Annotated in this window: 41 protein-coding genes, 3 rRNA genes and 1 pseudogene (1 of these 45 cut by a window edge); 35 read left to right on the top strand and 10 right to left on the bottom strand. The window is 73.1% G+C overall.

All coding sequences use genetic code 11. The features are described from left to right. The 3 genes from OG689_RS12790 to OG689_RS12780 all read left to right on the top strand — a co-directional run. A protein-coding gene (locus tag OG689_RS12790; RefSeq protein WP_266320229.1) for an FHA domain-containing protein crosses the window boundary here: on the top strand, positions 1 to 1,688 show its 3' portion. 880 nt of this gene lie to the left of the window's left edge; the window shows 1,688 of its 2,568 coding nt (coding positions 881-2,568); its start codon lies off the left edge, out of view; the stop codon is at positions 1,686 to 1,688. Between the two features lie 363 nt (positions 1,689 to 2,051). After that, a complete protein-coding gene (locus OG689_RS12785) occupies positions 2,052 to 3,188 on the top strand; it encodes a GAF domain-containing sensor histidine kinase (protein WP_266327064.1) in 1,137 nt (378 codons plus the stop codon). Then, the gene (locus OG689_RS12780) at positions 3,181 to 3,834 is read left to right on the top strand and encodes a response regulator transcription factor (RefSeq protein ID WP_323189280.1); all 654 of its coding nucleotides are present in this window, start codon (positions 3,181 to 3,183) and stop codon (positions 3,832 to 3,834) included. The genes OG689_RS12785 and OG689_RS12780 overlap by 8 nt, the downstream gene beginning before the upstream one ends. Before the next feature lie 68 nt (positions 3,835 to 3,902). Here OG689_RS12780 and OG689_RS12775 read toward each other — a convergent pair whose 3' ends face one another. Further along, positions 3,903 to 4,703 carry a hypothetical protein gene (locus tag OG689_RS12775; protein ID WP_266320228.1) on the bottom strand — a complete coding sequence of 267 codons (801 nt, stop codon included), beginning with the start codon at positions 4,701 to 4,703 and terminating at the stop codon, positions 3,903 to 3,905. A gap of 212 nt (positions 4,704 to 4,915) precedes the next feature. Between OG689_RS12775 and OG689_RS12770 the strand changes: the two genes are divergently transcribed. The 6 genes from OG689_RS12770 to OG689_RS12745 all read left to right on the top strand — a co-directional run bounded on the left by OG689_RS12770 (position 4,916) and on the right by OG689_RS12745 (position 11,090). After that, positions 4,916 to 5,707 (top strand): ABC transporter ATP-binding protein, encoded by a 792-nt coding sequence (locus tag OG689_RS12770; protein ID WP_266320226.1) that lies wholly within the window; start codon positions 4,916 to 4,918, stop codon positions 5,705 to 5,707. Between the two features lie 179 nt (positions 5,708 to 5,886). Next, positions 5,887 to 6,309 (top strand): NfeD family protein, encoded by a 423-nt coding sequence (locus tag OG689_RS12765; RefSeq protein ID WP_073928754.1) that lies wholly within the window; start codon positions 5,887 to 5,889, stop codon positions 6,307 to 6,309. A 10-nt stretch (positions 6,310 to 6,319) separates the two neighbouring features. Next, positions 6,320 to 7,348 (top strand): SPFH domain-containing protein, encoded by a 1,029-nt coding sequence (locus OG689_RS12760; RefSeq protein ID WP_266320225.1) that lies wholly within the window; start codon positions 6,320 to 6,322, stop codon positions 7,346 to 7,348. 283 nt (positions 7,349 to 7,631) lie between these two features. Continuing rightward, positions 7,632 to 8,390 (top strand): sulfite exporter TauE/SafE family protein, encoded by a 759-nt coding sequence (locus OG689_RS12755; protein WP_266320224.1) that lies wholly within the window; start codon positions 7,632 to 7,634, stop codon positions 8,388 to 8,390. A gap of 221 nt (positions 8,391 to 8,611) precedes the next feature. After that, positions 8,612 to 8,917, top strand: a complete 306-nt coding sequence (locus tag OG689_RS12750) for a 4a-hydroxytetrahydrobiopterin dehydratase (RefSeq protein WP_266320222.1) — start codon at positions 8,612 to 8,614, stop codon at positions 8,915 to 8,917. Between the two features lie 121 nt (positions 8,918 to 9,038). Next, a complete protein-coding gene (locus tag OG689_RS12745) occupies positions 9,039 to 11,090 on the top strand; it encodes a PQQ-binding-like beta-propeller repeat protein (RefSeq protein WP_266320220.1) in 2,052 nt (683 codons plus the stop codon). A 228-nt stretch (positions 11,091 to 11,318) separates the two neighbouring features. Here OG689_RS12745 and OG689_RS12740 read toward each other — a convergent pair whose 3' ends face one another. Next, positions 11,319 to 11,846, bottom strand: a complete 528-nt coding sequence (locus OG689_RS12740; RefSeq protein WP_266327060.1) for an HNH endonuclease — start codon at positions 11,844 to 11,846, stop codon at positions 11,319 to 11,321. A 282-nt stretch (positions 11,847 to 12,128) separates the two neighbouring features. On the opposite strand from OG689_RS12740, the gene tyrS reads away from it, so the two are divergent. From tyrS to OG689_RS12710, 6 genes and pseudogenes are all read left to right on the top strand, one after another. Continuing rightward, positions 12,129 to 13,397 carry a tyrosine--tRNA ligase gene (gene tyrS / locus OG689_RS12735; RefSeq protein ID WP_266327058.1) on the top strand — a complete coding sequence of 423 codons (1,269 nt, stop codon included), beginning with the start codon at positions 12,129 to 12,131 and terminating at the stop codon, positions 13,395 to 13,397. Positions 13,398 to 14,026: 629 nt separating this feature from the next. Further along, positions 14,027 to 15,550: ribosomal RNA gene (locus OG689_RS12730) — 16S ribosomal RNA — on the top strand. Positions 15,551 to 15,835: 285 nt separating this feature from the next. Continuing rightward, a 23S ribosomal RNA gene (locus tag OG689_RS12725) occupies positions 15,836 to 18,957 on the top strand. Between the two features lie 134 nt (positions 18,958 to 19,091). Then, positions 19,092 to 19,208, top strand: a 5S ribosomal RNA gene (rrf, locus tag OG689_RS12720). Together the 16S, 23S and 5S rRNA genes form the textbook arrangement of a ribosomal RNA operon. 298 nt (positions 19,209 to 19,506) lie before the next feature. Further along, positions 19,507 to 20,187: pseudogene (locus OG689_RS12715) on the top strand (hypothetical protein); the annotation flags it as partial. 846 nt (positions 20,188 to 21,033) lie between these two features. After that, entirely contained in the window at positions 21,034 to 21,903 is an 870-nt protein-coding gene (locus tag OG689_RS12710) for a tetratricopeptide repeat protein (RefSeq protein ID WP_266327056.1), read from the top strand. Between the two features lie 160 nt (positions 21,904 to 22,063). On the opposite strand, the gene OG689_RS12705 is transcribed toward OG689_RS12710, so the two are convergent. Continuing rightward, positions 22,064 to 23,434 (bottom strand): DUF1015 domain-containing protein, encoded by a 1,371-nt coding sequence (locus OG689_RS12705; protein ID WP_266320219.1) that lies wholly within the window; start codon positions 23,432 to 23,434, stop codon positions 22,064 to 22,066. Between the two features lie 96 nt (positions 23,435 to 23,530). Here OG689_RS12705 and OG689_RS12700 point away from each other — a divergent pair, with 96 nt between their 5' ends. Continuing rightward, on the top strand, positions 23,531 to 24,169 hold the full coding sequence (locus tag OG689_RS12700; RefSeq protein WP_266320218.1) for a tetratricopeptide repeat protein: 639 nt from the start codon (positions 23,531 to 23,533) through the stop codon (positions 24,167 to 24,169). Then, positions 24,166 to 25,218, top strand: coding sequence for an HAD-IIA family hydrolase (locus OG689_RS12695; protein WP_266320217.1), 1,053 nt, complete (start codon positions 24,166 to 24,168; stop codon positions 25,216 to 25,218). The genes OG689_RS12700 and OG689_RS12695 overlap by 4 nt, the downstream gene beginning before the upstream one ends. A gap of 243 nt (positions 25,219 to 25,461) precedes the next feature. Here OG689_RS12695 and OG689_RS12690 read toward each other — a convergent pair whose 3' ends face one another. Both OG689_RS12690 and OG689_RS12685 read right to left on the bottom strand, forming a co-directional pair. Beyond that, positions 25,462 to 26,109: a hypothetical protein gene (locus OG689_RS12690; RefSeq protein WP_266320216.1), complete on the bottom strand. Its 648-nt coding sequence runs from the start codon at positions 26,107 to 26,109 to the stop codon at positions 25,462 to 25,464. Positions 26,110 to 26,272: 163 nt separating this feature from the next. After that, positions 26,273 to 26,620, bottom strand: a complete 348-nt coding sequence (locus tag OG689_RS12685; RefSeq protein ID WP_266320214.1) for a sterol-binding protein — start codon at positions 26,618 to 26,620, stop codon at positions 26,273 to 26,275. A gap of 167 nt (positions 26,621 to 26,787) precedes the next feature. Between OG689_RS12685 and OG689_RS12680 the strand changes: the two genes are divergently transcribed. From OG689_RS12680 to OG689_RS12660, 5 genes are all read left to right on the top strand, one after another. Continuing rightward, on the top strand, positions 26,788 to 27,801 hold the full coding sequence (locus OG689_RS12680; RefSeq protein ID WP_266320212.1) for a hypothetical protein: 1,014 nt from the start codon (positions 26,788 to 26,790) through the stop codon (positions 27,799 to 27,801). After that, positions 27,794 to 28,075 (top strand): hypothetical protein, encoded by a 282-nt coding sequence (locus OG689_RS12675; RefSeq protein WP_266320211.1) that lies wholly within the window; start codon positions 27,794 to 27,796, stop codon positions 28,073 to 28,075. Before OG689_RS12680 ends, OG689_RS12675 begins: the two co-directional genes overlap by 8 nt. Before the next feature lie 235 nt (positions 28,076 to 28,310). After that, positions 28,311 to 29,117 (top strand): TlyA family RNA methyltransferase, encoded by an 807-nt coding sequence (locus OG689_RS12670; RefSeq protein WP_266327054.1) that lies wholly within the window; start codon positions 28,311 to 28,313, stop codon positions 29,115 to 29,117. Between the two features lie 105 nt (positions 29,118 to 29,222). Continuing rightward, complete coding sequence (locus OG689_RS12665) at positions 29,223 to 30,125, top strand: NAD kinase (protein WP_073923553.1); 903 nt, start codon at positions 29,223 to 29,225, stop codon at positions 30,123 to 30,125. 131 nt (positions 30,126 to 30,256) lie between these two features. After that, a complete protein-coding gene (locus OG689_RS12660) occupies positions 30,257 to 30,799 on the top strand; it encodes an MOSC domain-containing protein (RefSeq protein ID WP_266320209.1) in 543 nt (180 codons plus the stop codon). A gap of 39 nt (positions 30,800 to 30,838) precedes the next feature. Here the strand turns inward: OG689_RS12660 and OG689_RS12655 are convergent, their stop codons facing one another. Continuing rightward, a complete protein-coding gene (locus OG689_RS12655) occupies positions 30,839 to 32,347 on the bottom strand; it encodes a PLP-dependent aminotransferase family protein (RefSeq protein WP_266320207.1) in 1,509 nt (502 codons plus the stop codon). A 167-nt stretch (positions 32,348 to 32,514) separates the two neighbouring features. On the opposite strand from OG689_RS12655, the gene OG689_RS12650 reads away from it, so the two are divergent. From OG689_RS12650 to OG689_RS12640, 3 genes are all read left to right on the top strand, one after another. Continuing rightward, a complete protein-coding gene (locus tag OG689_RS12650; protein WP_266320205.1) occupies positions 32,515 to 33,237 on the top strand; it encodes a hypothetical protein in 723 nt (240 codons plus the stop codon). 78 nt (positions 33,238 to 33,315) lie between these two features. Then, on the top strand, positions 33,316 to 35,049 hold the full coding sequence (recN, locus tag OG689_RS12645) for a DNA repair protein RecN (protein WP_266327052.1): 1,734 nt from the start codon (positions 33,316 to 33,318) through the stop codon (positions 35,047 to 35,049). A 260-nt stretch (positions 35,050 to 35,309) separates the two neighbouring features. Beyond that, a complete protein-coding gene (locus OG689_RS12640) occupies positions 35,310 to 36,476 on the top strand; it encodes a glycosyltransferase family 4 protein (protein WP_266320203.1) in 1,167 nt (388 codons plus the stop codon). 46 nt (positions 36,477 to 36,522) lie between these two features. Here OG689_RS12640 and OG689_RS12635 read toward each other — a convergent pair whose 3' ends face one another. Further along, positions 36,523 to 38,520: a glycoside hydrolase family 15 protein gene (locus OG689_RS12635; RefSeq protein WP_266320202.1), complete on the bottom strand. Its 1,998-nt coding sequence runs from the start codon at positions 38,518 to 38,520 to the stop codon at positions 36,523 to 36,525. Positions 38,521 to 39,214: 694 nt separating this feature from the next. Between OG689_RS12635 and OG689_RS12630 the strand changes: the two genes are divergently transcribed. The 10 genes from OG689_RS12630 to OG689_RS12585 all read left to right on the top strand — a co-directional run bounded on the left by OG689_RS12630 (position 39,215) and on the right by OG689_RS12585 (position 52,746). Further along, positions 39,215 to 40,849, top strand: coding sequence for a CTP synthase (locus OG689_RS12630; RefSeq protein ID WP_266320200.1), 1,635 nt, complete (start codon positions 39,215 to 39,217; stop codon positions 40,847 to 40,849). A gap of 95 nt (positions 40,850 to 40,944) precedes the next feature. Then, positions 40,945 to 41,592: an NUDIX hydrolase gene (locus tag OG689_RS12625; RefSeq protein WP_266320199.1), complete on the top strand. Its 648-nt coding sequence runs from the start codon at positions 40,945 to 40,947 to the stop codon at positions 41,590 to 41,592. 192 nt (positions 41,593 to 41,784) lie between these two features. Continuing rightward, a complete protein-coding gene (locus OG689_RS12620) occupies positions 41,785 to 44,217 on the top strand; it encodes a tetratricopeptide repeat protein (protein WP_266320198.1) in 2,433 nt (810 codons plus the stop codon). A 257-nt stretch (positions 44,218 to 44,474) separates the two neighbouring features. Then, positions 44,475 to 45,593, top strand: coding sequence for an alanine dehydrogenase (gene ald, locus OG689_RS12615; RefSeq protein WP_073923559.1), 1,119 nt, complete (start codon positions 44,475 to 44,477; stop codon positions 45,591 to 45,593). Positions 45,594 to 46,048: 455 nt separating this feature from the next. Next, positions 46,049 to 47,206, top strand: coding sequence for a ParA family protein (locus OG689_RS12610; RefSeq protein ID WP_073923560.1), 1,158 nt, complete (start codon positions 46,049 to 46,051; stop codon positions 47,204 to 47,206). Positions 47,207 to 47,247: 41 nt separating this feature from the next. Continuing rightward, the gene (locus OG689_RS12605; protein ID WP_266327050.1) at positions 47,248 to 47,763 is read left to right on the top strand and encodes a hypothetical protein; all 516 of its coding nucleotides are present in this window, start codon (positions 47,248 to 47,250) and stop codon (positions 47,761 to 47,763) included. Positions 47,764 to 47,842: 79 nt separating this feature from the next. After that, on the top strand, positions 47,843 to 48,799 hold the full coding sequence (locus OG689_RS12600; protein ID WP_266320195.1) for a segregation/condensation protein A: 957 nt from the start codon (positions 47,843 to 47,845) through the stop codon (positions 48,797 to 48,799). Between the two features lie 422 nt (positions 48,800 to 49,221). Beyond that, complete coding sequence (gene scpB / locus OG689_RS12595; RefSeq protein WP_266327048.1) at positions 49,222 to 49,875, top strand: SMC-Scp complex subunit ScpB; 654 nt, start codon at positions 49,222 to 49,224, stop codon at positions 49,873 to 49,875. Positions 49,876 to 49,939: 64 nt separating this feature from the next. Further along, positions 49,940 to 51,532 carry a pseudouridine synthase gene (locus OG689_RS12590; protein WP_266320194.1) on the top strand — a complete coding sequence of 531 codons (1,593 nt, stop codon included), beginning with the start codon at positions 49,940 to 49,942 and terminating at the stop codon, positions 51,530 to 51,532. Positions 51,533 to 51,765: 233 nt separating this feature from the next. Continuing rightward, complete coding sequence (locus OG689_RS12585) at positions 51,766 to 52,746, top strand: helix-turn-helix domain-containing protein (protein WP_190214067.1); 981 nt, start codon at positions 51,766 to 51,768, stop codon at positions 52,744 to 52,746. Between the two features lie 208 nt (positions 52,747 to 52,954). On the opposite strand, the gene OG689_RS12580 is transcribed toward OG689_RS12585, so the two are convergent. The 3 genes from OG689_RS12580 to OG689_RS12570 all read right to left on the bottom strand — a co-directional run bounded on the left by OG689_RS12580 (position 52,955) and on the right by OG689_RS12570 (position 57,471). Then, the gene (locus OG689_RS12580; RefSeq protein ID WP_266320193.1) at positions 52,955 to 53,317 is read right to left on the bottom strand and encodes a DUF952 domain-containing protein; all 363 of its coding nucleotides are present in this window, start codon (positions 53,315 to 53,317) and stop codon (positions 52,955 to 52,957) included. 272 nt (positions 53,318 to 53,589) lie between these two features. After that, positions 53,590 to 55,176 (bottom strand): mucoidy inhibitor MuiA family protein, encoded by a 1,587-nt coding sequence (locus OG689_RS12575; RefSeq protein ID WP_266320191.1) that lies wholly within the window; start codon positions 55,174 to 55,176, stop codon positions 53,590 to 53,592. 3 nt (positions 55,177 to 55,179) lie between these two features. Next, positions 55,180 to 57,471, bottom strand: a complete 2,292-nt coding sequence (locus OG689_RS12570; protein ID WP_323189279.1) for a DUF4139 domain-containing protein — start codon at positions 57,469 to 57,471, stop codon at positions 55,180 to 55,182. Positions 57,472 to 57,671: the final 200 nt, after the last annotated feature.

The raw sequence follows: 57,671 nt of genomic DNA, 5'->3' as shown, positions 1-57,671 counted from the left end.
AGGGCGCCAAGAAGATCCTGCTGAACGACGTCAGCTTCGGTGTCCCGGAGAAGTCCCTGGTCGCCGTCATCGGCCCGTCCGGCTCCGGCAAGTCGACCCTGCTGCGCGCCCTCACCGGCTACCGCCCGGCCGACCGCGGTGACGTCCTCTACGACGGCCGCAACCTCTACAAGCAGTTCGCCGAGCTGCGCTCGCGGATCGGCCTCGTCCCGCAGTCGGAGATCCTGCACAAGGAACTCACCGTCCGCACCGCCCTGAAGTACGCGGCCCGGCTGCGCTTCCCCGGCGACACCGAGGCCGCCGAGCGCGAGCGCCGGATCGACGAGGTGCTGTACGAGCTGCGCCTGGACAAGCGCGCCGAGAACCGCATCACCGCCCTCTCCGGCGGCCAGCAGAAGCGTGTCTCGGTGGCCCTGGAGCTGCTGACCAAGCCCTCGCTGATCTTCCTGGACGAGCCCACCTCCGGCCTCGACCCGGGCATGGACCGCGAGGTCATGCAGATGCTGCGCGGCCTGGCCGACGACGGCCGCACCATCCTGGTGGTCACCCACTCGGTGGCCGAACTCGCCCTCTGCGACCGGCTGCTGGTGATGGCGCCGGGCGGCTCCGTGGCCTACTTCGGTCCGCCGGACGAGGCCCTGCACTTCTTCGGGTACGAGACCTGGGCCGATGTCTTCCAGGCCTTCGAGAACTACCCGGAGCACGACTGGGCCGGCCGCTACCGGGGTTCGGTGCACTACCAGCAGTACTCGGCCGACGCCGACTCGGTGGCCCCGCAGTCCGCGCAGATCGTCCAGCAGGCGATCCGCCCGCCGAAGCCGCAGAGCTGGGGCTCCCAGCTGTGGACGCTGATCCGGCGCTACCTGTCGGTGATCGCCTCCGACAAGGGCTTCATGGCGCTGTCGATCCTGCTGCCGGCCATCCTGGGCGGGGTCAGCATCATGATCCCCGACACGGCCGGGCTGACCTACAAGCAGCTCCCCAACGGCAAGCTCGGCTTCAACAGCGGGGCCGCGACGATCCTGCTGATCATGGCGATCGGGGCCTGCTTCTCCGGGGCGGCCAACTCGGTCCGAGAGCTGATCAAGGAACGGGCGATCTACGAACGGGAACGGGCCACCGGGCTCTCCCGCTCGGCGTACATGATGTCGAAGATCATCGTGCTGGGCTTCTTCAGCGTGGTGCAGGGCGCGATCATCGCCGCCGTCGGCTTCACCCCGCGCAAGCTGCCTGAGGAGGGGCTGATCCTCACCGGGCTGCCGGCCGTCGAGATGGCCGTGGGCCTGATCCTGCTCAGCTTCGCCTCGATGATGTTCGGCCTGATCATCTCCGCCCTGGTGAAGACGGCCGAGAAGACCATGCCACTGCTGGTGATGTTCGCGATCATCCAGGTCGTCTTCACCGGCTGCCTCTTCCAGCTGTTCGGCAAGCCCGGCCTGGAGCAGTTCGCCTGGCTGATGCCGGCCCGCTGGGGCGTCGGCGCGGTCGCCACCACGCTCGACCTCTCGCACCTGATCGGGCCCTGGAACGGCAACCCGCAGAACCCCGAGTGGGACTCGATCTGGGGCCACAACGTCGGCCAGCTGGTGGCCGACTGGACGGTGCTGATCATCATCTCCGCCATCCTCGGTGTCATCGTGACCCGCCTGCAGAAGCGCCACGAGCCCGAGGTCATGCGCCAGGGCTGACGCGGCGCACCCCGCAGGTACGGGCGGCCCTTCCCCACCGGGAGGGCCGCCCGTCGGCGTTCCGGCGGCCACGGGCCCCGGCAGTCGCCCAGGAGCGCGGACCGGCCCGGCAGCACGGGCCCCGGACCTAGGACCACCGACCCGGGCCGGGGCGCCCGCGGACCGACGCGGCCCCCCACGGCCCGGCGGTAGGTTGGCGGTATGCCGCCCGAGCCCAGCGAAGCCGCACCGCCGTCCGCCGGCGCCACCCCCCTCGCCGACGAGCCGTGCGCCCGCGAGGACACCCGGGCCCCGGCGGACGGGCCGCCCCGCTGCGACCCGTGCCTCGGCGGCATCGAGGCCGTCAGCGCCGCCGTGCTGGCGATGAGCCGGCACCTGGAGGTGCGCGAGGTGCTGCGCCGGATCACCGCCTCCGCCCGGGACCTGCTGGGCGCCGAGTACGCCGCCCTCGGGGTGCCCGACGACCACGGGGGCTTCGCCCAGTTCGTGGTGGACGGCATCACCGAGGAGCAGTGGCGCGCCATCGGCCCGCTGCCCCGCCAGCACGGCGTGCTCGCCCTGATGCTGCACGAGTCGGGGCCGACCCGGCTGGACGACGTCCGGGAGGAGCCGGCCTTCGGCGGCTGGCCGGCCGCGCACCCCGACATGAAGGCCTTCCTCGGCATGCCGATCCTCGACGCGGACGCCTCCGCCGGCAGCGGCGGCAGCGGCGACGGCGGCGACGGCGGCGACGGCGGCCAGGAGGTGATGGGCGTCATCTTCCTCGCCAACAAGCGCGCCGGCGGCGGCTTCACCGACCACGACGAGGAGCTGCTGCGGATCCTCGCCGCGCACGCCGCCATCGCTCTCAGCAACGCCCGGCTCTACGAGCGCAGCCGCGAGCTGACCCTGGCCGGCGAGCGCGCCCGGATCGCCCACGACCTGCACGACGCTGTCTCGCAGAAGCTGTTCTCGCTGCGGCTGACCGCCAAGGCCGCCGCCACCCTGGTCGGGCGCGACCCGGACCGCGCCCGCGCCGAGCTCGCGGAGGTCGCCCGGCTCGCCGCCGAGGCCGCGGACGAACTGCGCGCCGTGGTCGTCGAACTGCGTCCGGCCGCGCTGGAGGAGGACGGCCTGGTCCCCACCCTGGCCTCCCAGGTGCAGGTGCTGGACCGGGCCCACACGGCATCGGTCTCCTTCGACGCCGACCGGGTCCGGGCGCTGCCCGCCGCCCAGGAGGCGGCCGTGCTGAGGGTCGCCCAGGAGGCCCTGCACAACGCGCTGCGGCACTCGGGCGCCGAGCGGGTGGAGGTCACCCTCTCCGGCACCCCCGCCCGCGGCGCCGTGCTGCGGGTCGTCGACGACGGCCGCGGCTTCGACCCGGAGTCCGTCCGCCGGGCCGGGCGTCACCTCGGCCTGGTCTCGATGCGCGACCGCGCCGCCGCCGTCGGCGGCCGGCTCACCCTGGACTCGGCCCCCGGCAAGGGGACGGCCGTCGAACTGGAGGTCCCCGGTGCCTGAGAACCCGTCGATCCGCGTCCTCCTGGTGGACGACCACCAGGTGGTCCGCCGCGGCCTGCGGACCTTCCTGGAGGTCCAGGACGACATCGAGGTGGTCGGCGAGGCCGCGGACGGCGCCGAGGGGGTGGCCAGGGCCCAGGAACTCGACCCCGACGTCGTCCTGATGGACCTGAAGATGCCGGGCGTGGACGGCATCGAGGCGCTGCGGATGCTCAAGGAGGGCGGCAGTCGGGCCCGGATCCTGATCGTCACCAGCTTCACCGAGCACCGCACGATGGTCCCGGCCCTGCGCGCGGGCGCGGCCGGCTACGTGTACAAGGACGTCGACCCGGAGGCGCTGGCCGGCGCCATCCGCTCGGTGCACTCCGGGCACGTGCTGCTGCAGCCCGAACTCGCCGAGGCGCTGCTCGCCGAGGACCCCCCGCGCGTGCCGCAGGGCCGCGGCGGCACCCTGACGGAGCGTGAGCGCGAGGTGCTCGGCCACATCGCGGACGGGCGCTCCAACCGCGAGATCGCCCGCGGGCTGCACCTGTCCGAGAAGACGGTGAAGACCCACGTCTCGAACATCCTGATGAAGCTCGACGTCGCGGACCGCACCCAGGCCGCGCTCTGGGCCGTCCGCAACGGGGCAGCCAACGACGGCTGACCCCGGGCCGGCGGCGCCCGCCCTGAGCCGCGGTACACCCGCCGGACCCGCCGCCGGACCCGCAGGGGTCAGTCCCGGCGCTCGTCCACCATCGCGTTGTACGCGGCGACCTGCGCCCGGCGGGCGGTGCGCTGCAGCGGGGCGAGCGCGGCCCGGCGGGCCGCCATCTCGGAGGCGCTGACCGCGGCGCCGTGCCCGCCCGCGGCGATCGACAGCAGCGCCGTCACCCGCCGGGCCGACTCCAGCACCCGCACCGCGCGCGGCGGGTAGCCGGGCGCCAGCAGCTCCGAGTGCCCGCGCCGGCGGTACGCCTCCAGGGCCCGCAGCGCCTCCGGTCCGGCGCCGGCGACGTCCAGCCGGGCCAGCAGCGCGGTGGTCTCCCGCAGACCGTCCGCGAGCTCCCGTTCTGCCTCGTGCAGCGACGGCACGTCGGCCGGCGGCGCCTCCCCGACCTCCGAGCAGCGCCAGAGCACCGTCACGGCCTGGTCCCCGGCCGGCCCGAACACCTCGACCTCCGGGACAAGTCCGAGCGGCACCCCCACCGCCAGCACCGCCTCGCCCGCGCCGAGCGCCCGCGCGTTGAACCCGGCCGGACCGGTCAGCCCCAGCGGGTGGCCGGCCGCGGGCAGCGCGAGCCGCAGCCCGGTCACCCCCAGCACCCGCAGCCGCCCGAGCGCCCAGGTCAGCCCGTGCTGGTCGCCCTCGGCGTCGCCGGGCAGGCCGGTCACCCGGTGGCTCTCGTCCTCGCCCAGCACGGCGGCCGCCGCGTTGTCCGGCGGCGCGAATCCGCTCAGCAGGGCGTTGCCCCAGGCGGTCAGCCGCCCTGATCGGGGCTCTTCGTACGGATTGTCGGCAGGTGTCACGAGCATCCGGCCAGCCTACGGAAAGTTGCGCGACCCGGGTGGCGTAGGTTTGCCCTGTGCTGCGAGCGCCGCACCTCCTCCGTACCTGACCGGCTGCTGGAGTAGGCTGCCCGCCCGCACCGCTGTCGAGATGAGTGGACCGCACCCCGAGGACCCACGGCCAAGACTTCCTTGGGCAGCCCCGGGCGGCCGAATTCTGCATTGGGGAAGGCGTAGGCATGAGCGACGTGCTGGAGCTGGTGGACGTTTCCGTGGTCCGGGAGGGCCGCGAGCTGGTCGACCAGGTCTCCTGGTCGATCTCCGAGGGCGAGCGCTGGGTCATCCTGGGGCCCAACGGCGCCGGGAAGACCACCCTGCTGCAGATCGCCTCGACCTACCTGTTCCCGAGCAGCGGCAAGGTCACCGTGCTGGGGGAGAAGCTCGGCGAGGTCGACGTCTTCGAGCTGCGCGCCCGGATCGGCCTGGCCGGCGCCTCCATGATCGACCGGCTGCCCGCCGAGCAGACCGTCCTGCAGACGGTGCTCACCGCCGCGTACGGCATGACCGCCACCTGGCACGAGAAGTACGAGGACACCGACGAGTCCCGGGCGCTGGCCCTGCTCGACCGCCTCGGCATGGCGGACTTCACCCACCGCAAGTTCGGCACCCTCTCCGAGGGCGAGCGCAAGCGCACGCTGATCGCCCGCGGCCTGATGACCGACCCCGAGCTGCTGCTGCTGGACGAGCCGGCCGCCGGCCTGGACCTCGGCGGCCGCGAGGACCTGGTCCGCCGCCTCGGCGCGCTGGCCCAGGACGAGTTCGCCCCGGCGATGGTGATGGTCACCCACCACGTCGAGGAGATCGCCCCCGGCTTCACCCACGTCCTGATGATCCGCCAGGGCAAGGTGCTCACCGCGGGCCCGATCGACAGTGAGCTGACCGCCCGCAACCTCTCGCGCTGCTTCGGCCTGCCGCTGACCCTGGAGCGGCACGGCGACCGCTGGTCCGCCCAGGGCCTGCCGCTCGGCTGAGCGCGGCACCGGCTGACCTCGCCGGTAGGCCCGGAGCGCCGGGCTCGCCGGCGAGGCCGGAGCACCCCGGGCCGTCCTGAACTCACTGAACTGGAACCGGTCGCGCCCGCGGCCGGTTTCCGCCCGTCCACCTGCGGGAACCTTCCGCCTCGAAGCCCTTCGCTCCCTAGGATGGACACGTGGACAGCTGGATCTGGTGGCTCCTCGCCGCCGTCGGCCTCGGCATACCCCTGGTGATCACGGCGATGCCGGAGTTCGCCATGTTCGCGGTGGGTGCCGGCGCGGCCGCCGGTGTCGCCGGGCTGGGGGCGGGCGTGGTCTGGCAGGTCCTCACCTTCGTCGCGGTCTCGACCGCGCTGCTGGTGGTGGTGCGGCCGATCGCCTACCGGCAGCTGAAGAACGGCCCGCAGGTCAAGATGGGCATCGAGGCGCTGCAGGGCGCCACCGCGGTCGTCGCGGAAACCGTCGACGGGGAGGGCGGGCGGATCAAGCTGAACGGCGAGGTCTGGTCGGCCCGCGCGCTCAACCCCGGCAGTGTGTACCAGCCGGGGCAGCAGGTCGACGTCGTCGAAATCCAGGGCGCGACCGCCCTGGTCGTCTAGGGGAGAGTCCGTGGAACCCGTCCTTATCGTCCTGGTCGTCCTCGTCGTGGTGGCCTTCATCGCGCTGATCAAGACGATCCAGGTGATCCCGCAGGCCAGCGCCGCGATCGTGGAGCGCTTCGGCCGCTACACCCGGACACTCAACGCGGGCCTGAACATCGTCGTCCCGTTCATCGACCGGGTACGCAACCGGATCGACCTGCGCGAGCAGGTCGTACCCTTCCCGCCGCAGCCGGTGATCACCCAGGACAACCTGGTGGTCAACATCGACACGGTGATCTACTACCAGGTCACCGACGCCCGGGCCGCCACCTACGAGGTCGCCAGCTACATCCAGGCGATCGAGCAGCTGGTCATCACCACGCTGCGCAACATCATCGGCTCGATGGACCTCGAATCCACCCTGACCTCGCGCGAGGTCATCAACGCCGGCCTGCGCGGCGTCCTGGACGAGGCCACCGGCAAGTGGGGCATCCGCGTCAACCGGGTCGAGCTCAAGGCGATCGACCCGCCGACCTCCATCCAGGACTCGATGGAGAAGCAGATGCGCGCCGACCGTGACAAGCGCGCCTCCATCCTCACCGCCGAGGGTGCCCGGCAGGCCGCGATCCTGCGGGCCGAGGGTGAGAAGCAGGCCGACGTCCTGAAGGCCGAGGGTGAGGCGCAGGCCGCGGTGCTGCGCGCCGACGGTGAGGCGGCCGCGATCCGGACGGTCTTCGAGGCCATCCACGACGGCAACCCCGACCAGAAGCTGCTGGCCTACCAGTACCTGCAGACCCTGCCCGAGCTGGCCAAGGGCGACGCCAACAAGCTCTGGATCATCCCCAGCGAGGTCGGCGACGCGCTCAAGGGTCTCGGCGGCGCCTTCACCGGCCTGACCGGCGCCAACGGCTCGGGGGCTCCGGCCGCCGCGGCCCCGGCGGCCGCCCAGGTCCCGCTGGACCCGCCCGCCGGCCCCCGTCCGGTCGACACCGACAAGGGCGCCGCCCGCCCCCGGATCGACCGCACCCGCGAGTACCCGACGATCGACCCCGAGTGAGTTCCGGGCACCGCGCCGCCGGCCGGCCCGGCAGCTGACGCACCGTCCAGGGCCCGCCCCCGCACCGAGGGGGCGGGCCCTCGCGCGTCCGGCCTCCGTCCCCGCTCCGTCCCCGCGCCCGCCGGCGGGCCCCGCCCGGTTCGGCCCGGCCCCCGCCCCGTTCCGACCGGCCGGTGGTCCCGCACCTGCAGCCCGCTCGTCCACGTCTCGGAAACCCCCTGGGCAGCCCGCCGCCGGCTCGGGCATGATCATGCTCGGACAGCCGCGAACCGAGGAGTGACGGATGACAGTCTGGGAGGCCGTGGCCGTTCTGGTCGCGGGCGTCGGCGCGGGCACCATCAACGCGATCGTGGGCTCCGGCACCCTCATCACCTTCCCCCTCCTGCTCGCCGTCGGCCTGCCGCCGGTCACCGCGAACGTCTCCAACACGCTGGGCCTCGTCCCGGGCAGCATCAGCGGCGTCGTCGGCTACCGGCGCGAGCTGGCCGGCCAGGGCCGGCGGCTGCGCCGCCTCGGCACCGCCTCGCTGTTCGGCGGCCTGCTCGGCGCCGTCCTGCTGGTGAAGCTGCCGGGGCAGGCCTTCGACGCGATCGTCCCGGTGCTGATCCTGCTGGCCCTGGTGCTGGTGGTGATCCAGCCCCGGGTGGCCCGCGCGGTGGCCGCCCGCCGCCCCGAGGGCGGCGACCCGGACGGCGGCGCGCTGCTGTTCGCGGGCGTGTTCCTGACCGGCATCTACGGCGGCTACTTCGGGGCCGCCCAGGGGGTGCTGCTGATGGCGTTGATGGGCATGCTGCTGCAGGACGACATGCAGCGGATCAACGGAGTGAAGAACGGCCTGGCGCTGATCGTGAACGCCGTCGCCGCGGTGTTCTTCCTCTTCACCTCCACCATCGACTGGACGGCGGTGCTGCTGATCGCGGCCGGTTCGGTGGTCGGCGGCCAGATCGGCGCGAAGGTCGGACGCCGGCTCCCGGCGCCCGTGCTGCGCTCGGTCATCGTGGTGGTCGGCCTGGCCGCGGTGACCAAGCTGCTGATCGGCTGATCACCGGACGGGGAGTCCCGGCGCCCCGGGAAAAGCGCGAGATCTGCGAACGCTGCGAGGTGTCGCCGACCCCGGACGGTTCCGCCTTCATATGCTCCGACGAGTGCACTTTCCGCCCGGAACGCACCGCGGCGACGGCCGGCACCTCCCGCAACGGCAGGTGACCCGGTGGCCCGCCCGCGCCGGACGACCTGACCCCAACAGCACCCGGGAGTGGACCGATGAGCAGAGTTCGACTGACGGAGGGCGAGATCACCGCCGCCCTGACCGGCATCCCCGAGTGGTCGCGGGTGGGCGACACGATCGTCCGGACCGCGGACGCCAAGGACTTCCCGGCGGCGATCCGGGTGGTGGTCGCGGTCGCGGCGGACGCGGAGGAGCTCGACCACCACCCGGACATCGACATCCGCTGGCGGACCCTGCACTTCGCGCTGTCCACCCACAGCGCGGGCGGCCTCACCGCCCTCGACCTCGCCCTCGCCGCCCGCATCGACACCGCCCTGCGGGCCGAGGCCCCGGACGCGTGACAGGGCCGCCGGCGCGGTCGGCCACCTGTTCACCACACCTCCCTACCGGGCGGAGCGGCCCGCTCCGCCCGGCGTGAGATGCTGACTGCCGCATCGCAGAGCGCCGGGAGGGACGGAACACATGGCTCAGGACCCTCCCCCCGCCGACCAGGGGTACTCCGCCGGCGCCACCGGCCGGCCGCCCTTCGGCAGCGAGCCGCAGCAGCCCTGGCAGTCCGGTGAGTACGGGCAGCAGTGGCAGGAGTCCGTCCCCCCGCCGCGCGCCCCCGAGGCCTACCCCGGCGCCCACCCGCAGCCGGGCACCGGCCACGACGCCGGCGCCTACGACAGCGGTGCCCACGGCGGCGGCGTGTACGACCCGAGCGGCTACGGCGGGCCGTCCTACGGGCAGACCTCGTTCGGACAGGACTCCTTCGGACAGTCGCCGTACGGCGAGCAGCCCTACGGCGGCCAGTCCTACGGTGAGTCGCCGTACGGCACACCGCAGCAGTACGCGGAGCCGCAGTTCGGCCGGACCTTCCACGGCACCGGGACGGCGTACGAATCCGGCCACGTGTACGAGGAGCAGTCCCCGTACGGGCAGTACACCCCGTACACCGTCCAGCAGGGCGGATCGGACCAGCAGCTGTACGCCCCGCCCGGTGCCGAGCGGTCGCCGGACGGCTACGTGCCCTTCACCGCTGAGCCCGCAGCGGCGGACGCGACCGAAGGCGCACCGGAGGACCCCGACCCCGACGCCGATCGTCCGCTGCGGGTGGGACGCCCGACCGCCCGCCCCGCGGACGCCGCGGACCCCGCCGGCGACCGCACCCGCCCGTCACTGGTGGACAAGGCCCGGGCCGCGGCCGGGGCCGTGGTCTCGGCCGACCACGCGCCCGGCCGCCGCACCCTGCTGATCCGGGCCGGCGCCGGAGTGGCCGCCCTGGCCGTCCTGGTCGCCGCCGGCCTGATGGTCAGGGGCGAGAGCGGGGGTGGTGGGGCGGCAGCCGGCAGCTCCGCCGAGAAGGGCTTCACCGTCGCCCACGCCAAGGTCTGGTCGGCCGAGCCCGCCGCCGCGCAGCCGGGCGCCGACGACACCCTGATCGGTGGCTGGCTGCTCGACGAGGGCGTCGTCCGGGCGGAGAGCACCGGCGTGCACGCCTACGACCTGGCCGCCGGCAAGCCCACCTGGTCGGTGGAGCCGCCGGCCGCCGGGGCCGTCCCCTGCGGCCTCTCGCCCTCGGTCAACGCCGCCGGCCTGGGCGCCGCGCTGTTCCGGCCCCAGGCCGACCCGAACAGCCCCTGCACCCTGGTGGTGGCCGTCGACACCCGGACCGGGAAGACCGTCTGGACGAAGACCCTGTCCGACGCCAAGGAGAAGTACGCGGCCCGGATAGGCGTCACCGAGGACAAGGTGATCGCGGTCGGGGACGACAAGGCGGTCGCCTGGCAGTCCGCCGACGGCGCCGACATCTGGCAGTACACCGGGCAGGGCAAGTTCTGCACCTTGGCGGGCGGCGTCGGCGCCAAGACCGTCGTGCTGCACAGCAGCTGCGCCGACTCCACCCCGGTCGACCAGGCCGTCTCGCTGAACACCGCCGACGGCAAGGTCGGCTGGTGGCGAGGTCTCAACAACCAGCCGCGGACGGTCAGCGTGCTCTCCGCCGAGCCCGCGGTCGTCGCGACCACGGGCGCGGCCACCACCGACGACCGGATCTTCGCCTGGGGCCCCGCGGGCGACCCGGCCACCGAGATCCCGGTCGTCGCGAACGACACCCGGATCGACGTGGTGCACGGAAGCTTTTCGGCCACTCCCGGTATGTACTTCCAGGACCGGACGATGGCCGTCACCCTGACCCCCGTCGCGGGCGGCCCCGTCACCGTCGCCGCGTACGACCTCAGTACCGGCAAGCAGCTGTGGAAGGCGCCGACCGCCGAGAAGGGCAAGGTCAGGGCCGTGGGCCTGGACAACGGCGCGCTGCTGCTCGCCGCGGACGAGCGGCTCGGCCAGCCCGCCCGCCTCAGCCGCTTCGCCCTGGCCGACGGCACCGAGACCGTCGGCGGCAATTTCCCGCAGGGCACCGGTTCGCTGCTGATCGCCGGCCGGGTCCTGCTGGGCGGCGGCAAGGTGATCGCCGTTCCCGAGCACTCCGCGACCTTCGGCGTGGCCGCCGCCTACCAGGCCAAGGGCTGATCCGGCGCTGCCGGGCCCGGGCCGTCCACCAGGGCCCGGCCGCGCGCCCCGGTCCGGTCGGACGCGCCGCCGGCCCGGTCTCCCGTGCCGTACCGCGCCCGGCCGGTGGGCCGGCCGGTCCCCCGATCGGGCCGGCCCACCGACACTGCTCACCCGGCCGGTGATCGCGCCTGTTCGACGCGATCACCGCGGGCGGTCCTCGGGAGGGTCGCCGTCGGGACCGAGCCCTCAGGCGGCCGCGGTCATCGACGCGGTCGGCGGCAGCCAGGCGGCCAGCTCCCGGACGTCCGTTCCGCGCAGCCCCAGCGCCAGCATCAGGGTGGCCTGCGGCGTCGGCTCGAACGGCTTGCGGAGCAGCCGCATGCCCGCCTGCTCCGGTGTCCGGTCGGCCTTGCGCTGGTTGTCCTCCGCGCAGGCGGCCACAGTGTTCAGCCAGCTGTCGGCCCCGCCGCGCGACTTCGGCTGCAGGTGGTCGACGGTGGTCGCCCGGCACCCGCAGTAGGCGCACAGGTGCTGGTCACGTACCAATACCCCCCGCCGCGACCACGGGGCCCGTTGTCGGAACGGCACCCTGACGTACCGTTGGAGTCTGATCACCCGCGGTACCGGAACACTCACACCCGTACCGCGCACCGTGCGCAGAGGATGAGCCTGCTCGACGACGGCCTTGTCCTGCAGCACCAGAACCACCGCCCGCTGCAACGACACAGTCGTCAGCGGCTCGTAGCTCGCATTGAGCACCAGCGTGTTGCGCACCTCGGCCACCTCCCTGCGGGCGCGCCAAGGTGGCACGACCGGCTCCTCACACGTCACTGCCGCCGCACGGCGGTGGGACCACTGTGAACGGGCACGGGGCCGACGAACAACGGAATATCCGGTGTCGGACCGGCCGCACGCCGGCTTCGAAGCACGCCGGGACGGAAACTCGCCGGCCGGGAACGCGTACCCTCTACAACGCTGGAGCCGTACCGTCCCCGGGCCCGATCGAACAGGGCCCGCCCCCTGGGCCGGGCGCCCGATCGAAGGAGAAGCGTGACCGTGACGGACATCGTCGACGAGCTGCGGTGGCGTGGGCTGATCGCCCTGTCAACCGACGAGGACGCCCTGCGCAAGGCGTTCGCGGACGGCCCGGTCACGTTCTATTGCGGCTTCGACCCGACGGCCGTGAGCCTGCACCTCGGCAACCTGGTGCAGATCCTCACCATGCGCCGGATCCAGGACGCCGGTAACCTCCCGCTCGGCCTGGTCGGCGGCGCCACCGGCCTGATCGGCGACCCCAAGCCCACCGCCGAGCGGGTGCTCAACGACCCCGAGACGGTGGCCGCCTGGGTGGAGCGACTGCGTGGCCAGATCTCGCGCTTCCTCGACTTCGAGGGCGAGTACGCGGCCCGCATGGTCAACAACCTGGACTGGACGTCCGGCATGTCGGCGATCAGCCTGCTGCGCGACGTGGGCAAGTACTTCCGGGTCAACAACATGATCGCGAAGGAGGCTGTCGCCCGCCGGCTCAACTCCGACGCGGGGATCAGCTACACCGAGTTCAGCTACCAGATCCTCCAGGGGATGGACTACCTGGAGCTCAACCGCCGCCACGGCTGCACCCTGCAGACCGGCGGCAGCGACCAGTGGGGCAACCTCACGGCCGGTACGGACCTGATCCGCAAGGCGGAGGGCAAGTCGGTGCACGCGCTGGCCACCCCGCTGATCGTCAAGGCCGACGGCACCAAGTTCGGCAAGACCGAGTCGGGCACCGTCTGGCTCGACCCCGAACTCACCACGCCGTACGCCTTCTACCAGTTCTGGCTGAACGCGGACGACCGGGACGTCTCCACCTTCCTGCGGATCTTCAGCTTCCGCTCGAAGGAGGAGATCGAGCAACTGGAGCGCGAGACGGCCGAGCGCCCCGCCGCGCGACTCGCCCAGCGTGCGCTGGCCGAGGAGCTGACCACGCTCGTCCACGGCGCCGACCAGTACGAGCGGGCCGTGGCCGCCTCCAAGGCGCTCTTCGGCCAGGGCGACCTGGCCGACCTGGAGGCCCCGACCCTGGCCGCGGCCCTCGCGGAGGTCCCTAAGGCCGAGGTCACCGAGCTGCTCCCGATCGTGGACCTGCTGGTCGCCGTCGGCCTGGCGCCGAGCCGTTCCGCGGCCCGGCGCACGGTGAAGGAGGGCGGCGCGTACCTCAACAACACCAAGGTGACGGACGAGGAGGCGGCCCCGGCCGCCGAGGACCTGCTGCACGGCCGCTGGCTGGTCCTGCGCCGGGGAAAGCGCAACCTCGCCGCGGTTGAGTTGACGTCAGAAGGCTGAAAACAGACGTAGGTTGAGCTGTGTCTTCGAGCCCTGGGGGCCGGATCTGGACAGATCCGGCCCCCAGGTGTTTGACGGCGCCGGATGAGTGGCCTAGTGTTGGACGAGTCGCCTGAACCGGGCGGGTGAGCGGGAAGGCCTAGCGGCTGGACCGGACCGACCGGAGCGACCAGCACATTCAGCTCGTACCTTCTCTTCACTCGACCCCCATTCATTTGGGTGCGCTTCTGCGTGTGTGTCGTGCAAAGAATCGGTGAATTTCGGATCACTCCGGAAATGCGCTAATGTGGAGGTCGCCGCAGAAAAGCGGACCTGGCCGGCCAGGGTTGGAAAAGTGAAACTCCGGGAAAACGGAGCGGAACGGATCTGATAAGCTGGAGACACGAAAGAACGAAGCGCCCGGAGAGTTCACGAGAGTGGCTCGAAGGAAGTGTCCGTTCCTTGAGAACTCAACAGCGTGCCAAAAGTCAACGCCAGATATGTTGACATCCCCGGCCTGGATCACTTGATCCGGGTTGGAGATTCCTTTAGTAACAAAACACTAGCGAGGACGCAGTGCGCGGGACCGCCTATTCCGGTTGGTTGCCGTGCCGCTCAACGCGAGTGGCTCGCCGGATTACCGGCAGACATTCACGGAGAGTTTGATCCTGGCTCAGGACGAACGCTGGCGGCGTGCTTAACACATGCAAGTCGAACGGTGAAGCCCTTCGGGGTGGATCAGTGGCGAACGGGTGAGTAACACGTGGGCAATCTGCCCTGCACTCTGGGACAAGCCCTGGAAACGGGGTCTAATACCGGATATGACCTTCCTCCGCATGGGGGTTGGTGTAAAGCTCCGGCGGTGCAGGATGAGCCCGCGGCCTATCAGCTTGTTGGTGGGGTAATGGCCTACCAAGGCGACGACGGGTAGCCGGCCTGAGAGGGCGACCGGCCACACTGGGACTGAGACACGGCCCAGACTCCTACGGGAGGCAGCAGTGGGGAATATTGCACAATGGGCGAAAGCCTGATGCAGCGACGCCGCGTGAGGGATGACGGCCTTCGGGTTGTAAACCTCTTTCAGCAGGGAAGAAGCGCAAGTGACGGTACCTGCAGAAGAAGCACCGGCTAACTACGTGCCAGCAGCCGCGGTAATACGTAGGGTGCGAGCGTTGTCCGGAATTATTGGGCGTAAAGAGCTCGTAGGCGGCCTGTCGCGTCGGATGTGAAAGCCCGGGGCTTAACCCCGGGTCTGCATTCGATACGGGCAGGCTAGAGTGTGGTAGGGGAGATCGGAATTCCTGGTGTAGCGGTGAAATGCGCAGATATCAGGAGGAACACCGGTGGCGAAGGCGGATCTCTGGGCCATTACTGACGCTGAGGAGCGAAAGCGTGGGGAGCGAACAGGATTAGATACCCTGGTAGTCCACGCCGTAAACGTTGGGAACTAGGTGTTGGCGACATTCCACGTCGTCGGTGCCGCAGCTAACGCATTAAGTTCCCCGCCTGGGGAGTACGGCCGCAAGGCTAAAACTCAAAGGAATTGACGGGGGCCCGCACAAGCAGCGGAGCATGTGGCTTAATTCGACGCAACGCGAAGAACCTTACCAAGGCTTGACATATACCGGAAACGGCCAGAGATGGTCGCCCCCTTGTGGTCGGTATACAGGTGGTGCATGGTTGTCGTCAGCTCGTGTCGTGAGATGTTGGGTTAAGTCCCGCAACGAGCGCAACCCTTGTTCTGTGTTGCCAGCATGCCTTTCGGGGTGATGGGGACTCACAGGAGACTGCCGGGGTCAACTCGGAGGAAGGTGGGGACGACGTCAAATCATCATGCCCCTTATGTCTTGGGCTGCACACGTGCTACAATGGTCGGTACAAAGGGCTGCGATGCCGCGAGGCGGAGCGAATCCCAAAAAGCCGGCCTCAGTTCGGATTGGGGTCTGCAACTCGACCCCATGAAGTTGGAGTTGCTAGTAATCGCAGATCAGCATGCTGCGGTGAATACGTTCCCGGGCCTTGTACACACCGCCCGTCACGTCACGAAAGTCGGTAACACCCGAAGCCGGTGGCCTAACCCGTAAGGGGAGGAGCCGTCGAAGGTGGGACCAGCGATTGGGACGAAGTCGTAACAAGGTAGCCGTACCGGAAGGTGCGGCTGGATCACCTCCTTTCTAAGGAGCACATGGCAGCTTCGGGCGAATGTCCTGAAGTGCTAGCTCATGGGTGGAACGTTGACTATTCGGCACGGTTCGGTCTCATCGACCGCGAGTACTGCGCTTCGGCGCGTGGAAAGCATCTGGTGGGGTTGGGTCGTGGCGGGCACGTTGTTGGGTCCTGAGGGAACGGCCGTATGGTCGTTGCTTCAGTGCCGGTCCTGCTTGAGGTCGCCCTGGTGGTGTCCGATGGTGGGTGACTGGTCGTTGTTTGAGAACTGCACAGTGGACGCGAGCATCTGTGGCCAAGTTTTTAAGGGCGCACGGTGGATGCCTTGGCACCAGGAACCGATGAAGGACGTGGGAGGCCACGATAGTCCCCGGGGAGCCGTCAACCAGGCTTTGATCCGGGGGTTTCCGAATGGGGAAACCCGGCAGTCGTCATGGGCTGTCACCCATACCTGAACACATAGGGTATGTGGAGGGAACGCGGGGAAGTGAAACATCTCAGTACCCGCAGGAAGAGAAAACAACCGTGATTCCGGGAGTAGTGGCGAGCGAAACCGGATGAGGCTAAACCTGATACGTGTGATACCCGGCAGGGGTTGCGTATGAGGGGTCGTGGGAAAGTTCTTCAGTCGTCTGCCGGCGGCTGGGTGAGTCAGAAACCGTTGGTGTAGTCGAAGGACATGCGAAAGGTCCGGCGTAGAGGGTAAGACCCCCGTAGACGAAACATCAGCGGCTCACTTGAGCTTCTCCCAAGTAGCACGGAGCCCGAGAAATTCCGTGTGAATCTGGCGGGACCACCCGCTAAGCCTAAATATTCCCTGGTGACCGATAGCGGATAGTACCGTGAGGGAATGGTGAAAAGTACCGCGGGAGCGGAGTGAAATAGTACCTGAAACCGTGTGCCTACAAGCCGTGGGAGCGTCGGACAGTGGGCTTGCCCGTCTGTCTCGTGACTGCGTGCCTTTTGAAGAATGAGCCTGCGAGTTTGCGGTGTGTAGCGAGGTTAACCCGTGTGGGGTAGCCGTAGCGAAAGCGAGTCCGAATAGGGCGATCGAGTTGCATGCCCAAGACCCGAAGCGGAGTGATCTAGCCATGGGCAGGTTGAAGCGGAGGTAAGACTTCGTGGAGGACCGAACCCACCAGGGTTGAAAACCTGGGGGATGACCTGTGGTTAGGGGTGAAAGGCCAATCAAACTCCGTGATAGCTGGTTCTCCCCGAAATGCATTTAGGTGCAGCGTCACGTGTTTCTTGCCGGAGGTAGAGCACTGGATAGGCGATGGGCCTCACCGGGTTACTGACCTTAGCCAAACTCCGAATGCCGGTAAGTGAGAGCGTGGCAGTGAGACTGTGGGGGATAAGCTCCATGGTCGAGAGGGAAACAGCCCAGAACACCGACTAAGGTCCCTAAGCGTGTGCTAAGTGGGAAAGGATGTGGAGTCGCAGAGACAACCAGGAGGTTGGCTTAGAAGCAGCCACCCTTGAAAGAGTGCGTAATAGCTCACTGGTCAAGTGATTCCGCGCCGACAATGTAGCGGGGCTCAAGCACACCACCGAAGTCGTGTCATTGCAGCAACAGGGCCAACGCCTGCTGTGATGGGTAGGGGAGCGTCGTGTTCCGGGTGAAGCAGCGGAGGAATCCAGTTGTGGACGGGACACGAGTGAGAATGCAGGCATGAGTAGCGATACAAGAGTGAGAAACTCTTGCGCCGATTGACCAAGGGTTCCTGGGTCAAGCTGATCTGCCCAGGGTAAGTCGGGACCTAAGGCGAGGCCGACAGGCGTAGTCGATGGACAACGGGTTGATATTCCCGTACCCGCTTTGAAGCGCCAACGTCGAACCTCTGAATGCTAAAGCCGCGAAGCCGGCCTGGAGTCTTCGGACGAAGGGACGTGGTGGAGCCGCTGACCCAACAGGGTAGTAGGTGAGCGATGGGGTGACGCAGGAAGGTAGTCCAGCCCGGGCGGTGGTTGTCCCGGGGTAAGGGTGTAGGCCGAGTGATAGGCAAATCCGTCACTCATTAAGGCTGAGACCTGATGCCGAGCCGATTGTGGTGAAGTGGATGATCCTATGCTGTCGAGAAAAGCCTCTAGCGAGTTTCATGGCGGCCCGTACCCCAAACCGACTCAGGTGGTCAGGTAGAGAATACCGAGGCGTTCGGGTGAACTATGGTTAAGGAACTCGGCAAAATGCCCCCGTAACTTCGGGAGAAGGGGGCCGGAACTGGTGATGAGTCTTGCACTCTGAGCTGGGGCCGGCCGCAGAGACCAGCGAGAAGCGACTGTTTACTAAAAACACAGGTCCGTGCGAAGCCGTAAGGCGATGTATACGGACTGACGCCTGCCCGGTGCTGGAACGTTAAGGGGACCGGTTAGTCGAGATTCGTCTCGGCGAAGCTGAGAACTTAAGCGCCAGTAAACGGCGGTGGTAACTATAACCATCCTAAGGTAGCGAAATTCCTTGTCGGGTAAGTTCCGACCTGCACGAATGGCGTAACGACTTCTCGACTGTCTCAACCATAGGCCCGGTGAAATTGCATTACGAGTAAAGATGCTCGTTTCGCGCAGCAGGACGGAAAGACCCCGGGACCTTTACTATAGCTTGATATTGGTGTTCGGTTCGGCTTGTGTAGGATAGGTGGGAGACTTTGAAGCAGCCACGCCAGTGGTTGTGGAGTCGACGTTGAAATACCACTCTGGTCGTGCTGGATGTCTAACCTGGGTCCGTGATCCGGATCAGGGACAGTGTCTGGTGGGTAGTTTAACTGGGGCGGTTGCCTCCTAAAGAGTAACGGAGGCGCCCAAAGGTTCCCTCAGCCTGGTTGGCAATCAGGTGTTGAGTGTAAGTGCACAAGGGAGCTTGACTGTGAGACCGACGGGTCGAGCAGGTGCGAAAGCAGGGACTAGTGATCCGGCGGTGGCTTGTGGAAGCGCCGTCGCTCAACGGATAAAAGGTACCCCGGGGATAACAGGCTGATCTTCCCCAAGAGTCCATATCGACGGGATGGTTTGGCACCTCGATGTCGGCTCGTCGCATCCTGGGGCTGGAGTAGGTCCCAAGGGTTGGGCTGTTCGCCCATTAAAGCGGTACGCGAGCTGGGTTTAGAACGTCGTGAGACAGTTCGGTCCCTATCCGCTGTGCGCGTAGGAATATTGAGAAGGGCTGTCCCTAGTACGAGAGGACCGGGACGGACGAACCTCTGGTGTGCCAGTTGTCCTGCCAAGGGCATGGCTGGTTGGCTACGTTCGGGAGGGATAACCGCTGAAAGCATCTAAGCGGGAAGCCTGCTTCGAGATGAGTATTCCCACCTCCTTGAGAGGGTAAGGCTCCCAGTAGACGACTGGGTTGATAGGCCGGATGTGGAAGCCCTGTAAGGGGTGGAGCTGACCGGTACTAATAGGCCGAGGGCTTGTCCTCAGACGCTCGCGTTCACTGTGTGGTTCCCGGGTAGCGAACAGCTATCGCCGGTGACGGACCGAAGTATCGGTCCAACCACGATAAAGAGACACCTCTTAACTAAAAAGTGTGTTTCGCTGAATACCCGATAGGGTTTCGGTGGTCATAGCACGAGGGAAACGCCCGGTTACATTCCGAACCCGGAAGCTAAGCCTCGTTGCGCCGATGGTACTGCAGGGGGGACCCTGTGGGAGAGTAGGACGCCGCCGAACAATCATTCAAAGGCCGTGGCCCCAGCGATTCGCTGGGGCCACGGCCTTTTTGTTTTTCTCGAACGCAGGTAATCCGGCTGCTCGGGACCTCCGCCCAGACGCGGGGTTGTCCCGGATGCCGGACAATGGAGATGGTGCGCGGCCACGAGGCCGGCATCGAACCGCTCCGGGCGCTGGTGTCGCCCGAGGTAGCGGTAGAGCTGAAGTAGCAGAAGGAGTCACCACGATGCCGAACCCGCCCCAGGACCGACCCGAGCGCCGCCCGGACGACGGCCGCGGCTACGAGCCCCGGTCCCGCGGTGGCTTCAACCGTGATGACCGTGGCCCGCGCCGCGACGACCGTCCCTCGGGCGGTGGCGGCTACAACCGTGACGACCGCGGCCCCCGCCGTGACGATCGCCCTTCCGGTGGCGGTGGCTACAACCGCCCCTCCGGCGGTGGCAGTTTCAACCGTGACGACCGCGGCCCGCGCCGTGACGACCGTCCCTCCGGTGGCGGTGGCTACAACCGCCCCTCCGGCGGTGGCAGTTTCAACCGTGACGATCGCGGCCCGCGCCGTGACGATCGCCCCTCGGGTGGCGGTTTCAACCGTGATGACCGTGGCCCGCGTCGTGATGATCGTCCGTCCGGCGGTGGCTACAACCGTCCCTCGGGCGGTGGCTTCAACCGTGATGACCGCGGCCCGCGCCGTGACGACCGTCCGTCCGGTGGCGGCTTCAACCGCGACCGTGACGACCGTGGTGGCTTCCGCCGTGACGACCGCCCGTCCGGGGGTGGCTTCCGCCGTGACGACCGTCCGTCGGGTGGCGGTTTCAACCGTGACGACCGTCCGTCCGGCTTCAACCGTGATGACCGCGGCCCGCGCCGTGACGACCGTCCCTCCGGTGGCGGTGGCTACAACCGCCCCTCCGGCGGTGGCAGTTTCAACCGTGACGACCGCGGCCCGCGTCGTGACGACCGCCCCTCGGGTGGCGGTTTCAACCGTGATGACCGTGGTCCGCGCCGCGATGATCGTCCGTCCGGCGGCGGCTACAACCGTCCCTCGGGCGGTGGCTTCAACCGTGACGACCGTGGTCCGCGTCGTGACGACCGTCCGTCCGGTGGCGGTTTCAACCGCGACCGTGACGACCGTGGTGGCTTCCGCCGCGACGACCGCCCCTCGGGTGGCGGTTTCAACCGTGATGACCGTCCGTCCGGCTTCAACCGTGACGACCGTGGCCCGCGCCGTGACGACCGTCCGTCCGGCGGCGGTTTCAACCGCGACCGTGACGACCGTGGTGGCTTCCGCCGCGACGACCGCCCCTCGGGTGGCGGTTTCAACCGTGATGACCGTCCGTCCGGCTTCAACCGTGACGACCGTGGCCCGCGTCGTGACGACCGTCCGTCCGGTGGCGGCTTCAACCGTCCCTCGGGCGGTGGCAGTTTCAACCGTGACGACCGTGGCCCGCGTCGTGACGACCGGCCCTCCGGTGGTGGCTTCCGTCGGGACGACCGCCCCTCCGGTGGCGGTTTCAACCGCGATGACCGTCCGTCCGGCTTCAACCGTGACCGTGACGACCGTGGCCCGCGTCGTGACGACCGCCCCTCCGGCGGTGGCTTCCGTCGGGACGACCGTCCCTCGGGCGGCGGCTACAACCGCGACGACCGCGGTGGCCGGCCGTACGAGAACCGTGGCGAGAGCCGCGGGGGTGGGCGCTTCGAGGGGCGTCGGGAGGAGTACCGCCGTGACGACCGTGGGGGCTACGACGACCGTCGTGGCAACTTCGAGCCGGTCAAGCGGCTGCCGATCCCCGAGGACGTCACCGGCTTCGAGATCGACGCCGACGTGCGCCAGGAGCTCAAGAGCCTGCCCAAGACCCTCGCGGACGACGTCGCCCGCAACCTGGTGATGGTCGCCCGCCTGCTCGACACCGAGCCGGAGGAGGCCTACCAGTACTCCCGCGTCGCGCTGCGGCTGGCGTCCCGCGTCGCCGCCGTGCGCGAGGCGGCCGGGTTCGCCTCGTACGTGACGCAGCGTTACTCCGAGGCGCTCACCGAGTTCCGGGCCTCCCGTCGGATGACCGGCCGGGTGGACCTGTGGCCGGTGATGGCCGACTGCGAGCGCGGTCTGGGCCGCCCCGAGCGCGCGCTGGCGATGGCCGGCGAGCCCGAGGTGAAGCAGCTGGACAAGGCCGGCCAGGTCGAGATGCGCCTGGTCGCCGCCGGTGCCCGTGGCGACATGGAGCAGTTCGACGCCGCCGTGGTCACCCTGCAGAGCCCCGAGCTGGCCTCCAACTCGGTGCACCCGTGGAGCGCCCGGCTGCGGTACGCCTATGCCGAGGCCCTGATCGCGGCCGGCCGGGCCGACGAGGCCCGCGACTGGTTCGCCAAGGCGGCCGACGCGGACACCGACGGTTCGACCAACGCCTCCGAGCGGCTGGCCGAGATCGACGGCCTGGAGTTCGTCGACGCGCTCGACCCCGACCTGGACGTCGAGGAGGACGGCGAGTCCGAGGACGCGGCGGAGGCCGTCGCCGAGGCTCCCGCCAGGTCGCAGGGCAAGGCCCCGGCCGGCGGTGCGCCGGACGAGCGGGAGATCTTCGAGGACGAGGAAGACGTCGAGGAGTACTACGACGAGGACGACCTGGAGATCGACGAGGACTTCGACGGCCGCGCCCCCGAGCGCGAGCAGGCGGACAAGCGCGACGAGCGCTGATCGTCCGCTCGGTCTCTCCTGACGAAAGCCCGGCCGCACCCACTCGGGTGCGGCCGGGCTTTCGTCGTTCCGGGGCCGGGGCCGGGGCCGGGGCCGGGGCCGGGGCCGGGGCGGGGGCCGGTGTGCGGTGCCCGCCGGCCGGGCGGCGACCTGCCCCCGCTCAGCCCAGTTCGAGGCTGCGGATCACCAGGCCGGTGGCCGGCTTCGGGCCGAAGGAGGTGGACTTGCGGGGCATCGTGACGCCCTGCTCGGCCAGCCGCCGCACCACGCTCTCCTTGACCGGGTGCAGCAGGACGGCCGTCCCGCCGGTGCGGGCGGCCTCCCGCTCGGCGCCGGCGGCGGTGTGCAGGTAGCCGATGTCGTCCGGGCCGTCCGGGACGTGCCAGGTGTGGTCCAGCAGGGTGGAGTGCAGGACGGTCGCGTCCAGGTGGCGCCACTCCTGCGGCTTGCCCTGCGGCACGGTGGCGTCCAGCAGGGCCTCGTCCGGCTCGCCGATCAGCCAGTACTGGCCGTCCCCGCCGGTCAGGACGAAGCCGTTGCCGCCGTGCCGCTTGAGCTCGGCGAGGGCCTCCAGGGCGCCGGTCAGCGGGCCGGCGACCTCTTTGACCTGCCAGTGGTCGCCCAGCCGCTCCAGCGCCTCGGCGACCGGCAGGCGGTAGAGCACCCGGTGGATCGCGCGGACCCGCAGCGGGTAGCGGGCGGTGTCGACCAGCAGCACCAGGCCGCGGTCCCACGGGCTGCGGGGCAGGTGCCGGTGCTCGCGCTGGAGCCGCAGGTACATCTCCCAGCGGTGGTGGCCGTCGGCGATCAGCGCCCGGCAGGTGGCCAGGTCGCGGGAGACCTCGGCGAGGTCGGCCGGCGCGGTGACCGCCCACAGCCGGTGGTGGGTGCCGTCCGTGGTGGTCGTGGTGAGCAGCGGCTCGCCCCGCACGGCGCGTTCGATCACGCCGGCCGCGCCACCGTTGCCCCGGTAGGTCAGCAGCAGCGGTTCGAGGTTGGCGCGGGTGGTGCGCATCAGGCCGACCCGGTCGGCGACGGGCTTGGGCATCACGTCCTCGTGCGGGAGCACCACCCCGCCCTCCGGGCCGCTGACCGCCAGCGCGCCGATCAGGCCGCGCTGCACCCGCCCCGGGCCGGTGCCGTCGTCGGCGGCCCGCTGCTCGTAGACGTACAGCGCGGGCGCCGGGTCGGGGACCAGCACGCCCTCGCGCTGCCAGGCCCGCAGCAGCCGCGCCGCGTGCCGGTAGCGGGTGTCGCGGTCGGGCCGGTCGCCGGCGTCCTCGGGCTCGGGACGCGGCAGGATCAGCCGGACGACGTTGTGCGGGTCGGCGGTCTCCAGATCGAGCCGCCGGCCCGGGTCGACCACGTCGTACGGGGGAGAGGTGACGGCGGCCAGCGTGCCGACCCGGTCGGGGTCGTACCGCAGGCCGCGGAAGGGGGACAGGGACAGCCCTGCGGTGGCGACGTGCCCGGGATCACCGGGGCCGCCCTGCGGAGACTCCGCTCCGCTTTCTGCACTGGGTGCACTCATTCTGGGCATCGTAATCGGGTACGCGTTGTTGAGAGATCGGAACACCCGGCCGACCGGCAGGTCGGGGAGTGGGACGGACCGGGAGCGAGGTACGGGATGAGCGACGGGCAGGAGCGGGTCGGCGGCGGCGGACCCACCGACGGTGGGGGCGGCGCGCCCGAGCAGGGGCGGCCGGGCGAGCCGACGGGCGATGTGTACGACTGGTACCGGCGCGGTGCCAAGTTGCTGGCCGAGGGGCATCCGGGGGCCGCGGTGCAGTTGCTGGCCAGAGCGGCGGCGGCCGAGCCGCATTCGCACAGCATCCGTGAGGCGCTGGCCAGGGCGCAGTACGACGCGGGTTCGTACGCGGCCGCGCTGGAGAACTTCCGGGCGGTGGCGATGGCCGACCCGTCGGACGACTACGCTCGGTTCGGCTGGGGCATCTCGGCCGCCCGGCTGGGCGACTTCGAGACCTCCGCCAAGCACCTGGCGCTGGCGGTGGCGATGAGCCCCGGGACGGCCCACTACCGGGCCGCGCTCCGGCAGACCCGGGCGACGCTGGCGGCCCGGGCCGGAGCGTACGGGCCGCTGCTGCCCGGCGCGCCCGGCTACTCGGGGCCGCCGGCCGGCAGCGAGGCCGGCACCGTCCCACCGGACGGTACGGGCGGCGCGGCGGGCCCGGGCCAGGGCATGGACAAGGCCGGCAATGGCGCGGGCGACGCGGAGCTGACGGACAACGAGGAAGAGCACGAATGAACGACACGGCAACCACCGCGCGGCGCACCGCACCGGCCGGCAGTGACCGCCCGCTGACCGAGGCGTACGACACCGCCCTGCTCGACCTCGACGGGGTGGTCTACGCCGGCCCGGACGCGATCGCGCACGCGGTGGAGTCACTGGATGCGGCCCGGGACGCCGGGATGCGCCTGGCGTACGTCACCAACAACGCCTCCCGGCCGCCGCAGGTGGTGGCCGACCACCTGACCGAGCTGGGGGTGCCGGCCGAGGCCGGGGACGTGATCAACTCGGCGCAGGCGGCGGCCCGGCTGGTGGCCGACAAGGTGCCGGCCGGCTCCAAGGTGCTGGTGATCGGGGGCGCCGGGCTGGTGGAGGCGGTGGCCGAGCGCGGGCTCGTCGCGGTGCGTTCGCTGGACGAGGGCCCGGCCGCGGTGGTGCAGGGGTACGACCCGTCGGTGGGCTGGGCGCAGCTCGCGGAGGCCTCCTACGCGGTGCAGGAGGGGCTGCCGTGGGTCGCGTCCAACACGGACCTGACCATCCCGACGGCCCGCGGCATCGCGCCCGGGAACGGGACGCTGGTGGCGGCCGTCCGGGCCGCGACCGGGGTCGAGCCGGAGGTCGCGGGCAAGCCGATGCCGCCGATGCACCGGGAGACGGTGCTGCGGACGGGCGCCAGGCGGCCGCTGGTGGTCGGCGACCGCCTGGACACCGACATCGAGGGCGCCCACAACGGCGGGGTGGACAGCCTGCTGGTCTTCACCGGCGTCACCACCCCCGCGCAGCTGCTGACCGCCCCCGTCGAGCACCGGCCCACCTACCTGGCCGAGGACCTGCGCGGCCTGCTGCTCGCCCAGCCGGCGGTGGAGCCGGTGGACGGTGGCGGCTTCGCCTGCGGCGGTTGGACGGCCTCGGTCGCGGAGGGTGTGCTGCGGCTGGCCGGGGTCGGGGAGGACCGCTACGACGGGCTGCGGGCGCTGTGCGCGGCGGCCTGGACGGCGCTGGACGGCGGCGCGGCCGGCACCGGTGCGCCGGACGGGCGCAAGGCGCTGGCAGACCTCGGGTTCTGACCCGGCCGGCAGCGTGCCGGAGGGTGCCCGACGGGACCGGGGAGACCGGGACCGCCGGGTACCCGTCCCCCTCCCGCCGGATCCTGGGCGCCGCCCCGCACGAGCGGCGTCAAGCCGCTCCGCGCGGGCGGGTGCAGGTGCCTGCCGGGAGCGGAGTACCAGGGCCCGGGACGCGGACGCCGAGGTGTGCGGTCACCGCCACTCGGCCACCCTCCTGTGGACGGGCCGGCCGACCGGGCCGGATCAGCTTCCGCCGCCGGTGGAGCCGCCGCCGCTCACGCCCAGCCCCGGAACGGACTCCACGCGGCGTTGGACGACCAGGTCCACCTGGACGGCGGCGGGGGCGAGTATCCGTTGCAGCTCCTGCTGCAGGGCCGTGGTGTCGGTCGTCCACGGGGGCAGTGACGCGGGCCGGACCAGGCGGCCGTTCCTCAGCAGCACGTACAGGGTGACCTTGGCGGAAACGGGCTTCCGGTCCCTCTTGTACGACTCCACGACGGAGTGCTCGATCCAAATCTGTTGTACGTCGGTGAGCGGTCTGGGCCGGTCCGTGCGGGTGCCCCGGACGACGGTCATGGTGTCCGGGGCGGCGGCGGGGGAGAAACGCAGCCGGGTCACGTCCCGGAAGGCCCCGTACACGATCGCGAACGTGTTGACGACGAGTCCCAGCAGGGCGGCGATTCCGACCGCGGCCCAGATCCGGCCGGGCCCCGGGCTGTAGGCCAATGCCATGACCGCATAGGCCGGGGCGCCGCAGACGGCGCCGGCCACCAGCGACCCGAGCACTTCCCCGGGCCAACGCTTGACGGCGAACACGAGCGGCCCGACTCCCTCGCGAAGCACCACGTCGACCACGTCGGGATTCGAACGGTCCACCCGCACCCTGTTCATGACCCAACGTTAGGGCGGCGCCACTGGTTGTGGAAGAGCGTCGGCGGCGCCCGTCCTCCCGGCCACGGCGCGCTTCGCTGCTCGGGCGGCGGCGCGTGCGCCCGGAGGAGGACGCGCTCGGAGGAGGACGCGCTCGGAGGAGGACGTCTCAGAGGAGGACGTCTCAGAGGAGGGTGCGCAGCCGGAGCAGGTCCCGGAAGCCGGCCTCCAGCTTGACCCGGCCGCCGGCCCAGGCCGAGGCGAAGTTCAGCGGGCCGCCGACCATCGCGACCAGGTCGTCGCCGGACATCGAGAGCCGGATCTCGGCCTTCTCGGCGGGGGCTCCGGGCACCTGGGTGACGTCCTGGATCCGGCCCTCGCGCAGCCGACCGTGGAAGGTGATGTCGAGGTCGGTGATCCAACAAGTCAGGGAGCGGTCGAGGGCGGCCGCCTTGCGGACGTCGCCGGTGGAGTTCGCCATGTTCCGGCTGAGCTGCTCCAATGCCTCGCGGCACTCCTCGGCGTTGGCCATGGCTGCTGTCCACTCCTGGTCTTCGGCGATCGGACCTTCACGCTATCGCAGCCCGGTGGGGCGATCGCCTGCAGCGGGCCGGGGCACCTTGGCGGTAGCGTCGTCAGTGGGCGCCGGGCCGTTCCGGGGCCTTCCATGACGGAGTGATGCACGAAGGAGGCGCCCGGATGCTGCGGGACACGGTGCGGGGATTTGTCACGGTCGCCTCCGGGCTGGCCGAGGAGGCCGGGAAGCGCGTCGTGCTGACCGCCGCCGAACTGCTCGAACGCAGCGGGATCGACCTGGCCGAGGTCGAGCGCAAGGCGCGCGCGGCCGGCCAGTTCCCGCCCTCGGTCAAGTCGTTGCAGACCCTGGCGGAGGAGGCGGTCACGGCCGGCCGCGCCGGCTTCGACCTGGCCACCGGGGTGGCCCGCAGCGAGGTGGAGAAGGCCTTCGAGAAGGTCGGCGACCAGGTGACCAAGGTCGGCGTCGTGCTGGCGTACCTGGAGAGCAGGCTGCGGGACGTCGACGAGGACAGTGCCCCGGCGGCTCGGCCGGCCGACAAGAACGGCGCGGCCGCGGCGCGGGCGGACGGACTGTTCGGCCACGGCTGGGAGCAGGGTGACGAGCCGCGGGACAGCGGCGGCCGGCCGGGCGAGCCGATAGTGGCCGAGCGGGTGCCGGTGGACGACGGCGGGTCGCCGGAGCCGGACGGCGGGGCGCAGGCGCGCGAGGCCTGGGCCGCCGAGGAGCCGCAAGCCCCACGGCCGACGGCCGGGACGGCGCCGGTGAAGCGGGCGGCGGCCGGGAAGGCCACCCGGAAGCCGGCCGGGAAGCCGGCGGGCAAGGCCGGGACGGGCGGCACGGCGACGAGCCGGGGCGGCGCGACCGGGCGGACGGCGGCGAAGGGGACGCCCGCGAAGGGGGCGCCCGCCAAGGGGACACCCACCAAGGGGACGTCCGCCGGGCCGACACCGGCCAAGGGCGCGGCGGCCGGGAGCAGCACGCCGGACAAGGCGGCGCCGGCGAAGAAGGCCGCCGCGAAGAAGGCGGCGGGCAAGAAGACCACGGTCACCAAGACCGCCTCCACCGGGCAGCCGACGGCGAAGAAGGCGGCCCCGGCGGGCGGCGCGGCCAAGCGGGCGGCGACCAAGCGGACGACCGTGCGCCGGACGACGAGCAGCAAGGGCCCCGATGCCTGACCGCACCGCACCGCCCGCCTCCGCTCCCTCGCCCGCCTCCGCTCCCGTGCCCGCCGCCGGGGGTGGGCCGGCCGTCTCTGCCGCGGCGGCCGGCCGGGACGCCGAAGTGCGTCCGCTCGGCGTGGAGTTCACCCCGACCGGCGATCCGGCGGTGGACGCGGCGATCGGCCTGCTGGAGGCGCTGGACGGGGTCCCGACCGAGGGGCACCTCCCGGTGTACGAAGATGTTCACCAGCGGCTGGGGGAGACCCTCGCCGCGCTCGACCGGTCCTGAGGCCGGCCGCGGGCCCGGATCGCGACGGCCCGGCCGTTCCCTTCGGCCGTCCGGGGCGGGCCGGTCTTCGAGCCGTCCGTTCGGGCAGTCCGTTCGGGCAGTCCGTTCAAGCAGAGTTGTTCGAGCCGTCCCTCAAGGCAGTCCGTTCAAGCAGGCGACACCTGGCAGCAGCACACCGCGGAGGACGGCGCGGTGGGTGGCGACAGGCAGCGGTAGGAGCTGAAACCCAGTGGCAGTGGCACGACGCCGACTCGACGCGGAGCTGGTCCGCCGCAAGCTGGCCCGGTCGCGCGAGCACGCGTCCGAGCTGATCGCGGCCGGGCGGGTGACCGTCGGCGGCACCACCGCGACCAAGCCGGCGACGCAGGTCGAGACCGCGGCCGCCGTGGTGGTCGCCAAGGACGAGAACGACCCGGACTACGTCTCGCGCGGCGGGCACAAGCTGGCGGGCGCCTTCGCGGCCTTCGTGCCGCAGGGCCTCGTGGTGGCCGGCCGCCGGGCGCTGGACGCCGGCGCGTCCACCGGCGGCTTCACCGACGTCCTGCTGCGGGCGGGCGCCGCGCACGTCCTGGCGGTGGACGTCGGCTACGGGCAGCTGGCCTGGTCGCTGCAGAGCGACGAGCGGGTCACCGTGATGGACCGCACCAACGTGCGCGAGCTCGGCCTGGAGCAGATCGGCGGCTCGCCCGTCGACCTGGTCGTCGGCGACCTGTCCTTCATCTCGCTCGGACTGGTGCTGCCGGCGCTGGCGGCGTGCAGCGCCGAGGACGCGGACCTGGTGCTGATGGTCAAGCCCCAGTTCGAGATCGGCAAGGAGCGGCTCGGCAGCGGCGGGGTGGTCCGCAGCCCGGAGCTGCGGGCCGAGATGGTCCGCCGGGTGGCCGCGCAGGCCTGGGCCCTCGGGCTCGGGGTGCGGGCGGTCACGGCCAGCCCGCTGCCCGGCCCGTCCGGGAACGTCGAGTACTTCCTGTGGCTGCGCCGGGACGCCGCGGAGCTGGACCCGGCCGAGGCGGACCGGGCCGTCGCGGAGGGCCCCGGATAGGGTGCTCTGCGGACGTCCGGCCGCCATGCCGAGTGGCGGCCGCACCGGGCCGAGGGCGACCCGAGCCCCCGACAGGCGACCCGGCAGGCGTAGGGAGAGGGCAGCATGACTGAGGAACGTACGGTCTTCCTGATCGCGCACACCGGTCGCGAGACCGCGCTGCGCAGTGTCGAAGGACTGGTGCACGGCCTGCTGAAGGCGGGGATCCGGATCCGGCTGCTGGCCGCCGAGGCGGTCGACCTGGACCTCCCGGACGGCGTCGAGCGGGTCGCCGGGGGCGAGGGCGCGGCGGACGGCTGCGAGCTGATCCTGGTGGCCGGCGGCGACGGCACGCTGCTGCGCGGCGCCGAGCTGGCCCGCGAGCACGGGCTGCCGATGCTCGGCATCAATCTCGGCCGGGTCGGCTTCCTCGCGGAGGCCGAGCGGGACGATCTCGCGGTGGTCGTGGAGCGGGTGGTCGACGCCGACTACGAGGTCGAGGAGCGGATGACCCTCGACGTGCTGGTGCGCACCAACGGCGACGTGATCCACCAGGACTGGGCGCTGAACGAGGCGTCCATCGAGAAGGCCTCCCGGGAGCGGATGCTGGAGGTGGTGACCGAGGTGGACGGCCGCCCGGTCTCCAACTTCGGGTGCGACGGGGTGGTCTGCGCGACGCCGACCGGCTCGACCGCCTACGCGTTCTCGGGCGGCGGCCCGGTGGTGTGGCCGGAGGTCGAGGCGCTGCTGATGGTGCCGATCAGCGCGCACGCGCTGTTCGCCCGGCCGCTGGTGACCTCGCCGCATTCGGTCCTGGCGGTCGAGGTGCAGCCGAAGACCCCGCACGGGGTGCTCTGGTGCGACGGCCGCCGGTCGGTCGAACTGCCCGCCGGCGCGCGGGTGGAGGTCCGCCGGGGCCAGACGCCGGTCCGCCTGGCGCGGCTGCACCGGGCGCCGTTCACCGACCGGCTAGTGGCCAAGTTCGCCCTCCCGGTGACCGGGTGGCGGGGGCGCGGCGGGGCCTGCTGAGCGAGGCCGGGAAGGGCTCGCCGGGCCGGCTCGGGTACGGGCGCAGGCAAGGACGCAAAGCACGGCCGGGGGCCTGCGTACGGGCCCCCGGCCCGGGGCGCCCCGGACGGGCGCGGAGAAGGGGAGTGGCGATGAACGGCACGATAGCGGCGGTCAGCCGGGGCGCGGGGCACGACTTCGGCAAGCCGAACCGGCCGAGCGTCCGGCTGGTCGCCGGGCTCGGGGTGGAGGGGGACGCGCACCTCGGGGTGACCGTCCAGCACCGCTCGCGGGTCGCGCAGGACCCGACGCAGCCGAACCTCCGTCAGGTGCACCTGATCCACGCCGAGTTGCACGAGGAGCTGCGGCTGGCGGGCCACCGGGTGGCGGCCGGCGAGCTGGGCGAGAACATCACCACCCGCGGGCTCGACCTGCTGGGCCTGCCGAGGGGCGCCAGGCTGCACCTGGGCGAGGACGCGGTGGTCGAGGTGACCGGGCTGCGCAACCCCTGCCTGCAGATCGAGGCCTTCCAGGAGGGCCTGCTGAAGCAGGTGGTCGGCCGGGACGAGGCGGGCAACGTGGTGCGCCGGGCCGGGATCATGGGGGTCGTGCTGGCGGGCGGCGAGGTCCGCCCCGGGGACACCGTCCGGGTCGAGCTCCCGGACGGTCCGCAGCTGCCGCTCGAACGGGTCTGAGGCCCCGCCGGGCCCCTCTCGCGCGCGCCGGCGGGCTCCTCAGACCGCCAGCGGCTGGCGCCCGTCGGCGGCCGACCAGCGGTCGCCGGACTCCGCCAGCGCGGCCACGGCGGCCAGCCGCTGCACGGCGTCCGGGACGGCCGCGGCGGGCACCGTGAGCGGGATCCGGAGGAAGTTCTCGAAGGCACCGTCGGCGCCGAACCGGGTGCCGGCCGCGATCCGCACACTGCTGCGCTCCCCGGCCCGGGCGAGCGCGGCGCCGGAGACCCCGTCGGTGGCCAGCCAGAGGCTGAGGCCGCCGGGCGGCTCGGCGAACCGCCAGTGCGGCAGCCGCTCGCGCAGCCCGGCGGTCAGGGCCGCGGCGGTGGCGCGCAGCTGCCGCAGCTGGTGCGCGCGGACGTCCGCCAGCTGCTCGCCGAGCATCACGGCGGCGATCAGCTGGTCCAGGACGGGCGTGCCCAGGTCGGTGTAGACCCGGTCGGTGGCGAGCTGGCGCACCAGCGCGGGCGCCGCCCGGACCCAGCCGATCCGCAGGCCGCCCCAGAGCAGTTTGCTCGCCGAGCCGACGGTGACCACCTGGGCGGCGCGGTCCAGCGCCGCCGTCGGCCGCGGCAGCAGGCTCTCGTCCTCGATCCCCCAGCCCAGTTCCGCGGTGGTCTCGTCGGCCAGCACCACCGTCCCGGCGGCCCGGGCCGCCGCCAGCAGCTCGCGGCGCTGCTCCTCGTCGATCAGCGCGCCGGTCGGGTTGTGGAAGTCGGGGATGACGTACGCGGCCTTCGGCGCCGCGCCGCGCAGCACCCGGCGCCACTCGGGGAGGTCCCAGAGCGGCAGCCGGTCCGGCCCGCCGGGCCAGGCGTGCGGCACGGGCACCAGGCGGGAGCCGCTCAGCCGCAGCGCCTGCAGGGTGTGCGCGTAGCTCGGCGACTCGACCGCGACCCGGTCGCCGCGCCCGAGCAGGGTCCGCTGCAGCAGGTGCAGGGCGCTCATCGCGCCGGTGGTGATCAGGATCTGGTCGGGGGTGGTCGGCAGGCCGCGGGCGGTGAACCGGCGGGCCACGGCCTCCTGCAGGACCGGCAGGCCGGTGGGGTAGCAGCCGTGCCCGGCCGCGTAGGCGGGCAGCTGCTCCAGGGCCCGGGCGGCGGCCTCGCCGAGGTAGGGCTGCGGGGCGGGCAGCGCGGCGACGCCGAGGTCCAGCACCCGGCCCTGCTCGTCCGGCGGGACGGGGTGCATGGCGTCGCTGGGCGGCGGGGCGCCCTCGGGCAGCGCCGTCCAGCTGCCGGCGCCGCGCCGACTGTGCAGGTAGCCCTCGCCGCGCAGGGCCTCGTAGGCGGTGGCGACGGTGGTGCGGCTCACCGCCAGCGCCAGGGCCAGCTCCCGCTCGGCGGGCAGCCGCGCCCCGACCGGCAGCCGGCCGGCCGAGACCAGCGTGCGGACCTGGTCGGCCAGCGTGCGGTAGGCCGGGCGGTGCCCGGCGGGCTCGGGCAGCCGGGCGGTCCCCAGCAGTCGGGCGAGGGCGGCAGGGGTGACGGTGCTGTGCCATTCGGCCACGGCGATCAGTCCACTTGCTCGTGATTGGCCCTGGGAGGGACCCAGGTGGCCTGGTCATCATGGCACTGCGGCCATCAAGCCCGCCAGGGGGCCGGCTGAACCGGTCCGGCCCCCCGCAGCCCGCCGCAGCCCCCTCAGCCCTCGCAGCACCGCAAGGAGACACCCCGATGGCCGTCGTCGCCGCCCCCGAACGAGCCCCCGTGACCCTGGCCGGCCGCGCCCTCGGCCGCCGCCTCCCGCAACTGCTGGCCGGCCTGCTGCTCTACGGCTCCAGCATGGGCCTGATGATGCGCGCCGCCCTCGGCGTCAACCCGTGGGACGTCCTGCACCAGGGCCTGCAGCGCCACCTGGGCCTCTCGATGGGTGCCTGGGTGACCATCACCGGCGCGGCCGTCCTGCTGCTCTGGATCCCGCTGCGCCAGCGGCCCGGTGTCGGCACCGTCGGCAACGTGCTGCTGCTCGGTCTGGCCATGGACCTCACCCTTCGGACGGTCGGCACGCCCGGCCCGCTGACCGCCCGGATCGCGCTGCTCGCCCTCGGCATCGTCCTCAACGGCCTGGCCACCGGCCTCTACATCGGCGCCCGGCTCGGCCCCGGCCCGCGCGACGGGCTGATGACCGGCCTGCACCGGCGCACCGGCCGCTCCCTGCGGCTGATCCGGACCGGCATCGAGCTGACCGTGCTGCTGGTCGGCGTCCTGCTCGGCGGCACCGCCGGGATCGGCACCGTCGCGTACGCGCTGGCCATCGGCCCGCTCGCGCAGTTCTTCCTGCGCCGCTGCGCCGTGCCCGAACCGCCCGCCGGACCGCCCGCCGGACCGCCCTCGTCCGCCGGCGCGGTGACCTCCGCGCCGACCGCCGCCGAGGTCACCGCGGAGCCCCGGAACTGATGAACTTGGAGCCGCGCAGCCGTCGCTCGTCGCGCGGCGGGGGTGGAACCTCGTAAGGTCGTCTCCGTGTTGGACGAGATGCGGATACGAGATCTTGGTGTCATCGACGACGCCGTGGTCGAGCTGGCACCGGGGTTCACCGCCGTGACCGGCGAGACCGGCGCCGGCAAGACCATGGTGGTGACCAGCCTCGGCCTGCTGCTCGGCGGCCGGGCCGACCCGGGCCTGGTACGCGGCGGCGCGGGCCGGGCCGTGGTCGAGGGCAGGATCGAGCTGCCCGCCGGCTCCCCGGCGGCCGCCCGCGCGCTGGAGGCGGGCGCCGAGCTCGACGACGGCGCGCTGCTGATCAGCCGTACCGTCTCGGCCGAGGGCCGCTCCCGGGCGTTCGTCGGCGGCCGGGCGGTGCCGGTCGGACTCCTCGCCGAGATCGGCGAGGACCTGATCGCCGTGCACGGCCAGACCGACCAGCAGCGGCTGCTGCGCCCCTCCCGCCAGCGCGGCGCGCTGGACCGCTACGCGGGCGAGAGCCTGACCGGGCCGCTGGAGCGCTACCGGGAGGTCTACCGCGGCCTGCGGGAGGTCTCCGCGACCCTGGAGGAGCTGACCACCCGGGCCCGCGAGCGCGCCCAGGAGGCCGACCTGCTGCGCTTCGGCCTGGACGAGGTCGCCGCCGCCGAGCCGGTGGCCGGCGAGGACACCGAGCTGGCCGCCGAGGCCGAGCGGCTGGGCCACGCGGACGCGCTGTCCTCGGCCGCCACGCTGGCCCACGCCGCCCTCGCGGGCGACCCGGCCGAGCCCGACTCGCTGGACGCGGGCACCCTGCTCGCCCAGGCCCGCCGGGCGCTGGACGGCGTCCGCGCGCACGACGAGCGGCTCGCCCCGCTGGCGGACCGGCTCAACGAGGTCGGCTACCTGCTGGCCGACGTCGCCGGCGACCTGGCCGGCTACGCGGACGACCTGGACGCCGACCCGGTCCGGCTGGCCGCGGTCGAGGAGCGCCGCTCGGTGCTGGCCCACCTGCTGCGCAAGTACGGCGGCCCGGAGAACAGCCTGACCGAGGTGCTGGCCTGGGCCGAGACCGGCGCCGCCCGGCTCGCCGAGCTGGACGGCGACGACGAGCGGATCGACGAGCTCGCCGCCCGCGAGGGCGAGCTGCGCGCCGAGCTGGCCCGGCTCGCCGCCGAGGTGTCGGCCGCCCGCGAGGCGGCCGCCGGCCGCTTCGCCGAGGCCGTCTCCGCCGAACTCGCCGAGCTGGCCATGCCGCACGCCCGGGTGACGTTCCGGATCAGCCGGACGGACGACCCGGCCGGGCTGGAGGTCGACGGCCGCACGGTCGCCTACGGCTCGCACGGCGTGGACGAGGTCGAGGTGCTGCTCGCCCCGCACCCGGGCGCCTTGCCGCGCCCGATCGCCAAGGGCGCCTCCGGGGGTGAGCTGTCCCGGGTGATGCTCGCCGTCGAGGTGGTGTTCGCCGGGGCGGACCCGGTCCCGACGTACCTCTTCGACGAGGTCGACGCGGGTGTCGGCGGCAAGGCGGCGGTGGAGATCGGCCGCCGGCTGGCGAAGCTGGCACAGAGCGCGCAGGTCGTGGTGGTCACCCACCTGCCGCAGGTCGCGGCCTTCGCCGACCGGCACCTGGTGGTGGAGAAGACCAACGACGGCACCGTGACCCGCAGCGGCGTCAAGGTGCTCAGCGACGAGGAGCGGGTCCGGGAGCTGTCCCGGATGCTGGCCGGCCTGGAGGACTCCGAGCTGGGCCGCGCCCACGCCGAGGAACTGCTGGCCGCCGCCCGCGCCCCGCGCGGCCGCTGACCCGCCCGCGGCCGTCGTGGCCGCCGCCGCCCCGGCGGCGGCCACGACGCGCCCCATCGTGGTGCCGACTGTCCAAGAGGGCCGCCGACCTGGCATCGTGGCGCCTGGACACTGGCCTTCCAGTCCCGAGCGCCGCTCGCGGGCCCCACCGGCTCCCTGCCCACCACCACGGGCCAGGGGGCGCCTCCCCGGCCACAACACCGGGAGGAGCGGGACCCGGAAGCGGCGATCAGTACCTGATCGAGTCGGAGCGAGACGACGTGGACCCATCCGCTGCCCGGACCTCGGCGGCCGCCCCCGAACCGGGGCAGCTGCACGTGGTACTCGTCCTGTCCGCCGGTACCGGCGGCATCGGCGCGCACGTGCGCTCCCTGGCACAGGGCCTGGTCGCGCACGGAGTGACCGTGACCGTCTGCGCGCCCGCCGGGGCGGACGCGCTGTTCGGCTTCTCCCGCACCGGCGCCAGGTTCCACCTGGTCGACATCACGCCCACGGCCGGCGCCCGCAGCGACGCCGCCGCGATCGGCGAGCTGCGCCGCGCCTTCACCGGCGCCGACGTGGTGCACGCCCACGGCCTGCGGGCCGGGCTGCTCTCGGACCTGGCGCTGCGGACGGCGGGCCGGTTCCCCGGCCTGCGCCCGGAGACCCCGCTGGTGGTCACCTCGCACCAGGCGATGCTGGCCACCGGCATGGAGCGCCGGCTCCAGCGGCTGATGGAGCGCCGGGTGGCGCGGGCGGCCGACCTGGTGCTCGGCGCCTCCTCGGACCTGGTCGCGCGGGCCCGCGAGCTGGGTGCCACCGATGCCCGGCTGGGGCCGGTCGCGGCCCCGCCGATGCCGCCGGGCGCCCTGGACCGGGCCGCCGCGCGGGCCGCCGTGCTGGGCGGCGGGCCGGACCGTCCGCTGGTGCTGGCGATCGGGCGCCTCGTCCCGCAGAAGGCCTTCGGGCAGCTGCTGGACGCCGCCCGGGAGCTGTCCGGCCTGGACCCCCGGCCGCTGGTGGTGATCGCGGGCGAGGGAGCGCAGGGCCCGGCGCTGCGGGAGCGGGTGGCCGCCGAACGCCTGCCGGTCGAGCTGCTCGGCTACCGCACGGACGTCCCCGACCTGCTGGCGGCCGCCGACCTGGTGGTGGTCAGCAGCCGCTGGGAGGCCCGCTCGCTGGTGGTCCAGGAGGCGATGCGGGCCGGTGTCCCGGTGGTCTCCACGGCCGTCGGCGGGATCCCCGAGCTGGTCGGCGACGCCGCCGTGCTGGTCCCGGCGGGGGACGCCCCCGCGCTGGGCGCGGCCGTGCGCGGCCTGCTGGCCGATCCGGACCGGCGGGGGCTGCTGGCCGAGGCGGGCCGCCAGCAGGCCGGCACCTGGCCGGACGAGGCCGCCACGGTGGCCCAGGTGCTCAGCACGTACGACGAACTGGTGCAGCGCGGCTGAGACCCCGGCGCCCCGCGTGGGGGCGCCGGGGTCTCAGCCGCCGGGCTCAGATGGTGGCCTGCTCCCCGAGGTCGGCGGCCGCCGGCCCGTCCGCGGGAGCGGCCGGCTGGGCGGACAGGTACGCGCCGCCGCAGGCGGTCAGCCGCAGCGCGGTGTCGATCAGCGGCACGTGGCTGAAAGCCTGCGGGAAGTTGCCGACCTGGCGCTTGAGCCGCGGGTCCCACTCCTCGGCGAGCAGGCCGATGTCGTTGCGCAGCGACAGCAGCTTGTCGAACAGCTCCCTCGCCTCGGTGACCCGCCCGATCATCGCCAGGTCGTCGGCCAGCCAGAAGGAGCAGGCCAGGAAGGCCCCTTCGTGCCCGGACAGCCCGTCGACGTTGTTGCCGTCGTCGTCGTGGGTCGGGTAGCGCAGCACGAAGCCGTCCTCGGTGGACAGCTCCCGCTGGATCGCCTCGATGGTGCCGATCACCCGCTTGTCGTCCGCCGGCAGGAACCCGACCTGGGGGATCAGCAGCAGCGAGGCGTCCAGCTCCCGGCCGCCGTAGTACTGGGTGAAGGTGTTGCGCTCCGGGTCGTAGCCCTTCTCGCAGACGTCCCGGTGGATGGTCTCGCGCAGCTCGCGCCAGCGCTCCAGCGAGCCGTCGTCCGGGGCGTCCGCCGGGGCCTGCTCCAGCAGCTTGATGGTGCGGTCGACGGCGACCCAGGCCATCACCTTGGAGTGGGTGAAGTGCCGGCGGGGGCCGCGCACCTCCCAGATCCCCTCGTCGGGCTCGGTCCAGTGCTCCTCCAGGTAGCCGATCAGCTTGAGCTGGAGGTGGTGGGCGTGGTCGTTGCGGGTCAGGCCGGTCATGTGGGCCAGGTGCAGGGCCTCGACGACCTCGCCGTAGACGTCCAGCTGGAGCTGGCCGGCCGCGCCGTTGCCGACCCGTACCGGCAGTGAGCCCTCGTAGCCCGGCAGCCAGTCCAGCGAGGACTCGGTGAGCTCGCGCTCGCCCGCGATCCCGTACATGATCTGCAGGTTCTCCGGGTCGCCGGCGACGGCCCGCAGCAGCCACTCGCGCCAGGCCCGGGCCTCGTCGCGGTAGCCGGTGCGCAGCAGCGAGGAGAGGGTGATCGCGGCGTCCCGCAGCCAGGTGTAGCGGTAGTCCCAGTTGCGCTCGCCGCCGATGTCCTCGGGCAGCGAGGTGGTGGGCGCGGCGACGATGCCGCCGGTGGGGGCGTAGGTGAGGCCCTTGAGGGTGATCAGCGAACGGACCACGGCCTCGCGGTAGGGGCCCTGGTAGGTGCACTGGCCGGCCCAGTCGCGCCAGAAGTCCTCGGTGGCGGCGAGCATCTCCTCGGCGTCCGGCGGGCTGGGCGCGTCCAGGTGGGAGGCCTGCCAGGTGAGGGCGAAGGTGATCCGCTCGCCGGCGTTCACGCTGAAGTCGGCGTACGTGGTGAGGTCGCGTCCGTAGGTCTCGGCCTCGCCGTCCAGCCAGACCGAGTCGGGGCCGGCGACGGCGACGGTGCGGTGGCCGCCGTCGGGCTGCTCGACCCGGTGCACCCAGGGGACGACCCGGCCGTAGCTGAACCGCATCCGCAGGGCGGAGCGCATCCGGACCTTGCCCTCCAGGCCCTCGACGATCCGGATCATCTGCGGCACCGAGTCGCGGCCGGCCAGCGGCCGGGGCGGCATGAAGTCGATCACGCGGACCTTGCCGCCCTGGGAGTCCCACTCCTGCTCCAGGATCAGCGAGTCGCCGCGGTAGCGCCGCCGGTCGGCGGGCAGGGCGGGGGCCGCGGCGGTCGGCGGCGGGATCCGGAGTTCACCCGTTTCGGTGAACGGGTTGCGCGGCGCCGGGGTGGTCGCGGCGGCCGGGGCGGTGACGGCCTCGGCCGGGCCGATCCGCCAGAACCCGTGTTCATCGGTGCCCAGCAGCCCGGCGAAGACCGCCGGGGAGTCGAATCTGGGCAGACACAGCCAGTCCACCGCCCCGTCCCTGCTGACCAGGGCGGCGGTCTGCATGTCCCCGATGAGTGCGTAGTCCTCGATACGGCCGGCCACGTGGATCTCCAGTTCGCAAGGTGGGCACGACGCGTACGGCGACGGCTTGGAGCGAGCGGGAGCGATCCCGGTCCGGACCGCGCCGGGCACCCGGGCGGACCTGCCTCGGTGGTGGCGGGGCCGGCGGGTGTTTCGCGAGGGGCTGAGGTGGGCCCCACGGGGCGGGGAGGAACGGGGTGGCGGGGAGGTCCGGTCGCGCATCGGGGACCGAGGGGTGTGCTGGCCCTCCCTCGCCCTCCGCGTGCTCTGCTGTCGGCGATGCGTCCGTGCAGCTTACGTCGGGCAGGTGGGGCTGAGCACATGCGGAGGGGCCCGTGTGGCGGCATTTTCCGGCCGAAATGCCGTTCTTCGGGGTGGCGGCCCGGAGGATCATCCTGATGGGCCATGCGGAGGTGATCCTTCCGGGCCGGTGCCCCTGGCCCGGTCGGGGTGGCTCCGGCAGACCCGGGAGGCGGGCCGGAGGGCAGCCGGTCCGGCTCACTGATACCCTGGTATCCCGTGGACTGGTGGGATCAAACGCCCCGGACCAGCCGACCGACGACCCCGCCGGAGCTCCTCAACGAGCCCCGGCCGAGCACCTGCTCCGCGTCGCGAGGCGAGCCGAGGGCCCCGCCCCTAGTCACTTCGACACGCGACCCACGGGAGCCCCCTCTTGGCACAGCCCCATTCCGGCAAGGCATCGAACAGCCGCGCCGTGACGACCAAGCACCTCTTCGTCACCGGGGGTGTCGCCTCTTCGCTCGGCAAGGGCCTCACCGCCTCCAGCCTCGGCGCCCTGCTCAAGGCCCGCGGGCTGCGCGTGACGATGCAGAAGCTCGACCCGTACCTGAACGTCGACCCGGGCACGATGAACCCGTTCCAGCACGGCGAGGTGTTCGTCACCGACGACGGCGCGGAGACCGACCTGGACGTCGGCCACTACGAGCGCTTCCTCGACACCAACCTGCACGGTTCGGCGAACGTCACCACCGGTCAGGTCTACTCGACGGTCATCGCCAAGGAGCGCCGCGGCGAGTACCTGGGCGACACCGTCCAGGTCATCCCGCACATCACCAACGAGATCAAGTCCCGGATCCGCCGGATGGCGACCGACGACGTCGACGTGGTGATCACCGAGGTCGGCGGCACCGTGGGCGACATCGAGTCGCTGCCGTTCCTGGAGGCCGTCCGCCAGGTCCGCCACGAGGTCGGCCGGGACAACGTCTTCTTCGTGCACGTCTCCCTGCTGCCGTACATCGGCCCCTCGGGCGAGCTGAAGACCAAGCCGACCCAGCACTCGGTCGCGGCCCTGCGCAACATCGGCATCCAGCCGGACGCCATCGTGCTGCGCGCCGACCGTGAGGTCCCGCAGGCCATCAAGCGCAAGATCTCGCTGATGTGCGACGTGGACGAGGAGGCCGTGGTCGCGGCCATCGACGCCAAGTCGATCTACGACATCCCCAAGGTGCTGCACGGCGAGGGCCTGGACGCGTACGTGGTGCGCCGGCTGGACCTGCCGTTCCGCGACGTCGACTGGACCACCTGGGACGACCTGCTGCGCCGGGTCCACGAGCCCCAGCACATCGTCAAGGTGGCGCTGGTCGGCAAGTACATCGACCTGCCCGACGCCTACCTCTCGGTCACCGAGGCGCTGCGGGCCGGTGGGTTCGCCAACAACGCCCGGGCCGAGATCAAGTGGGTCACCTCGGACGACTGCAGCACCCCCGAGGGCGCCCGGGAGCAGTTGGGCGACGTGGACGCGATCTGCATCCCCGGTGGCTTCGGCGACCGCGGTGTGGACGGCAAGGTCGGCGCGATCACGTACGCCCGGGAGAACAAGGTGCCGCTGCTGGGCCTCTGCCTGGGCCTGCAGTGCGTGGTCATCGAGGCCGCCCGCAACCTGGCCGGCCTGCCGGAGGCGAACTCCACCGAGTTCGACGCCGCCGCCAAGTACCCGGTGATCTCCACCATGGCCGAGCAGCTGGCCATCGTCGACGGCAAGGGCGACCTGGGCGGCACCATGCGCCTGGGCCTCTACCCGGCCAAGCTCGCCGAGGGCTCGATCGTCCGTGAGGTCTACGGCGGCGAGCAGTACGTGGACGAGCGCCACCGCCACCGCTACGAGGTCAACAACGCGTACCGCGCGGACCTGGAGAAGACCGGCCTGCAGTTCTCCGGCCTCTCCCCGAAGGGCGACCTGGTCGAGTACGTCGAGTACCCGCGCGAGGTGCACCCCTACCTGGTGGCCACCCAGGCCCACCCGGAGCTGAAGTCCCGCCCGACCCGCCCGCACCCGCTGTTCGCGGGTCTGGTGGCCGCCGCCATCAAGATCAAGACCGGCGGCGAGTAATCGGCCCGTGCTCCATCGGACGGCGGCCGCGCGGACACCCGCGCGGCCGCCGTTCCGCGTACATTAGCGTCGTACTGACGAAAAGGGGAGAAGCGATGACGCACGCAACGCAGCCGATCCGGGACGAGGCCGAGCAGTGGCGGGTGCTCAGCACCGAGACGCCGTTCCGGGGCCGGGTCACCGGGGTGCGCAGCGACCAGGTCGAGATGCCGGACGGCTCCGTCGCCCGCCGCGACTACCAGATCCACCCCGGCTCGGTCGCCGTCCTCGCCGTCGACGCCCGGCAGCGGGTGCTGCTGGTGCGCCAGTACCGCCACCCGGTCCGCCAGCGGCTCTGGGAGCTGCCCGCCGGCCTGCTCGACGTCCCCGGCGAGAACCCGCTGCACGCCGCCCAGCGCGAGCTGTACGAGGAGGCCCACTGCAAGGCGGGGGAGTGGAAGGTCCTGGTCGACTTCTACACCTCCCCCGGCGGCACCGACGAGGCCCTGCGGCTCTTCCTCGCCACCGACCTCGCCGAGGCACAGGGCGAGCGCTACGCCGCGCACGGCGAGGAGCTGGAGATCGAGCTGGCCCGGGTGCCGCTCGGCGAGCTGGTCGGGCTGGTCCTGGCCGGCGAGCTGCACAACCCGACCCTGGTCACCGGCGTGCTCGCGCTGCAGGCGGCACTCGCGGCCCCGGGCGGGACGGCCGCGCTGCGCCCGGCCGAATCGCCCTGGCCGGCCCGACCGTTCGAGCACGGCTGACCGGTCCGGCCGGGCGGCCGCCGGTCGTTGATCCACCGGGGTGATTTACCGGTTGGTACGACCGGATCCCGGCGCCGCGGTGCCCCGCGCCGGCCCGCGCTCGAACTACGCTTCGCAAACAGGGCCCGGTACGGGCCGGCTTCGCTGAGTGACAGGTCGGGAGTGGCGCTGGTGGCGAGGAAGACGGCGACGATGGACGCACGGCCGGCCCCGGACGGAGCCGCGGACCAGTTGCCCGCCGGCCCCGCCGTGTTCGTCGGGCGCCGCACCGAACTCGCCGCCCTGCGGGCCGCCGCGGCCCGGCCCGCCGAGGGGCGCAGCACCGTCCTGGTGCTGGCCGGGCGCCCCGGCTCCGGCCGCACCACGCTCGCCGTCCGGTTCGCCCGCGCGGTCGCCGCCGACTACCCCGACGGGTTGCTCTTCGCCCGGCTCTCCGCCCCCGACGGCGGCCGGGCGGCGCCCGGCCAGGTCGCCCGCCGGCTGCTGGAGCAGCTCGGCGCACCGGTGGACGCGATGCTGCTGCCGGGCGCCGGCGAGGAGGGCCGCGACGACCCCGCCTGCGTGCGACTGCGAGCCGCGCTGGCCGGCCGCCGGGTGCTGCTGCTGCTGGACGACGTCAAGGACGCCGGCCAGCTCTGGCCGCTGCTCGCGGACGAGCCCGGCTGCCTGGTGGTCGCCACCACGGCCGGCCCGCTCACCGGCATCGAGGACATCGACCCCTGCATCCTCGGTGGGCTGGAGCAGCCCACCGCGGTCGGCCTGCTCGGCGAGCTGGTCGGCGGGAACCGGATCAGCTGCGACCCGGTCGGCGGCGCGGACCTGGCCGAGGCCTGCGCCTCCCGTCCGGCCGCGCTGCGACTGATGGCCGGCTGGCTGCGGGCCAGCCCCAAGGCGGCCGTCACGGACGCCGCGCGCGAGCTGATCACCATGACCGGGGTGGTCGGCGGCGCCGCCAAGGCCGGAGCGGTGAAGGCCGGAGCGGTGAAGGGCGCCGTGGTGAAGGGCGCTGCGGTGAAGGGTGGGAGCGCCGGCGCCGACACGGTGAACGGACCGGTGGCGAAGAACACCGGAGGGCCGGCCGCGCCGTCCGCCGCCCGGGGCGCGCCGGGCGGGACGAAGAACGCCGAGGGCGCCGAGGCCGGCGGGGCGGCCGTCAACCGGAAGCCTGCGGGCGGCCTGCCCGTGGGTGGGACGTCCGGAACCGCGCCGTCGGTCGGTGGGACACCCGTGGGTGTGACGCCGGGCGGCGGTGCGCCGGGCAAGGGCGCCGCCCCGGCCGAGGGCGGGCCGGCCGGTCGGCCCGCCGCGGGTCGCCCCGGCAAGGGCCGCAAGGGCAGGGCCGGCGCGGGACGCCCGGCCGCCGCTGCCGGCCCCGGGCTGCGGACCCCGCCGGTGGCACCCGCCGCCGGGCCGACTGCCGGTCCCGCCGGTCCCGCCGGTCCCGCCCCCGCGAACGGCCCGGCCGGTGCTCCGGGCACCCCGGGCCGGACGGCCGCCGCGGACGCCGGCGACCGGCCCTCGGCCGTGCTGCCGCCGGGGTCGGCCGAACCCGTACCCGTACCCGACAACGACCCGCTGATCGGGGCGTTCACCCTGCTGTACGCCACGCTGCCGCCCGCCCAGGCGCGGATGCTGCGGACGCTGACCCTCGCCCCGGCCCAGATCGCCGACCTGCGGACGGCCTCCGCGCTGGTCGGCTGCCCGGCGCCGGACGCGGCGGCCGCCCTGGCGGCCCTGGCCGGCCACGAACTGCTCGGCGAGGAGCCGCCCGCCGCCGACGGCACGCCCCGCTACCGGGTGCCCGGCCGGCTCCACCCCCGGCTGGTCCAGCTGCGGGAGGCCGTCGACCGCCCGGCCGAGACCGAACTCGCCCGGGCCCGGCTGCTGGAGCGGCTGGTCCGGCTGGTGGACTCGGCGCGGGCCCTGCTGGACCCGGCGGGCGGGCCGGCGCCCGAGCCGCTGCCCGGGCCGCTGCGGCTGCGCAGCGCCGTCCAGGCCCGCCAGTGGCTGCTCGGCGAGCGGGACCTGCTGCTGGGCGCGGTGGCGGACGCCATCGGCCAGGGCGACCTGGACGGCTCGGCCGGCCGGCTGGTGACCGCGCTGCTGCGCGCGCTGCCGCTGACCGGCGCCGCCGCCCCGGCCGACCTGCACCAGCTGCACGGGCTGGTGCTGCGGGTGGCCGAGCGGCACGGCGCCCCCAGGCGCGCCGCGGCCGCGTTGCTCAACCTGGCCGACCTGCACGTCGCCGCCGGCCACTGGGAGCAGGCGGCGGAGCGGTTCCGGGCGGCGCTCGAAGCGGCCCGCGAGGCGCAGGACGAGCCGGCCTGCGCGCGGGCCCTGGAGGGGGCGGCCGGCTGCCACCGCGCGCTGGGCGACGCCGTCCGCGCCGCCGACGGGTACGGGCGGGCGCTCGCGCTGCGGCAGGGCCTGGGGGACCAGCCGGCCGAGGCGCGGCTGCTCGCCAGGGTCGCCGAGGCGCATGTCGCCCAGCGCCGGTTCGAGGAGGCCGAGCGGGAGTACCGGGCGTCCCTCGCGGTGCTGCGCAGGTTGGGGGACGAGCGCGGCAGGGAGGCGGTCACGGCGGCCGTGGAGCGGCTGCGCGAGCAGGTCGATGGCGGGTGGTGACGATCGGCTTCGGAGTAATGTCGCAGATGCCGTTTTTGCTCGATTTCAGCAGGGAAGTCGCCTAGCAAGCCTACGAACCTGCCAATGTGTCCGGCTGATTTAGTCAGTTTGGAAGGCTGACACGTCGCCTGGGCTTCATTACACTCGAACCTAGTCGCGCAGCGAACTGTGCCCCGGTGTCTTCCGGAGGCTTCCGCACGCGTCGCCCACCGGTCTTCCCCCGGCTGGGACCACAGGCAAGAGGGACGTGTTTAGCCGTGACCAAGGTCGGCATCCCCCGCGAGGTCAAGAACCACGAGTACCGCGTGGCCATCACGCCCGCCGGCGTGCATGAGCTGGTCCGTAACGGACACGAGGTCTACATCGAGGACAACGCCGGCGTCGGCTCCTCGATCCCCAACGAGGAGTACGTCGCCGCCGGCGCGACCATCCTCCCCACCGCCGACGAGGTGTGGGCCACGGCCGACCTGCTGCTGAAGGTCAAGGAGCCGATCGCGCAGGAGTACCACCGCCTGCGCAAGGGCCAGACCCTCTTCACCTACCTGCACCTGGCGGCCGACCGGGCCGGCACCGACGCGCTGCTCGCGTCCGGCACCACCGCCATCGCGTACGAGACGGTGCAGCTCGCCAACGGCGCGCTGCCGCTGCTCGCCCCGATGTCCGAGGTCGCGGGCCGGCTCGCCCCGCAGGTCGGCTCGTACCACCTGATGCGTCCGGCCGGCGGCCGCGGCACCCTGCCCGGCGGTGTGCCCGGCACCCACCCGGCGAAGGCTGTCGTCATCGGCGGTGGCGTCTCCGGCTGGCACGCGGCCACCATCGCCATCGGCATGGGCTACGACGTGACCCTGCTCGACCGCGACATCAACAAGCTGCGCGAGGCCGACAAGATCTTCGGCACGAAGATCAAGGCCATCGCCTCCAACGCGTTCGAGCTGGAGAAGGCCGTCCTCGACGCCGATCTGGTGATCGGCGCCGTCCTGATCCCGGGCGCCAAGGCCCCCAAGCTCGTCACCAACGAGCTGGTCTCCCGGATGAAGCCGGGCTCCGTGCTCGTCGACATCGCGATCGACCAGGGCGGCTGCTTCGAGGACTCGCGCGCCACCACGCACGACAACCCGACCTTCCAGGTCCACGACTCGGTCTTCTACTGCGTCGCGAACATGCCGGGTGCCGTCCCGAACACCTCCACCTACGCGCTGACCAACGCCACGCTGCCCTACATCGTGGAGCTGGCCAACCGCGGCTGGAAGGACGCCCTGCGTCGCGACGCCGCCCTGGCCAAGGGCCTGAACACGCACGAGGGCCAGATCACCTACGCGGGTGTCGCCGAGGCCTTCGGCCTGGAGTCCGTCTCCCTGGAGAGCGTGCTCGCCTGACGTCCCCTCAGCCCGGCCCGCCCCCACCCGGGGGCGGGCTGCCGGCCCCCGGCCCGCTCCCCTCGGGCCGGGGGCTTCGGCATGCCCGCGAACGGCCGCCGGTACCTCCGGCCGGAGCCCGTCGCGGGTCCGTGGCGGGTCCGTCCGCGGGCCCGCGGGCCGGCCGCCCCCGCTCACCGGTCGGCCACCGTGCGGTCACGCGCTGTTCACCGTCGGGTCGCCGGGTGAGTGTCGTCAATTTCTGTGGGTCGCGTCACCCGACCGCAGAAACGTTAGGGTCAAGGGCCCGCCCATCCCTTGACAGCGGGTGGCCCGATAGTCGACACATCATGCCCACTACCGTGGATTGTGTTGCTGCGAACGCCTTAAACGGCCTAGAGTCGCAAACCGTCGGCATGCTGCCACGCTGACGAATCGACATAGAGTCCTGGATGCCCAAGGAGGTAAGACGACTTGTGAATGAGTCGACATTTGCTCCCGGGGGTGGTCAGCCAGGACTGGCGGGGCACGCCGCCGGACAGCCGAGTGAGGGGCCCGGGGCCCGGCAGGCCACCGTGGGCTCGGCCGAGGTCGGCTCGGTCGCGGTCCGCACCTTCGAGGCCCGCCAGGCCACCGCGCCGGTCATCGACCTGGACGCCGACCTGCCGTCACACGGCCTGGCCTACGGCGAGTTCGCCTACGGCGCCTACGACGACCCGGACGCCGAGTACGAGCCCGACCCCGAGTACGCCGCCACCCTGGCCCCCGACGCCGCGCGCCAGCGCCGCGAGCGGGTCGGCCCCACCGGCCGGCCGCTGCCGTACTTCCCGATCCCCGCGCCGCTGGCCGAGCACGGCCCCGCGCAGATCATCGCGATGTGCAACCAGAAGGGCGGCGTCGGCAAGACCACGTCGACCATCAACCTGGGTGCCGCCCTCGCCGAGTACGGCCGCCGCGTGCTGCTGGTCGACTTCGACCCGCAGGGCGCGCTCTCCGTCGGCCTCGGGGTCAACCCGATGGAGCTCGACGTCACGGTCTACAACCTGCTCATGGAGCGCGGCCTGACGGCTGATGAGGTGCTGCTGAAGACCGCGGTGCCCGGGATGGACCTGCTGCCCTCCAACATCGACCTGTCGGCCGCCGAGGTCCAGCTGGTCAGCGAGGTGGCGCGGGAGTCGGCGCTGGCACGCGCGCTCAAGCCGCTGCTGCCCGACTACGACTTCGTCATCATCGACTGCCAGCCCTCGCTCGGCCTCTTGACGGTCAATGCCCTGACGGCCGCTCACAGCGTCATCGTCCCGCTGGAGTGCGAGTTCTTCGCGCTGCGCGGTGTCGCGCTGCTCACCGAGACCATCGAGAAGGTCTGCGAGCGGCTCAACCCCGAGCTGCGCCTGGACGGCATCCTGGCCACCATGTACGACTCCCGCACGGTGCACAGCCGTGAGGTGCTCGCGCGGGTGGTCGAGGCCTTCGGGGAGCACGTCTTCCACACCGTCATCGGCCGTACCGTGCGCTTCCCGGAGACCACCGTCGCCGGCGAGCCGATCACCACGTACGCGACCAACTCGGTCGGCGCCGCCGCCTACCGCCAGCTCGCCAGGGAGGTGCTCGACCGGTGCCGCCCCGCCGAGTGAGTCTCCCGGGTGCCGACGAGCTGTTCCGGACCACCGGCGGGATGGCCCTGTCGCCCTCCCTCAGCCGGCCGGCCGAGGCGCCCAAGACGGAGACCGCACGGGCCGCCGGCGCCGAGGAGGCCGGCCGGGACCCGCGTACCGGCCGCCCCGGCGCCGAGCGCCCGGGCGAGCGGCCCACCGTCCCGGCGCCGTCGCACGGCCAGCCGGGGCCCGGGCAGCCGGGCGCGGGCATGCCGGCCCAGGGCACGGGACAGGGGCGCCAGCACGGCGCGGCCGAGGACGAGACGGGCGCGGGCGACCCCGCCCGCCGGGCCCGGCCGCGCGGCCGGGCGCCGCGCCGCCCCAGCGGCCGTGAGCGGCACGACGAGAAGATCACCGTGTACGTGTCCGCCGAGGAGCTGATGGACCTCGAGCACACCCGGCTGGTGCTGCGCGGTGAGCACGGCCTGGCGGTCGACCGCGGCCGGATCGTCCGGGAGGCCATCGCGGTCGTCCTGGCGGACCTGGAACAGCGGGGCGAGGCCAGCATCCTGGTCCGGCGGCTGCGCGGGCGCTGAGGCGCCGGGCGGCGCCGGGGCGGCGTGTCGGCGCCCCCGGGTCGGGCGCTGCGGCCGGTCCGGGTGAAGATGGACCGTCATGCCGAGCACGAACGAGACCCCGGCCGCCGCCACCACCGCTGATCACGCCGCACCCGCCGTGCCGGAACAGCGCGGGGGCTTCCAGGTACGGCTGGAGAACTTCGAAGGCCCGTTCGACCTGCTGCTCGGCCTGATCGCCAAGCACCGGATGGACGTCACCGAGGTGGCGCTCTCCCGGGTCACCGACGAGTTCATCGCCCACATCCGCGCGATGGGCCCGGACTGGGACCTCGACGCCGCGACCGAGTTCCTGGTCGTCGCCGCCACCCTGCTCGACCTCAAGGCGGCCCGGCTGCTGCCCGCCGCCGAGGTCGAGGACGAGGAGGACCTCGCCCTGCTGGAGGCCCGCGACCTGCTCTTCGCCCGGTTGCTGCAGTACCGGGCCTACAAGCGGGCCGCCGAGCTCTTCGGCGAGCGCTGGGCCGCCGAGCTGCTGCGCGCCCCCCGCACGGCCGGCCTGGAGCCGCAGCACGCGGCGCTGCTGCCCGAGGTGGTGATCACCCTCGGCCCCGAGGACTTCGCCCGGCTCGCCGCGAAGGCGATGACCCCCAGGCCCGCGCCGTTCGTGCACATCGACCACATCCACGCCCCGCCGGTGAGCGTGCGTGAGCAGGCCGCCCTGGTGGTCGGGCTGCTGGGCTCGCTGGGCGAGGCCACCTTCGCGCAGCTGGTCGCGGACGCCCCGGACAACCTGGTGGTGGTCGCCCGCTTCCTCGCCCTGCTGGAGCTGTACCGCGAGCGGGTGCTCGCCTTCGAGCAGCCGGAGGCGCTCGGGGACCTCCTGGTGCGCTGGGTGGCCGAGGCGGACCGGGCGGTGGTCGAGGTGACGGACGAGTTCGACCGCCCGCCCGGCGAGCCCGTGCCCGACGCCGGACCCGGGCCCGCCGGCCCGGCCCGACGCACCCTGACGACCGGCAGCACCGGCAGTACCCGCGAGGACGGTGATCCGCGATGACCGCGGCCGAGACCCCCGGGGCCGAGGGCTCCCGGATCGAGCAGCCCGCCGAGCAGCCCGCCCAGCGGTCCGACGCGGCCGGCGACGCGGCCCTCCCGGGCGCCCGCAGGCCCCCGCGGCGCCCGCTCGGGCTCCCGGGCCGCCCGCGGGCCGAGGAGTGGCAGGAGCCCGCCCACAACCCCGGGACGGGCGTACTGGAGGGCGTGACGGCGGCCTCGGAGCGCGAACCGGCGCCCGCACCCCGGTCGACCGCGCTGCCGGCGCCCGCCGAGCCGCCCGCGCCGGTGGCGGAGGAACCGGCGCGGCTGCCCCACCAGGCGGAGCCGTCCGCGCCGGCGCAGCCCGTCCGCGCCCCCCGGGCCGCCGCCGTCGAGACCGCCGTCGAGGCCGAGGCTGCTGCGTCCGAATCCGAGTGCGAGGCCGTGTCCGAGGCCGGCGCCGGGCCGGCGGTGGCACTGAGGCCGGCGCTGGAGGCGATCCTGATGGTCGTCGACGAGCCGGCCGGTGAGGCCCACCTGGCCGACGTGCTGGAGCGCCCGCGCGCCGAGGTGGCCGCCGCGCTGCGCGAGCTGGCCGCCGAGTACACCGCGCAGGGCCGGGGCTTCGACCTGCGCCTGGTGGCCGGGGGCTGGCGTTTCTACACCCGGGCCGACTGCGCGCCGGCCGTCGACCGGTTCGTCCTGGACGGCCGGCAGGCCCGGCTGACCCAGGCCGCGCTGGAGACGCTGGTGGTGGTCGCATACCGGCAGCCGGTGTCCAGATCACGGGTATCGGCCGTCCGTGGTGTGAACTGCGACGGTGTGATGCGTACCCTGGTACAGCGAGGACTGGTGGAAGAAACCGGGTCCGAGCCCGAAACAGGTGCGATCCTGTATCGGACGACGAACTACTTCCTGGAACGGATGGGGCTGCGCGGCTTGGACGAGCTGCCGGAGCTCGCGCCCTTCCTGCCCGAGGTCGACGACGTGGAAGCGGAGTCCCTGGAGGGCACGATGATCGCGGATGCGGTCGCCGCCGCTACCGCGCAATCTGCGGTCCGCAGCGGTGAGACCGATCGGGCTGCGTCTGATCGGTAGGGGGCGGTGAGGTCGGCCGAGACGACTTGCACATCCCAGACGGAATCGACGTACGGACTTTTTGATGCGTAGCAGTGGTAACGGCAGGAACAGCAGCGGCGGCGGCAGCGGCGGTCGCGGCGGACAGGGTGGGGCCCGCGGCGGCAGCTCCTCCGGCGGGGGTTCCTACGGCGGCGGCCGTGGCGGCCAGCAGGGCGGCGGTTCGTACGGCGGCGGCTCGGGCGGCTCGCGCGGCGGCTCCGGCGGTGGCTCCTACGGTGGTGGCTCCGGCGGCTCGTACGGCGGCGGCTCGCGTGGTGGCTCCTACGGTGGTGGCTCGGGCGGCGGTTCGTACGGCGGCGGCTCCGGCGGCTCGCGTGGTGGCTCCGGTGGCGGTTCGTACGGTGGTGGCTCGGGCGGCGGTTCGTACGGCGGCGGTTCCCGTGGTGGCTCCGGTGGGGGTTCCTACGGCGGCGGGTCCGGCGGCGGCAGCCGTGGTGGCTCGGGCGGCGGTTCGTACGGCGGCGGCTCGCGTGGTGGCTCCGGTGGGGGTTCCTACGGTGGTGGCTCCGGCGGCGGCAGCCGTGGCGGCTCGTACGGTGGCGGCTCGGCCGGCTCGCGTGGCGGCTCCGGCGGCGGTTCGTACGACCGCCGGGACGACCGTCGGGACGACCGCAGGGACGACCGCAAGCAGTACCCGGACCGTCCGCTGCGCCCCGAGGAGCGCAAGTACGACCGTCCGGAGTTCGGCTCCGGCGGGCACTACGGCGCCCGCAAGGCCCTGCCGCAGAGCCAGCGCCCCCGCACCCAGGCCCCGCGCAAGGAGGGCCAGGGCGCCCCGGGCGACCCGCGTCGTCAGCCGCAGCGCTCGCGTGAGCTGCAGGCCAAGATCGAGGACGCGGTGCTGGCCCGGCACGACAAGCCGGCCGTGAAGCTGCCCAAGACCTTCGACGAGCCCGAGGGCGAGCGCCTGCAGAAGGTGCTGGCTCGGGCCGGCATGGGCAGCCGCCGGGCGTGCGAGGAGCTGGTCACCCAGGGCCGCGTCATGGTCAACGGCAAGCTGGTGACCGAGCAGGGCAGGCGGGTCGACGCGCAGAACGACGAGATCAAGGTGGACGGCCTGACCGTGGCCACCCAGTCGTACCTGTTCTTCGCGCTCAACAAGCCGGCCGGCGTGGTCTCCACCATGGAGGACCCCGACGGGCGCCAGTGCCTCGGCGACTACGTGACCAACCGGGAGACCCGGCTGTTCCACGTCGGCCGCCTGGACACCGAGACCGAGGGCATCATCCTGCTCACCAACCACGGCGAGCTGGCCCACCGTCTCACCCACCCCAAGTACGGCGTGACCAAGACGTACATGGCGGCGATCCAGGGCCCGATCCCGCGCGACCTGGGCAAGACCCTCGCCCAGGGCATCGAGCTGGAGGACGGCTTCGCCCGCGCCGACAGCTTCAAGGTGCTCTCCAACGTGGGCAAGAACTACCTGGTCGAGGTGACCCTGCACGAGGGTCGCAAGCACATCGTCCGCCGGATGCTCGCCGAGGCGGGCTACCCGGTCGAGAAGCTGGTCCGTACCCACTTCGGCCCGATCGCGCTGGGCGACCAGAAGTCGGGCTGGCTGCGCCGCCTCACCAACCCCGAGGTCGGCCAGCTGATGAACGAGGTCGGCCTGTAGTCGGGTGCCACACCTTAGGACAGCGCCACCGCAGGAGTCTCCTACCTGCTGATGAGGGCCTCCCCGCCGTTCGGCGGGGAGGCCCTCTCGCCGTCCGGCGGCGAGATGTGAACCTGGCCGCACCGCCTTGTCAGCCGGATGATCTGTGGCAGAGGATTGCCACCTGACATCGATCCGCCGCGTGGCGGAAGTGCGCCACATCGGAGCACAGAGGCGAACGGGGGAGGAACGTCGTGTCCGAAGCACTCAGCGCGTTGGGACTGGCCGAGCCGGACGGACAGGTCTACTCGGCGCTGGTGGCCAATCCGCAGTCGACCGCGGAGGACCTGGCCGAGCAGTGCGGCCTGACGCTGCAGCAGAGCGGCCGGGCGCTGGACCGGCTGGCCCAGCACGGCATGGCCACCCGCGCCCCGGTCGACCGGCAGCGATTCCTGCCGGTCGCCCCCGACGTCGCCATCGGCACCCTGATCGGCCACCGCGAGGCCGAACTGCGGCACGCCCGCGCCGAGATGCACCGGCTGATGGACGCCTTCCGGGAGGCCTCCCGCTACACCGACCCGGCGCACTCGGTCGAGGTGCTGACCGGCGGCGAGGCGATCGCGCAGCGGCTGGAGCACATCACCGAGACCAGCCAGTACCAGGTGCGCGGCTTCGACTGCCCGCCGTACATCCAGGACCCGGTGGCCGACAACCCGGTCCAGCGCCGACGGCTCAAGGAGGGCCTGCGGCTGCGGACCATCTACGACCGGGAGGCGGTCGCCTGGCCCGGGCGGCTGGAGAAGAACATCCTGGTCGGGGTGGAGGACGGCGAGGAGGCCCGGGTGCGGCCGGTCCTCCCGATGAAGATGATCATGTCCGACGACCGGATGGCGATCGTCCCGATCAGCGTCGGCGACAGCGTGCTGGACGCCGCCTACGTGATCCACCCCTCCGCGCTGCTGCAGGCCCTGGACACCTTGTTCGAGGCGGAGTGGGAACGGGCCGTCCAGCTCCAGGCCGCGATCGGCTCCGGCGAGGACTCGCTGGAGCCGGAGGCCGACCACCGCAAGCTGCTCGGGCTGCTCGCGGCCGGCCTCACCGACGAGTCGATCGCCCGCTCGCTCGGCTGGAGCGCCCGCACCACCCAGCGCCGCCTGCAGAGCCTGATGCGTGAACTGGGCGCCACCACCCGGTTCCAGGCCGGCATGGCGGCCAGGGAGCGCGGCTGGCTGTGAGCGGGCGCCCTCGGCGGTGAGTGCGCCCGGGCTCGGGCGCCGGGGTGCGGCCGGGCCGGCCGGTGGACCCTGAGCGGCGGTGGACCCTGAGCGGCGGCGGAACAGGACCGCCCGCGCGGCCGTACGGCCCGCGAAGTCGAGAGTCAGGCAGGCGGGGCTGGTAGGTGCGCAGGCGGGGGCCCGGCCGGGCTCCAGGGGGCTCCCGGGCTCAGCTCCAGGGGGACAGGCTGGCCCAGCGCTTGTCCGGCCCGCGCTCGACCTTCTCCAGGCCGACCACGGCGCTGCGGTTCAGCCGCCCGTAGATGTGCGGGTAAAGGACGCCCGGGGTCGCGCCCGGCACCGGACCGCCGTCCGGGGACTCCCACTTGACCATCGGCTCCACCAGGGACTCCTCGATCAGCAGCACCATCAGCGGGCCGGGGGAGTCGGCGAAGAAGGCGTTGGCCACCGCGAGTGCCGTCCGCTCGTCCGTCGAGCAGTGGATGAACCCGTCGGTCAGCAGCGAGGCGGTGGCGTACGGCCGCCCGGGGTCGGTGAGCCAGTCGTCCAAGGGGGCGAGGTGCAGGATCATTCTCCTGTTCTACCCCGAATCGTCGTCACATCGGCCACTCGTGGGCGGGCTTTGCCCCGGGGTGTCACAACCCCGGGGCCGGTACCCCGCCGCCGCCCGGCGCGGGTGGGCGCCGCCGCGCCGCCCTGCCGCCGACGCCGCCGGCCCGGCAGCGATGCCGGACGGGGGCGACAGGACGGCGACAGGACGGCGACAGCACGGCGGACGGGCGTCGGACCGGCGTCGGACGCGCAGGTCGGGACCGGCGTCGGACGGGAGGGCCGGCGCAGCGCTCAGAGGCCCGCGACCTTGGCCGACGAGGACACCTCGTAGACCAGCGTGACGGTCCGCCGGGCGCCGGGCGCCAGGACGAGGTCCCAGCGGACGATGCCCTCGGCGTCGAAGGCGTCCGGCGCTGGCGAGCAGCGCTCCTTGCGCAGCTTCACCTCCACCGCCGACACCTCCGAGACCGGGACCCGCTCGCGGACCGTCACCACCCGCTCGTCGTGCTCCTCCGGGCCGGAGAAACGCGACACGTACAGCCGGACCGTCCGGGTGGAGACGTTGCGCTGGGTGATCCCGGCCGTGGAGTCCTGCTCCTCCGCCTCCCGCACCACCCGGTAGTCGTCCGAACTGCCGAAGGCCAGCTCGGCGTCGGCCCCCGGCGCGGTGAAGCCCAGCTCGCCGCGGCCGGTGAAACCGCTGCCGCGCACCAGCTCGACCGGGCCGGCCAGCAGGGCGTGAGCGGCCCCGTTGCGGAACCGCACCACCTGGGTCACCAGCGGCGACAGCTCGGGCGCGCAGGCGTACTCGCTGCTCGCGGGGGCGGTGAAGTCCCCCAGCGGCACCCGGTGCGCCCGGCCGTCCGAGGGGACGGTGGCAGGGGCGGGCGCGGGCAGCACCCGGACCTCGCCGCCGTCGTCCACGCCGGGGACGGCCGCGGACGGACCGAGGGTGCTGATCGCCTCCTCGCGCAGCTCCACCTCGACCGTGCGGCGCTCCTCGGCGCTGCGCTCGCGCAGTGTCAGCCGGTCCTCGGTGAGCCGCGGCGGGTCGGTGGCCAGCGCCGAGCGGGCCGTGGACAGCGTGAGCCGCACGCCCGTCCAGTCCTCGCCGGTGCGCTGCCACACCACCGCCTCCGACTCCAGCCGCAGGGCGCCGCCGGACAGCGTCGCCCGGTACGAGGGCCGCCAGAGCGCGCACGGGACGAGGTGGCTCACCGTCAGCCCGGCCGGACCGGCGACGTCCGCCTCCACGGTGAGTTCGAGGTGGGCCACCAGCTCGGCGGGCTCCTCCTCGGCCGCTTCGAGCGCGCGGCCCGCCTCCTCGCGCTCCTGCTCCAGCACCCGCAGCCGGGAGCGGGCGGCGCGCAGCTCCTCGCCGTAGCGCTCGCGGTCGGCGTCCACCCGGTCCAGCTCGCGGGTCCAGCGGGCCCGCTCGACCTCGCCGAGGCCGGCGCCCTCGCCGATCTCGCGCAGCAGGTCCGCGACGAGCCGGGCGAGCAGGGCCAGCCGGGCGTCCAGCCGGTCCCGCAACCGGCCGTTCTCCCGGATCAGCCCGTCGAGTTCGTGCAGGCGGTGGCGGAGCCGGGAGTCCTCCGGGCCCGGCGCCAGCGGGGCCCGCGGGGTCCAGGCGCGCACCACCCGGACGTCCAGGACGCGGACGCCGGCCCGGCTGCTCTCGGCCCGCAGGGTCCGGTCGACGGTGAGGGCGGTGACCGGGCCCAGGCGCAGCCGCTGGACGCCCGCCGTGAGCTCGACGGTGGCGGAGCGCTCGACCTGGCTGCGGTCCTCCAGACAGGTGACCGCGGTGACCGGGAAGGGCAGCACGGGCCCGGGGGCCAGGGGCGCGCCGGGTCGGTCGGGGGTGAGGGGTGCCATGGGTCAGTTCCTCCGGTTTCCGCCGACGATGGCCTTGCCGGCCGGGATGCGGATCTCGTAGCCGCCGTCGAACTCGGCCCGGCCGCCGGCCGGCAGCTCGGCCCGCCACAGCCGGGTGCTCGCCGGCAGCAGCTCCGTCGGACCGTCCGGTGCCCGCCAGCCGGCCCGCTCCTCGATCCGGACGCCGTCCTCGGCGCTCACCGGGACGCGCTCGCGCACCTCCACCGTGACGGGGTGGCCGAGCCGGTTGGCCAGCTCGACGTGGACCCGGTGGTCCAGCACCGTGCTGTTGTTCAGCATCCCGGCGGTGGACTCGCGCAGCTCGGTGCGGCGCGCCACCTCGATGCTCTCCGTGACGCCCAGGCCGAGGCGGCGGCTGCCGCCGCGGGCGAGCGTCGGAAGGCCCGCGGTGAGCAGGTGGTCGCCGTCCACCGTCACCTCGACCGGCCCGGCCAGCAGGGCCTGGGCGGAGTCGTTGGTGATCACCAGGGTGCTGTAGACCCGCTCCTCGACGGCGGGGACGCAGATGTACTCCGACCGCAGCGCCACCTCGACCTCGCCGACCGTGACGGTGTGCCAGGTCCGGTCGGAGGGGATGTCGGCGGGCGCCGGCACGTCGTACCGGTGGTCGAAGGAGCCGGCGGAGCTGCGCGGCGGCACGGCGTGGGTGGGGAGCGGCAGCTCCGCCACCCGCACGGCCCGGCCGCGGACGGCGGTGTCCGCCTGGCCGGCGGGGGCCGGGCTCAGTACGCCCCGGCGGGCGGGGGACTGCTCGGGGCCCGCCAGTTCCAGGGCGGGGTAGTCCAGCAGTGTGGCGTCCGGCACGGGCGGCCCGGCGGGCGCGACGGGCGCCCAGCCGGCCGGCGGCGGGCCGCCGGGCCCGGACGGTCTCGGCCCGCCGCCGCCGACCGGCGGCGCGGCCTTGCGCCGGCTGCGGACGGCGTCCGCGGCGGGGGCGGCCGCCGCCATGGGCTGCGGGGCCGGGGGAGGGGCGCCGTACGCCTGCAGCTGGGGCGCCCCGCCGAAGCCGCCGTCCGCGGGCGGCCGCGACCCGGGGGCCCGGGAGAGGGGCGCGGAGGGGGCGGGCGGCGGCAGCGGCGGGCCGCCGACCGCCAGGCTCCCGCCGCGCTGCGGGCCGGCCGCGACGGCCACCGGAACCTCCCGGGAGGGCACCGGCCGGCCGGGGCGCGGGCCGGCGGCGTCGTAGGCCGAGAAGAGGTCCGTCAGGCCGCCGGGCGGCTCGCGCCAGCCGGTCGGCGGCGGGGCGGCCTGGCTGCGGCCGATCCGCAGCGAGCGCAGCTTGGGCAGGTCGGTACGTCGCTGCAGGTCCGCGCTGGACAGTGCGAGCCGTACGCCCGTCCAGTCCTCGCCGGTGCGCTGCAGCACACTGGCCCGCAGCAGCAGGCTGCCGGTGTCGGCGCCCCGGCGGTAGCCCAGCCGGTAGGCGGGCACCCAGCGGGCGCCGGGGACGCCGTACTCCAGCTCGATCTCCACCTCGGGCCGGTCGTCCGGCTCGTCGTCCGGCCGGGCGTCCGGCAGCTCCGCGGCCGCGCCGGCGACGGGCCCTTCGCCGGCCGCCGCCGGGGGCCCGCCGAGGGTGAGCAGGACGGTGGCCGCGGTCTCGACCGGCCGGGCGGGCCCGGCCGTGGAGGCCCGCTCGACCTCGTCGGTCAGTACCTCGGTCTCGTGCTCGGCCAGCCGCAGCTCCTCGGTCAGCTCCTCGGCGCGGGCGTGCAGCGCGGTCAGGCGACCCTCCACGAAGTCGGCGAGGGCGAGCCAGGCGTCCGCGGGCGTCCGGCGGTGCGGCTCGTCGGCCTGCCGCGGCGGCGGGACGGGCTGCAGGGCCGCCGTCTCGGCGATCCGGGCGAGGACCAGCCGGTGACGCTCCCGGACGGCGCTCTCCCGCTCCCGCGCGTCGTCCAGCCGGCGCTGCAGGCCGGGCAGCTCCGCGCGGTCGCGCAGCTCCGCCCGCAGCTCCAGGCGGGCCTCGGTGACCCGCCAGCCGGGCGCGCCGCCGACCACCGACGCCCGCAGCGACCGGCCGTCCAGGACCTGCGGCAGACCGGTCAGCCGGACCTGCCGGCCGGCCGGCACCGTGCCGCGGGCCCGCCGCCGGCAGACCGCTCCGGCCGCGTACACCACCACCGAGTCCAGCGCCGACGCCCAGCTGTCGCAGGCCTGGGCGCCGCCCCCCTCGCCGTTCCGGCCACCCCCCTCGCCGTTCCGGCCACCCCTGGCGCCGTTCCCGCCGTCCCCGCCGTTCCCGCCCGTGCTCTCCACCGCTACCGCCGCCACCCCGATGTCCCTTCGTCCGTTGCGCCGCTCCCGGGCGCACAGTCTGCCGCCCGCCGGGCCCGCTGTCCCCGGATTTGCCGGCCGCCCGGCGTGTGCGGGCCCCGCGGGCCGGCCGCGCGCCCGGGCGTGGACCCGGGCGGGCGAGGGGGCGTGGACCCGGGCGGGCGAGGGGGCGTGGACCCGGGCGGGCGAGGGGGCGT

The sequence above is a fragment of the Kitasatospora sp. NBC_00240 genome, assembly GCF_026342405.1.
GTDB lineage: Bacteria > Actinomycetota > Actinomycetes > Streptomycetales > Streptomycetaceae > Kitasatospora.
Note: the sequence above shows the minus strand (reverse complement) of the source record. Positions and strands in the feature narration are given on the sequence as shown.

Excerpts from the sequence above, each read along its gene's own strand:
- OG689_RS12675 (WP_266320211.1), top strand. The coding sequence starts at position 27,794 with ATGCCTGACCGCACCGCACCGCCCGCCTCCGCTCCCTCGCCCGCCTCC.
- OG689_RS12770 (WP_266320226.1), top strand. The coding sequence starts at position 4,916 with ATGAGCGACGTGCTGGAGCTGGTGGACGTTTCCGTGGTCCGGGAGGGC.
- OG689_RS12755 (WP_266320224.1), top strand. The coding sequence starts at position 7,632 with ATGACAGTCTGGGAGGCCGTGGCCGTTCTGGTCGCGGGCGTCGGCGCG.
- OG689_RS12650 (WP_266320205.1), top strand. The coding sequence starts at position 32,515 with ATGGCCGTCGTCGCCGCCCCCGAACGAGCCCCCGTGACCCTGGCCGGC.
- OG689_RS12685 (WP_266320214.1), bottom strand. The coding sequence starts at position 26,620 with ATGGCCAACGCCGAGGAGTGCCGCGAGGCATTGGAGCAGCTCAGCCGG.
- OG689_RS12785 (WP_266327064.1), top strand. The coding sequence starts at position 2,052 with ATGAGCCGGCACCTGGAGGTGCGCGAGGTGCTGCGCCGGATCACCGCC.
- OG689_RS12580 (WP_266320193.1), bottom strand. The coding sequence starts at position 53,317 with ATGATCCTGCACCTCGCCCCCTTGGACGACTGGCTCACCGACCCCGGG.
- recN (WP_266327052.1), top strand. The coding sequence starts at position 33,316 with ATGCGGATACGAGATCTTGGTGTCATCGACGACGCCGTGGTCGAGCTG.
- OG689_RS12705 (WP_266320219.1), bottom strand. The coding sequence starts at position 23,434 with ATGAGTGCACCCAGTGCAGAAAGCGGAGCGGAGTCTCCGCAGGGCGGC.
- OG689_RS12605 (WP_266327050.1), top strand. The coding sequence starts at position 47,248 with ATGGCCCTGTCGCCCTCCCTCAGCCGGCCGGCCGAGGCGCCCAAGACG.
- OG689_RS12695 (WP_266320217.1), top strand. The coding sequence starts at position 24,166 with ATGAACGACACGGCAACCACCGCGCGGCGCACCGCACCGGCCGGCAGT.
- OG689_RS12665 (WP_073923553.1), top strand. The coding sequence starts at position 29,223 with ATGACTGAGGAACGTACGGTCTTCCTGATCGCGCACACCGGTCGCGAG.
- OG689_RS12775 (WP_266320228.1), bottom strand. The coding sequence starts at position 4,703 with ATGCTCGTGACACCTGCCGACAATCCGTACGAAGAGCCCCGATCAGGG.
- OG689_RS12700 (WP_266320218.1), top strand. The coding sequence starts at position 23,531 with ATGAGCGACGGGCAGGAGCGGGTCGGCGGCGGCGGACCCACCGACGGT.
- OG689_RS12625 (WP_266320199.1), top strand. The coding sequence starts at position 40,945 with ATGACGCACGCAACGCAGCCGATCCGGGACGAGGCCGAGCAGTGGCGG.
- OG689_RS12750 (WP_266320222.1), top strand. The coding sequence starts at position 8,612 with ATGAGCAGAGTTCGACTGACGGAGGGCGAGATCACCGCCGCCCTGACC.
- OG689_RS12680 (WP_266320212.1), top strand. The coding sequence starts at position 26,788 with ATGCTGCGGGACACGGTGCGGGGATTTGTCACGGTCGCCTCCGGGCTG.
- OG689_RS12575 (WP_266320191.1), bottom strand. The coding sequence starts at position 55,176 with ATGGCACCCCTCACCCCCGACCGACCCGGCGCGCCCCTGGCCCCCGGG.
- OG689_RS12690 (WP_266320216.1), bottom strand. The coding sequence starts at position 26,109 with ATGAACAGGGTGCGGGTGGACCGTTCGAATCCCGACGTGGTCGACGTG.
- OG689_RS12620 (WP_266320198.1), top strand. The coding sequence starts at position 41,785 with ATGGACGCACGGCCGGCCCCGGACGGAGCCGCGGACCAGTTGCCCGCC.
- OG689_RS12745 (WP_266320220.1), top strand. The coding sequence starts at position 9,039 with ATGGCTCAGGACCCTCCCCCCGCCGACCAGGGGTACTCCGCCGGCGCC.
- OG689_RS12600 (WP_266320195.1), top strand. The coding sequence starts at position 47,843 with ATGCCGAGCACGAACGAGACCCCGGCCGCCGCCACCACCGCTGATCAC.
- OG689_RS12660 (WP_266320209.1), top strand. The coding sequence starts at position 30,257 with ATGAACGGCACGATAGCGGCGGTCAGCCGGGGCGCGGGGCACGACTTC.
- OG689_RS12590 (WP_266320194.1), top strand. The coding sequence starts at position 49,940 with ATGCGTAGCAGTGGTAACGGCAGGAACAGCAGCGGCGGCGGCAGCGGC.